The sequence below is a fragment of the Enterococcus durans NBRC 100479 = LMG 10746 genome (genome assembly GCF_001544215.1).
Classification (GTDB): Bacteria; Bacillota; Bacilli; order Lactobacillales; family Enterococcaceae; genus Enterococcus_B; species Enterococcus_B durans.
In genome coordinates, this window is the sequence record NZ_BCQB01000003.1 from 57,672 (window position 1) to 111,260 (window position 53,589).

The 53,589-nt window shown below is 37.2% G+C and carries 50 protein-coding genes, 2 pseudogenes and 1 other annotated feature (1 of these 53 cut by a window edge); of the genes and pseudogenes, 17 read left to right on the forward strand and 35 right to left on the reverse strand.

Translation table 11 applies throughout. From position 1 onward, the window contains the following. On the forward strand, positions 1-874 hold the 3' portion of the coding sequence (locus tag ED2_RS01500) for an ABC transporter ATP-binding protein (RefSeq protein WP_016177711.1). Its footprint begins 236 nt before the window's first position; 874 of the gene's 1,110 nt are visible here — the last part of the coding sequence; its start codon lies beyond the left edge, outside the window; the stop codon is at positions 872-874. A 133-nt stretch (positions 875-1,007) separates the two neighbouring features. Here the strand turns inward: ED2_RS01500 and ED2_RS01505 are convergent, their stop codons facing one another. The 5 genes from ED2_RS01505 to ED2_RS01530 all read right to left on the reverse strand — a co-directional run bounded on the left by ED2_RS01505 (position 1,008) and on the right by ED2_RS01530 (position 5,921). Beyond that, on the reverse strand, positions 1,008-1,634 hold the full coding sequence (locus ED2_RS01505; protein WP_005880261.1) for a hypothetical protein: 627 nt from the start codon (positions 1,632-1,634) through the stop codon (positions 1,008-1,010). Between the two features lie 258 nt (positions 1,635-1,892). Next, positions 1,893-2,771 (reverse strand): 16S rRNA (adenine(1518)-N(6)/adenine(1519)-N(6))-dimethyltransferase RsmA, encoded by an 879-nt coding sequence (gene rsmA / locus ED2_RS01510; RefSeq protein WP_016177710.1) that lies wholly within the window; start codon positions 2,769-2,771, stop codon positions 1,893-1,895. Then, complete coding sequence (gene rnmV, locus ED2_RS01515; RefSeq protein ID WP_005880257.1) at positions 2,764-3,330, reverse strand: ribonuclease M5; 567 nt, start codon at positions 3,328-3,330, stop codon at positions 2,764-2,766. Before rnmV ends, rsmA begins: the two co-directional genes overlap by 8 nt. Next, the gene (locus tag ED2_RS01520; protein ID WP_016177709.1) at positions 3,323-4,099 is read right to left on the reverse strand and encodes a TatD family hydrolase; all 777 of its coding nucleotides are present in this window, start codon (positions 4,097-4,099) and stop codon (positions 3,323-3,325) included. The genes rnmV and ED2_RS01520 overlap by 8 nt, the downstream gene beginning before the upstream one ends. Positions 4,100-4,607: 508 nt before the next feature. Beyond that, positions 4,608-5,921: an APC family permease gene (locus ED2_RS01530; protein ID WP_005880251.1), complete on the reverse strand. Its 1,314-nt coding sequence runs from the start codon at positions 5,919-5,921 to the stop codon at positions 4,608-4,610. Between the two features lie 171 nt (positions 5,922-6,092). Between ED2_RS01530 and ED2_RS01535 the strand changes: the two genes are divergently transcribed. The 6 genes from ED2_RS01535 (at position 6,093) to ED2_RS15580 (ending at position 11,733) form a co-directional block, all read left to right on the forward strand. Continuing rightward, a complete protein-coding gene (locus tag ED2_RS01535) occupies positions 6,093-6,677 on the forward strand; it encodes a hypothetical protein (RefSeq protein ID WP_016177708.1) in 585 nt (194 codons plus the stop codon). Between the two features lie 400 nt (positions 6,678-7,077). After that, on the forward strand, positions 7,078-7,563 hold the full coding sequence (locus ED2_RS15915; RefSeq protein ID WP_016177707.1) for a cysteine peptidase family C39 domain-containing protein: 486 nt from the start codon (positions 7,078-7,080) through the stop codon (positions 7,561-7,563). Positions 7,564-7,580: 17 nt separating this feature from the next. Further along, positions 7,581-9,239, forward strand: coding sequence for a peptide cleavage/export ABC transporter (locus ED2_RS01545; protein WP_231369438.1), 1,659 nt, complete (start codon positions 7,581-7,583; stop codon positions 9,237-9,239). A 71-nt stretch (positions 9,240-9,310) separates the two neighbouring features. Beyond that, entirely contained in the window at positions 9,311-10,666 is a 1,356-nt protein-coding gene (locus ED2_RS01550; RefSeq protein ID WP_005880245.1) for a sensor histidine kinase, read from the forward strand. Beyond that, the gene (locus tag ED2_RS01555; protein WP_016177705.1) at positions 10,641-11,378 is read left to right on the forward strand and encodes a LytR/AlgR family response regulator transcription factor; all 738 of its coding nucleotides are present in this window, start codon (positions 10,641-10,643) and stop codon (positions 11,376-11,378) included. Before ED2_RS01550 ends, ED2_RS01555 begins: the two co-directional genes overlap by 26 nt. A gap of 199 nt (positions 11,379-11,577) precedes the next feature. Continuing rightward, positions 11,578-11,733, forward strand: coding sequence for a hypothetical protein (locus tag ED2_RS15580; protein ID WP_016177704.1), 156 nt, complete (start codon positions 11,578-11,580; stop codon positions 11,731-11,733). A gap of 211 nt (positions 11,734-11,944) precedes the next feature. Here ED2_RS15580 and metG read toward each other — a convergent pair whose 3' ends face one another. Then, the gene (metG, locus tag ED2_RS01560) at positions 11,945-13,954 is read right to left on the reverse strand and encodes a methionine--tRNA ligase (protein ID WP_016177703.1); all 2,010 of its coding nucleotides are present in this window, start codon (positions 13,952-13,954) and stop codon (positions 11,945-11,947) included. A gap of 463 nt (positions 13,955-14,417) precedes the next feature. Between metG and ED2_RS01565 the strand changes: the two genes are divergently transcribed. Together ED2_RS01565 and ED2_RS01570 are read left to right on the forward strand one after the other, a co-directional pair. After that, positions 14,418-14,696, forward strand: a complete 279-nt coding sequence (locus ED2_RS01565) for a hypothetical protein (RefSeq protein ID WP_005880237.1) — start codon at positions 14,418-14,420, stop codon at positions 14,694-14,696. Positions 14,697-14,797: 101 nt separating this feature from the next. Further along, positions 14,798-15,619 carry an NUDIX domain-containing protein gene (locus ED2_RS01570; protein ID WP_005880234.1) on the forward strand — a complete coding sequence of 274 codons (822 nt, stop codon included), beginning with the start codon at positions 14,798-14,800 and terminating at the stop codon, positions 15,617-15,619. A 155-nt stretch (positions 15,620-15,774) separates the two neighbouring features. On the opposite strand, the gene ED2_RS01575 is transcribed toward ED2_RS01570, so the two are convergent. Genes ED2_RS01575 through opp3b form a run of 5 tightly spaced genes read right to left on the reverse strand, consistent with a single transcriptional unit; the run spans position 15,775 to position 20,794 of the window. Continuing rightward, on the reverse strand, positions 15,775-16,782 hold the full coding sequence (locus ED2_RS01575; protein ID WP_060789679.1) for an RNA-guided endonuclease TnpB family protein: 1,008 nt from the start codon (positions 16,780-16,782) through the stop codon (positions 15,775-15,777). Between the two features lie 13 nt (positions 16,783-16,795). After that, positions 16,796-17,749 carry an ABC transporter ATP-binding protein gene (locus tag ED2_RS01580; RefSeq protein WP_005880230.1) on the reverse strand — a complete coding sequence of 318 codons (954 nt, stop codon included), beginning with the start codon at positions 17,747-17,749 and terminating at the stop codon, positions 16,796-16,798. Beyond that, positions 17,724-18,803 carry an ABC transporter ATP-binding protein gene (locus ED2_RS01585; protein WP_016177701.1) on the reverse strand — a complete coding sequence of 360 codons (1,080 nt, stop codon included), beginning with the start codon at positions 18,801-18,803 and terminating at the stop codon, positions 17,724-17,726. The genes ED2_RS01580 and ED2_RS01585 overlap by 26 nt, the downstream gene beginning before the upstream one ends. Positions 18,804-18,808: 5 nt before the next feature. Continuing rightward, complete coding sequence (gene opp3C / locus ED2_RS01590; protein ID WP_005880227.1) at positions 18,809-19,852, reverse strand: oligopeptide ABC transporter permease; 1,044 nt, start codon at positions 19,850-19,852, stop codon at positions 18,809-18,811. After that, a complete protein-coding gene (gene opp3b / locus ED2_RS01595) occupies positions 19,853-20,794 on the reverse strand; it encodes an oligopeptide ABC transporter permease (RefSeq protein ID WP_005880225.1) in 942 nt (313 codons plus the stop codon). Positions 20,795-20,876: 82 nt separating this feature from the next. Between opp3b and ED2_RS01600 the strand changes: the two genes are divergently transcribed. Beyond that, positions 20,877-21,224: a DUF3899 domain-containing protein gene (locus ED2_RS01600; RefSeq protein ID WP_016177700.1), complete on the forward strand. Its 348-nt coding sequence runs from the start codon at positions 20,877-20,879 to the stop codon at positions 21,222-21,224. 86 nt (positions 21,225-21,310) lie between these two features. On the opposite strand, the gene ED2_RS01605 is transcribed toward ED2_RS01600, so the two are convergent. The 10 genes and pseudogenes from ED2_RS01605 to ED2_RS01645 all read right to left on the reverse strand — a co-directional run bounded on the left by ED2_RS01605 (position 21,311) and on the right by ED2_RS01645 (position 33,740). Further along, positions 21,311-22,978, reverse strand: a complete 1,668-nt coding sequence (locus ED2_RS01605) for a peptide ABC transporter substrate-binding protein (protein ID WP_016177699.1) — start codon at positions 22,976-22,978, stop codon at positions 21,311-21,313. Positions 22,979-23,313: 335 nt separating this feature from the next. Further along, positions 23,314-23,865: an aminoglycoside 6'-N-acetyltransferase gene (locus tag ED2_RS01610; RefSeq protein WP_016177698.1), complete on the reverse strand. Its 552-nt coding sequence runs from the start codon at positions 23,863-23,865 to the stop codon at positions 23,314-23,316. 625 nt (positions 23,866-24,490) lie between these two features. Next, a complete protein-coding gene (rlmN, locus tag ED2_RS01615) occupies positions 24,491-25,564 on the reverse strand; it encodes a dual-specificity RNA methyltransferase RlmN (RefSeq protein WP_060789680.1) in 1,074 nt (357 codons plus the stop codon). A gap of 172 nt (positions 25,565-25,736) precedes the next feature. Next, complete coding sequence (locus ED2_RS01620) at positions 25,737-26,759, reverse strand: LLM class flavin-dependent oxidoreductase (RefSeq protein WP_005880214.1); 1,023 nt, start codon at positions 26,757-26,759, stop codon at positions 25,737-25,739. 389 nt (positions 26,760-27,148) lie between these two features. Next, positions 27,149-28,660 (reverse strand): annotated as a pseudogene (locus tag ED2_RS16500) (DNA translocase FtsK); the annotation flags it as partial. Positions 28,661-28,857: 197 nt separating this feature from the next. Then, positions 28,858-29,590 (reverse strand): annotated as a pseudogene (locus tag ED2_RS16505) (cell division protein FtsK); the annotation flags it as partial. Between the two features lie 170 nt (positions 29,591-29,760). Continuing rightward, complete coding sequence (locus ED2_RS01630; RefSeq protein ID WP_005880210.1) at positions 29,761-31,197, reverse strand: glycoside hydrolase family 1 protein; 1,437 nt, start codon at positions 31,195-31,197, stop codon at positions 29,761-29,763. A gap of 418 nt (positions 31,198-31,615) precedes the next feature. After that, positions 31,616-32,434 (reverse strand): amino acid ABC transporter substrate-binding protein, encoded by an 819-nt coding sequence (locus tag ED2_RS01635; RefSeq protein ID WP_005880208.1) that lies wholly within the window; start codon positions 32,432-32,434, stop codon positions 31,616-31,618. Positions 32,435-32,451: 17 nt separating this feature from the next. After that, the gene (locus ED2_RS01640; protein ID WP_005880205.1) at positions 32,452-33,087 is read right to left on the reverse strand and encodes an amino acid ABC transporter ATP-binding protein; all 636 of its coding nucleotides are present in this window, start codon (positions 33,085-33,087) and stop codon (positions 32,452-32,454) included. Positions 33,088-33,098: 11 nt separating this feature from the next. Further along, entirely contained in the window at positions 33,099-33,740 is a 642-nt protein-coding gene (locus ED2_RS01645) for an amino acid ABC transporter permease (RefSeq protein ID WP_005880203.1), read from the reverse strand. Positions 33,741-33,939: 199 nt separating this feature from the next. Then, positions 33,940-34,170: a binding site (T-box leader), on the reverse strand. Positions 34,171-34,259: 89 nt separating this feature from the next. Between ED2_RS01645 and ED2_RS01650 the strand changes: the two genes are divergently transcribed. Then, positions 34,260-34,745 (forward strand): prolyl-tRNA synthetase associated domain-containing protein, encoded by a 486-nt coding sequence (locus ED2_RS01650; RefSeq protein WP_005880202.1) that lies wholly within the window; start codon positions 34,260-34,262, stop codon positions 34,743-34,745. A 122-nt stretch (positions 34,746-34,867) separates the two neighbouring features. Here the strand turns inward: ED2_RS01650 and ED2_RS01655 are convergent, their stop codons facing one another. From ED2_RS01655 to ED2_RS01665, 3 genes are all read right to left on the reverse strand, one after another. Beyond that, complete coding sequence (locus ED2_RS01655; RefSeq protein WP_034865743.1) at positions 34,868-36,940, reverse strand: DNA topoisomerase III; 2,073 nt, start codon at positions 36,938-36,940, stop codon at positions 34,868-34,870. Then, the gene (locus ED2_RS01660; protein WP_016177695.1) at positions 36,873-37,250 is read right to left on the reverse strand and encodes a DUF1033 family protein; all 378 of its coding nucleotides are present in this window, start codon (positions 37,248-37,250) and stop codon (positions 36,873-36,875) included. The genes ED2_RS01655 and ED2_RS01660 overlap by 68 nt, the downstream gene beginning before the upstream one ends. A gap of 124 nt (positions 37,251-37,374) precedes the next feature. Beyond that, positions 37,375-37,941, reverse strand: a complete 567-nt coding sequence (locus ED2_RS01665) for a TetR/AcrR family transcriptional regulator (protein WP_005880196.1) — start codon at positions 37,939-37,941, stop codon at positions 37,375-37,377. Positions 37,942-38,090: 149 nt separating this feature from the next. On the opposite strand from ED2_RS01665, the gene ED2_RS01670 reads away from it, so the two are divergent. Then, on the forward strand, positions 38,091-39,362 hold the full coding sequence (locus tag ED2_RS01670; RefSeq protein WP_005880194.1) for a multidrug efflux MFS transporter: 1,272 nt from the start codon (positions 38,091-38,093) through the stop codon (positions 39,360-39,362). Between the two features lie 466 nt (positions 39,363-39,828). Here ED2_RS01670 and ED2_RS01675 read toward each other — a convergent pair whose 3' ends face one another. The 8 genes from ED2_RS01675 to ED2_RS01710 form a co-directional block, all read right to left on the reverse strand. After that, positions 39,829-41,127 carry an MFS transporter gene (locus ED2_RS01675; RefSeq protein WP_025481396.1) on the reverse strand — a complete coding sequence of 433 codons (1,299 nt, stop codon included), beginning with the start codon at positions 41,125-41,127 and terminating at the stop codon, positions 39,829-39,831. A gap of 23 nt (positions 41,128-41,150) precedes the next feature. Next, positions 41,151-41,282: a flavodoxin family protein gene (locus ED2_RS01680; protein ID WP_005880192.1), complete on the reverse strand. Its 132-nt coding sequence runs from the start codon at positions 41,280-41,282 to the stop codon at positions 41,151-41,153. A gap of 226 nt (positions 41,283-41,508) precedes the next feature. Continuing rightward, complete coding sequence (locus tag ED2_RS01685; RefSeq protein ID WP_016177692.1) at positions 41,509-42,132, reverse strand: NAD(P)H-binding protein; 624 nt, start codon at positions 42,130-42,132, stop codon at positions 41,509-41,511. Beyond that, positions 42,129-42,995, reverse strand: a complete 867-nt coding sequence (locus tag ED2_RS01690) for an aldo/keto reductase (protein WP_016177691.1) — start codon at positions 42,993-42,995, stop codon at positions 42,129-42,131. Before ED2_RS01690 ends, ED2_RS01685 begins: the two co-directional genes overlap by 4 nt. A gap of 76 nt (positions 42,996-43,071) precedes the next feature. Further along, positions 43,072-43,491 carry a MerR family transcriptional regulator gene (locus ED2_RS01695; RefSeq protein WP_005880187.1) on the reverse strand — a complete coding sequence of 140 codons (420 nt, stop codon included), beginning with the start codon at positions 43,489-43,491 and terminating at the stop codon, positions 43,072-43,074. Positions 43,492-43,992: 501 nt separating this feature from the next. Beyond that, the gene (mnmA, locus tag ED2_RS01700; protein WP_005880185.1) at positions 43,993-45,114 is read right to left on the reverse strand and encodes a tRNA 2-thiouridine(34) synthase MnmA; all 1,122 of its coding nucleotides are present in this window, start codon (positions 45,112-45,114) and stop codon (positions 43,993-43,995) included. Positions 45,115-45,398: 284 nt separating this feature from the next. Continuing rightward, positions 45,399-45,881, reverse strand: coding sequence for a hypothetical protein (locus tag ED2_RS01705; RefSeq protein WP_227644989.1), 483 nt, complete (start codon positions 45,879-45,881; stop codon positions 45,399-45,401). A gap of 203 nt (positions 45,882-46,084) precedes the next feature. After that, the gene (locus ED2_RS01710; RefSeq protein WP_016177689.1) at positions 46,085-46,696 is read right to left on the reverse strand and encodes a hypothetical protein; all 612 of its coding nucleotides are present in this window, start codon (positions 46,694-46,696) and stop codon (positions 46,085-46,087) included. Positions 46,697-47,931: 1,235 nt separating this feature from the next. On the opposite strand from ED2_RS01710, the gene tnpA reads away from it, so the two are divergent. The 4 genes from tnpA (at position 47,932) to ED2_RS15925 (ending at position 50,369) form a co-directional block, all read left to right on the forward strand. After that, positions 47,932-48,333, forward strand: coding sequence for an IS200/IS605 family transposase (gene tnpA / locus ED2_RS14665; protein ID WP_081635848.1), 402 nt, complete (start codon positions 47,932-47,934; stop codon positions 48,331-48,333). 23 nt (positions 48,334-48,356) lie between these two features. Next, positions 48,357-49,475 (forward strand): IS200/IS605 family element RNA-guided endonuclease TnpB, encoded by a 1,119-nt coding sequence (tnpB, locus tag ED2_RS01725; RefSeq protein ID WP_005880175.1) that lies wholly within the window; start codon positions 48,357-48,359, stop codon positions 49,473-49,475. Positions 49,476-49,558: 83 nt separating this feature from the next. Next, the gene (locus ED2_RS15920; protein ID WP_016177687.1) at positions 49,559-50,020 is read left to right on the forward strand and encodes a hypothetical protein; all 462 of its coding nucleotides are present in this window, start codon (positions 49,559-49,561) and stop codon (positions 50,018-50,020) included. Beyond that, positions 49,989-50,369, forward strand: a complete 381-nt coding sequence (locus ED2_RS15925) for a hypothetical protein (protein WP_016177686.1) — start codon at positions 49,989-49,991, stop codon at positions 50,367-50,369. Before ED2_RS15920 ends, ED2_RS15925 begins: the two co-directional genes overlap by 32 nt. 114 nt (positions 50,370-50,483) lie before the next feature. Here ED2_RS15925 and ED2_RS01740 read toward each other — a convergent pair whose 3' ends face one another. Further along, complete coding sequence (locus ED2_RS01740; protein ID WP_005880170.1) at positions 50,484-51,089, reverse strand: metallophosphoesterase; 606 nt, start codon at positions 51,087-51,089, stop codon at positions 50,484-50,486. Between the two features lie 317 nt (positions 51,090-51,406). Here ED2_RS01740 and ED2_RS01745 point away from each other — a divergent pair, with 317 nt between their 5' ends. After that, positions 51,407-52,186, forward strand: a complete 780-nt coding sequence (locus tag ED2_RS01745; protein WP_005880169.1) for a hypothetical protein — start codon at positions 51,407-51,409, stop codon at positions 52,184-52,186. 93 nt (positions 52,187-52,279) lie between these two features. On the opposite strand, the gene ED2_RS01750 is transcribed toward ED2_RS01745, so the two are convergent. Next, positions 52,280-52,621, reverse strand: coding sequence for a DUF1831 domain-containing protein (locus ED2_RS01750; protein WP_005880167.1), 342 nt, complete (start codon positions 52,619-52,621; stop codon positions 52,280-52,282). A 146-nt stretch (positions 52,622-52,767) separates the two neighbouring features. Continuing rightward, a complete protein-coding gene (locus tag ED2_RS01755; protein ID WP_226103571.1) occupies positions 52,768-53,439 on the reverse strand; it encodes a chloride channel protein in 672 nt (223 codons plus the stop codon). Positions 53,440-53,589 lie beyond the last annotated feature (150 nt).

A 53,589-nucleotide genomic window follows, 5' to 3' on the forward strand; every position in this document is an offset into this window, starting at 1 on the left:
CGCGATGGTTTTCCAGAACTATGCCCTCTACCCTCACATGACTGTTTTTGATAACATGGCATTCGGTCTAAAATTGCGAAAATATGACAAAACAGACATCAAAAAACGGGTAGAAAATGCAGCAGAGATCCTAGGATTGACTGAATATTTGAAACGTAAACCAGCTGCATTATCTGGTGGACAACGCCAACGTGTCGCATTGGGTCGAGCAATCGTCCGTGATGCAAAAGTATTCTTGATGGATGAACCATTGTCAAACTTGGATGCAAAATTACGGGTTGCCATGCGTGCAGAAATCGCGAAATTACACCAACGCTTAGAAACAACAACGATCTACGTGACCCATGACCAAACGGAAGCAATGACGATGGCTGACCGTATCGTTATCATGAAGGATGGTTTCATCCAACAAATCGGTACACCAAAAGAAGTATATGACACTCCTGTCAATATGTTCGTAGCTGGCTTTATCGGCTCACCTGCAATGAACTTCTTCCATGTGACTTTGAACAATGGCGTGATCTCAGATGGCCATGGTTTGAAATTGAAAATACCTGAAGGAAAAAATAAAGTTTTAGTTGAAAAAGGTTATGAAGGAAAAGCAGTCATCTTCGGTATCCGTCCAGAAGACATCCACAGCGAGCAAGTCGCTTTAGAAGCTTCTCCAGAAGCCGTGGTCAACTCTGAAGTTGTCGTTTCAGAATTACTTGGTGCGGAAACAATGCTTTATACTAAGACAGGTTCTACTGAGTTTATTTCTAAAGTCGATGCGCGTGATTTCCATAAACCAGGTGAAATGGTGGATCTAGCCTTCAATATCAGTAAAGGTCATTTCTTTGATAAAGATACAGAAGAAGTCATTACTTTACCTTAAAATTGCCCCCTTTAAGAACGGCACAGGATAACTCTTGTACCGTTCTTTTTTTTCTCCTCACAAATCAAAAGAAGAAAGCTTGCTGAGGACGAGTCCTCATAAACTTTCTTCTTTTGATGATCAGCTGATCATTTTAAGCGACTTTTTTAACTGTCTTGCCAATGATTTCTTTTTTTTCTAATTGTTTTGCTTTAGTAAATATTGGGATATCGAAATATTTGCTCAATGTTCCTGCAACAAAGTAAGCAATATTATAATCTACTAAACTATGGATCAGACCTCCCACACCCATCAAAATAAATACAGTGTAGAAATAACCACCTGAATAATACGTTTCAGGCATATTCCCCATAAAGAAGAAGGCACTGACGACTAACATTTCAGTAATCGCATGGATGATGCCGATCACCAGATTAAAACTTTGAAAACGCCAATTTGCTAATGTCACTTGACCGTCTTTCAAAACGATTCGTGGATTTTTTTGTAAGTACCATGCCCCAATAACGGCAAATACTAGATGCGATAATGCACGTAATGCAATAATGAATGGTGTAGATAAAAAGAAACCGAATGTTGTACCTAATGCGACAGCAATTGCTACACCAGGTGAAAAAAATAAGGCAATAAATAATGGCACATGGGAAGCTAATGTAAAAGATGCTGGTGGAATCATGATTTTAGGCATCACCATCGGGATAATCACACCCATACCAATCAATAATGCAGAAATCGTAAGTGTTCGTACTGAATTTTTTTTCATTTTTCCCTCTCCTAACATGTCTTGACACATAAATATCGCTTTATTTTACCTTTAACTACAAAATGTGTCAAGACACATACACCGGAAAAATGAATAATCTCTAAAATAAATCAATAAAAAGGAAAATAAACCAGATCAACTAGCGGACAAAAGTGTTCTTCACTTTTATCCCACGCTTTTCTGATCTAGTTTATTTATGAAAGCGGAAATCTTTCATTAAATAGGGTTCGTTACTAAAAACTTTCCGCTTTATACATTTTACTTCTCTTCCAGCGCATTACTTAATGCTGCAAACTCTTCTAAAGATAATGTTTCTCCTCGGCGTTTTGGATCGATATTCGCCTTTTCCAAACTTCTAGTTAGCCAAGCCTTCGTATCTTCTTCTTTCCCATAGGTTGCCTGTAAATTATTCCACAATGTTTTTCTTCTTTGTTGAAAAGCAGCCTTCGTCAATCGGAAAAAGGCTTTTTCGTTGGTCACTTTGACCGCTGGTTCTGCTCTTCTCGTCAACTTCAAAATAGCTGAATCAACATTTGGTTGAGGAACAAATACTGTTTTTGGAACGATAAATGCTACGCTAGCTTCCATGTAGTATTGTACAGCGATGGACAAAGAGCCATATGCTTTGGTCCCTGGTTGAGCAGAGATCCGATCTGCAACTTCTTTTTGCATCATCACGACCATCTCATCAACGACCAACTCTGACTCCAAAAAATGCATCATAATTGGCGTGGTAATGTAGTATGGAAGATTAGCAACCACTTTCAACGGCAATTCTGCGTCAAAATAGTCCATAGCAGCCTGTTGTAAATCAGTTTTCAAAATATCTTGATGGACCACAGTCACATTCGGATAAGGAGACAGCGTGTCTTCTAATACAGGGATCAAACGATCATCGATTTCAAAAGCAACGACTTGTTTGGCATTTCTGGCTAATTGCTCGGTTAAAGCACCAATTCCTGGGCCTACTTCGATAACATTCGTTTCTTCATTGATTTGACCCGTTTCTACGATTTTTCTTAAAATATTCGGTTCAGTCAAAAAATTTTGTCCTAAACTTTTTTTAAACGAAAAACCGTGTTTCAATAAAATCTCTTTTGTCCTAGAGGGTATCGCAATATCACGGTATTCACTCATGTTGTTCCTCCACTTTTTTCATTGCTTGTACAAATTCTTCTGGGGTGATCCGAAACATCTTCAAACGTTTTTCCAATTGCTTACCATTGGTATAACCAATCCGCAATTCATCCCCTAATTTTTCGCGTTTTTCTTTTGCTTTCGCTCCAGCTATTAAACCATGAGCAACAAGAATCTGTCTAGTGATCTCAGTAGTTTCTTTTTTCTCAGCAGGAGTCACGACCTTTTTCAAGGCTTCTAATATTGCTTCATCACTTGCATGTTCTACACCAAGACTTCCCTGTTTACGTGGGCGTGCTTGTTTGCGCGGTAAAAATGCATGTTTGGCTTGTGGCACGACTTCCATGATCGTTTTCCGAATTTTTTCTCCCGAAAAATCTGGATCGGTGAAGATGATGACCCCTCGTGTTTCTTGGGCATGTTCGATTTGCATCAAAATATCTTCGTTGATCGCTGAACCGATAGTTTCGATCGTGTCAGCATCCACTACCTCTTGAAGTCTTCTAGTATCGTCTTTTCCTTCAACGACGATGATTTCTTGGATTTTTAACTTAGTCATTTTCATTTAACCTAAATAGACGATGTGCATTTTTCCATGTATGTCCAGCAACTTCTTCCAGCGTTAGTCCTCGTAATTCTGCAATTTTTTCAACAGTATAACGAGTATATCCCGGTTCATTTCGCTTTCCACGATAAGGGACTGGTGCCAAATAAGGAGCATCTGTTTCTACTAACAAGCGATCAAGCGGTACATTCATGGCTGCTTCTTGCACATCTGTCGCTTTTTTGAACGTCACGACTCCACTAAATGAGATGTGCATGCCTAAATCGAGGAATCGCTTTGCCCACTCAAAATCTCCGCTGAAACTATGCATGATCCCACCAATATCACGAATATCTTCCTCTTTTAAAATCGCATACGTATCTTCAAGCGCTTCCCTTGTATGGATACTGATTGGCAAATTCATTTCTTTCGCAATCGCTATTTGTCGACGAAAAACTCTATCTTGGACCTCTTTAGGGTCTTCCATCCAATGATAGTCCAGACCGATTTCTCCTAGTGCAACAACTTTTGGAGTTGTTAACTGTTCTTGTAATTTTTCTTCGACTTCCTTTGTATAACTGCCTGCTTCTGTTGGATGCCAGCCGATAATACTATATATGTTTGAATAATCATGACTAAGCTGCAGTGATTTGTCGATGGTTGGCGTATCAAAGCCCACAACAGCCATTTTAGTCACGCCCAATTCGTTTGCGCGTTCAATCGTTTCTGGAATATCGTCATTGAATTGTTCCGCATTTAGATGGGTATGAGAATCAAATATCATCTTCTATCTCTCCTTTTCTTCATTACTTTAGCATATAAGCAGCTATGGCAGAAGTATTAAAACTAAAAATCAAGATTTATTTTTAGAAAAATAATTTTTTATGGAAAAAGCATGAGGGACAAATCTAAAAATCAGTGTTCTACAAACTCTCGAATAAACGGCGTCCAAAAATCAGGTTTTTCGGAAATTTCAAAAAAAAAAAACGAGCGTGGGACAAAACTAAAAATCAGTTTTGCCACAGACTCTAACTCCGAATAAACGGTGGGAGCAAAAAGCAACTCCTTCGGAAATAAGCCGAAATTCACAAAAATTTGAAAAACAATTTTCGTTAATTTCTTCTTATTTCTCGGAGTTAAACACTTCTGTCCCAACCTCGTTTTTCTCTCCAATTTCTCAAACCTAAACGTCTTTTGTCTCGACCTCACTAACGACAAACGTCAGAAACAAAAAGCAACTTCTTCTTTTTTTGGAGCTAAAAACTCCTGTTCCAGTCTTTCATTCAGCTATTCTATATGTGTTTGTTTTTATAAAAATAAACCGGTATTCCTAATAAAGTCACGACAATCCCAATCATCGCAAGCCCTGTCTGAGTGAATAACGTCATGCCCAAAATAAAGACAGCGCCCACGATCGCAATCAGAGGAATAACAGGATATAAAGGAACTTTATAAGGTCGAGGCAAATCAGGTTGTTTCTTCCTTAAAACAAATACTCCGACAAAAATAAGTAGGCTAAACAACCACATCACAAATATCAACATATCTGTTAATAAATCAAATGAACCCACTGTCATCATGATACAAGCAATCACTAACTGAAAGATAGCTGGTGTATAAGGTACTGTAAATTTCTTTGAAAGCTTTGTCAGCTGGTTGCTGAAAGGTAGCTCATTTTCTAATGCCATCGCATAAGGAACGCGTATCCCTGTAAGCGTATAGCCATTCAATGCACCATAAACAGAAATCAAGATACCAATCGTCACGATTTTCCCGCCAATTTGACCAAAAATAACACCAGAAGCATCTGAAGCAGCATTGAGATTCCCTGCAATTTGATCGATAGGCAGTGTTTTTAGGAACACATAGTTGATCAATAGATAAACGACTGTGACAAAACTCAAGCCCAAAATAATTGCTTTCGGTAGGTCCTTTTCTGGATGCTTCATCTCACCAGCCATTGCGCCGACACCTAGCCACCCATCATAAGCAAACAATGTTGCCAGTAACGCACTACTCAATCCTTGCGCAAATGAAACATCTTTTCCTGCTTCGATCGGTAATAATTGCACAGTGCCATTGCCAGGAGTAAGCAACCCCCAAATCACAATAACTGCAAGTGGGATCAACTTGATCACTAAGGTAGCAGATTGCACAGTCGTTCCTACTTTGGTACCAAGCAAATTCAGACCTGTGATCGAAATTGCTGTGATAATAGCAATAAATAGTAAATAATCCGTGGATAATTGTAATAAATTGATCAATTGTGTAGCAAAGATGATGGACAGTGCAGCAATATTGGCTGGAAAATAAATCAAGCTTTGTGACCATCCAAGTAAGAAACTAGGCAATTTTCCATAGGCCGCTTCGATATATTTTACAGCACCACCAGTTTCAGGAATCGCGGTAGCAAGTTCTGCCACGGTCAACCCCGCACAGATCGTCAAAAATCCACCTAGTAACCATACCAATAATGTCAAACTAGTAGACTGTGTACTTGCGGTCACTGCTGCAGTTTTAAAGAAAACCCCTGCGCCAATAACCGTCCCCATTACAGTCGCTAATGCACCGAATAAATTAATCTCACGTTTCAACTTACCTTTCATTCGCATCCCCTTTTTCGATTAGATTTTAGTATAACCTCCAGTATAACGGAGAATATTTCACTTTACCATTACTTTTCAGAAATTTTTACTGTAAATATCCCTCTTTGGGCGGAGGTATCCTAGCAAAATGTTCGTTATACTAATGAGTACGATACTAAAGGAGGAGGATTCATGGATTTTAGACGTTCCTATCCAAAAATAGCCGATTTTTTAGAAAAAAAAGAGCCAATTACTAGAAAAAATCAACTTCATTCTCGCTGGCATTGGCTTACCTTGATCCTATTCGGGCTATTGACTGTTGCTACTTTTACCCAACAAATCTTTTTACTACTTGTTTCTATAGTGATCGTTGCTTTACTAAAAGGGCCAGGAATGATCTTTTTGGGCACGATCTATGCTTTCTTGGTAGGCTTATTTCCACCCATCGGCATCGTTTTGTCCGCTATTTTTTTCTTACTGAATCTGGGGACATTAGCCAAAAACTGGCGACTCTCATTAACAGGAATCTTTTTTTATGGCTATCCGATTGCTGCGATGTTTCTAAGAGTTTGGAGAAATTGGGACAATATTTGGTTTCTCACTGGGAGCTTAGCCATTGGCTTGCTTGTGCTCCACCTTCTCCTGACAAAAATTTACCAACGGTATGGAATCGGTAGAACGATTTTTTGGTATCTTTTCTCGCTACCCTTTGTTTTTCTGACGGCCCTTTTGCCAAAACGTTTAAAAAGAAGAATCAAGCTTCTACCCAAATCATGATCGATCACTATTCTTAAGTCAGAGATACGCAAAATAGGAAAAATTATTTTGCGTATCCCTGACTTATTTTTTTGTGCTTTTTTCAGCCACGAAATAACTAAAATAGACTGCTTCATTCATTTAGGACAGGAATAACTGGTTTTAGGACAATCCATCCATTCAGGACAACAACTTTGTTAATCTATAAAAAGAATGGATACTTAAAGATCGTATTGTCAAGTTACTGCTCTATCATACATAGCAGAATAGCTCACCTCACTGATAGAAAAGAAAAAGCTTGATCTTCGCTTATTTTGCGACACTGTATTTTTTCGATGTCCTAGAGCGATCTTCATGAAACCTTTTGAGCGTTTCTCTCACTGGACTAGTTACCATAAACTGTTTTCAAAGGAATGAGTGTATGAAAAAATTCAAACTAATTAAACAACATGATGCAAAAGATTGTGGCGTTGCTTGTTTAGCAATGATTTTAAATCAGTATCAAACAACGATCCCCATAAGTAAATTAAGAGTAATGTCCAAAACTGACAACCAAGGAACGACCGCTTATGGAATGGTTGCAGCAATGGAACAATTAGGATTTGAATGTGAAGTATTCAAATCAGACGCTTCACTATGGCAAGAAAATCTTTCTTTCCCTTTGATTGCCCACGTCGTCGTTGATGGTTCATTTCTACATTATGTAGTGATCTATGGAATAAAAAATGGAAAAATTTTGATTGCAGATCCTGCAAAAGGGAAAACAAGCAAATTGGCAGAAGAATTCAATAAAGAATGGACAGGAATCGTGCTGACTGCCACGCCTACCGAGCAATACAAACCAGTAAAGGATGAGTTGAAAGGATTGCTTTCATTTATTCCATTATTACTGCCACAAAAAAAATAATCTTTGAGATCACTTTGTTGTCCTTTTTACTAACGGGATTTGGCATCATCGGTTCCTATTATTTTCAACTGATCATTGATAGAATCGTTCCTGCAAGATCCGCCAATTTATTGGAAATCATTTCTATCGGACTGTTGACAATGTACATGATCCAAGCTTTCCTTCAATATTTGAAACGTTATTTGTTGATCCTATTAGGCCAGCGGCTAAGTACTTCGATCATGTTACGGTACTTTGACCATGTACTCCATCTGCCGATGTCCTTTTTTTCAACGAGAAAATCTGGTGAGATCATTTCTCGCTTTCTCGATGCAACTAAAATTATTGATGCACTAGCAAATGCTACATTGTCATTATTTCTAGACGCATCGATGGTCATTTCAGTTGGACTTGTTTTATATTTGCAAAATGCGCAATTATTTTTCATTAGTTTAGCAACTATTCCAATCTACGCACTGATCGTTTTTTCATTTATAAAGCGATTTGATCAAACAAACGAGGAACAAATGGAAGCTGGTGCTACTGTCAATTCACAAATCATCGAGAGCTTAAAAGGAATAGAAACAATCAAATCTTTTAACGCCACTGACCATATCAGTAATAAGGTAACAGAACAATTCAATGAGATGATGGAAAAAACATTCAAAAATTTAAATTTAGACAATATCCAAGCGAATCTTAAAAATGCCCTGCAAGTCATGAGCTCAACAGTGCTTCTCTGGTTTGGGACGACACTCGTTCTTAAAGGACAAATGACCATTGGCCAGCTGATTACTTATAATGCATTGATGATTTTTTTCACTACGCCACTACAAAATATCATTAATCTACAAGTCAAGATTCAAACAGCCAAAGTAGCAAATGATCGACTAAACGAGGTGCTTTTTTTAGAACAAGAACGACTGGCCGAAAGTGACTTGCTCGACACCCCTATTCGATCAACCGATTCTCCATTGATCGAATTCAAAAACGTTTCATTTTCTTATGGCTTTTCCGAAAATGTGCTAACTAGTTTATCTTGCGTCATCCCGGAAAATTCAAAAACTGCAATTGTCGGAATGAGCGGATCGGGAAAATCGACACTCGTAAAGTTACTAATGAATTTTTATACTCCAGAAGAAGGCGAGATTTTTTATCAAGGACAGGATCTTCGCTCCATCTCTCGATTGGAACTTCGACATTCTTTCAGCTATGTTCCTCAAGATCCCTTTTTCTTTAGTGGAACTATAATGGAAAATCTGTTATTTGGAATCGAAACAAAACCTTCTTTAAAAGAAATTGAACAGGCATGTGAACTAGCACAGATAAAGTCATACATCGATCAGCTGCCGTTAACTTATCAGACATCAATCGAAGAAGGAGCAACAAACCTTTCTGGAGGGCAAAAACAGCGTCTTGCTATTGCGCGAGCTCTTTTAAAACAATCAAACGTGATGATATTGGATGAAGCAACAAGTGGCTTGGACACACGATTAGAACATCTTATTATTGATAATTTGATGGCTATCCAGAATAAGACGATTATTTTTATTGCCCATCATTTACCCATCGCCAAGAAATGCGACGTTATTCTTGTCCTTGAGGATGGTCAATTAGTTGAATCGGGCTCGCATCAACATCTACTTGATCTAAACGGAACATACAAAACTCTCTGGGAGATGATGACTGTTGCGTAAAGTGGAAAAATATAAACTAATTATGCAATATCTTTATTAAAAAATCCTTGCTATAATTGGAGTAATATTTTATGAAGGAAGTGTTTTTTGTGATATTACTCAGTACTTTCGCTTATTTCTTCAATGAATTCTCCAATATATTATTATTCATTTTTTTGATTATCTTATGTACAAAAATCAAACAGAAATCATTTTTCCTTATTTTGCTTTTGGTCAGTTATCCACTTGCACTAGTCTCGATGGAAAACACATTGTTGGCAGAAATTGCTATGACACTCCTTTTTATTGCAGTGAGGGCACGCGCATGGAAAGCATCAAAGGAACTTGAGTTGAATGGATTACTGGGGTATTTTATTTCTCTGTCCATTTACTTTATTGTTCCTTTTATGGCATCAAGTTTTGTAAGATTCGTATTAGACCTCCCCTTTAACCGTAATATCAATCATCCTTTAGTATTTATAGTATTGTCCTTTTTATTAAAATTTGCTGTCTCTTTATTCTCTGTTTGGCTCATTGAAAAAAAAGTCTTAAATAAAATTGTTCTTTTAGAGGAGAAAAAAATCTATACGATCCAACTGGGCGTCTCATTAGCTATTATCATTGCAGTTGCTGAGATTCTAAAGGAAATGGATATATTAGGTATCGTCAGTATAATCATGTTGGGGTTTCTCATTGCCCAATATGCAATCACACTGTTCTTAACTTATATCATTTTAAAAAAGAATACTGAACGTCAAGAATTAAAAAATTTGAAGGAACAGCTATTGATGATGAATGTATACACCGTTGAAGTAGAGAAAAACTATCAGGAAATGAGAAAATTTCGACATGACTATAACAATCTATTGCTAGGGTTAAGCACTAGCCCTACTGAAAAAATCGACAAAGGGTATTTGAAAGAAATGATTGATTATTCACATAAGATGATCGATAACAGTGTAATGAGTTTTTCTGGAATAAGTAATTTAAAAATCGTTCCCATCAAATCATTGATTGTCGCAAAGTTGACTCAAGCTCTACAAGCAAATTTAACTGTGCAATTTGAATGCTTAAAGTGTATAAATACTATAAATATAGATGTAGTCAAAGCGATAAGGATCATCGGAATCCTGTTAGATAATAGTATCGAAGCTGCTTGTGAATCAGAAGAAAAAAAACTGAATATCTTATTCATCACTACAGAGGATAGTTTAGAAATAACTATCGAAAACTCTTTTACCGGAAAACTGCCTTCCTTATCCTTAATGAATCAAGAAGGATTCAGCAAGAAAGGAAAGAATCGTGGCTTAGGCTTATCCAACATCAAAGAACTACTAAAAAATGACACAAATGCTGAAGTGAATCATTACTCAACAGACGGATTATTCGTCTCAACATTAACAATCAAAAGGAGTGAATTAGATGACTCTACCAATTATTCTTTGTGATGATGATATTATGCTGATTACTCATTACAAACAGATAATCAAGAATCTCATTATGATCAACGACTATGATATGGAATTAGTGCTAGTAACAACAGATCCTCATGATGTCCTGCTGTATCACCATAAAGCAAATTTGACCAATTGTCTCTTCTTTCTAGACATTGATTTAGGGAAAAATTTAACTGGAATAGATGTTGCACAACTACTACGAAAAGAAAACGAGTTTGCAAAAATCGTTTTTATCACTTCGCATCAAGAGTTGGCTTTAGAAACACTAAGACGGCAAATTGCCCCATTGGATTACATCGTAAAAGACGGCAAAACAGAAAAACAGCAAATTGAAAACATCCTAAAAATCTGCAATGAACAAACGGTGATCAATCATAAATCAAATCTGCGTCATGTCTCTTTTGCAATTGGTTCCAGAAATTTTAAAATCGATTTAGCTTCCATCTACTTTTTAGAAACATCTGTCACTCCACATAAAGTGATTCTCTATGGAGAAAATATGATGTACGAATTTTATGGGAAGATGAATGAATTAGAAAAAGAATATCCAGAATTATTGCGCGTCCACCGTTCTTTTTTAATCAATACGAATCAAATCAGATCGGTGGATTTCAAAACACGGAGGATCGTCTTTCCGGAAGAATATACTTGTGACTTTTCCATTTCAAAAACAAAGGTATTAAAAATGAATCTTAAGTCGTAAAACCGGTCTACTTTTCCAGCCTCCATCATTTTTATTCCTGTATTTTTTGCCGCAACTCTATGCCTTTTCTACTATCCAATAACAGAGAATCTGTATTTAACTATCATTCAGGATCGATTCTTTTCATTTTAAGACAAATGAATCACTTTCGTCTTCAAATTAGCTATACTTTACCTATCATAAGTAGAGGAGTGATTCGATGAGTAAGAAACAAGCATTAAGTAAAGAAGAACTAAAAAAAATCAATGGCGGTACACCAGGAACAGGGGATATCGCAACAGGGCCTAAAGGTTCAGGAAAAAAAATGTGGGAAGCTACTTTAGATTTCCTTGCTGGATTGTTTGACGGTAAATAGCAACTAAGAAGCGGACACCTTCAAATCAAAGAAACAGACAATACCGACTACCAAAAGTTATTCTAACTTTTGGTAGTCGGTATTTCAGTTTTATTTGGAGTAATCTTGTTGGCATACTGTACTTACGACAAAAGGAGGTTGGGACAAAAGTGAGAAACACTTCTGTCCCAGCCTCCCATCATCTAGTCAGCTATGCTGAACTTTTTCTTAACTAAGCGATCTCTGAACCATTTGGCATTGATTTAGGTGCTTCGACTACTTGTAAAGAGCCGTCTGGTGCTTCCGCTGAAAGAATCATTCCTTGGCTGATTTGACCACGCATTTTACGTGGTTTCAAATTCGCTACAATCACTAATTTTTTCCCTATCAATTCATTTGGATCAGGATAAAATTCTGCGATACCAGATAAAATTTGTCGATCTTGACTATCGCCTGCGTCTAAACGGAATTGCAATAGCTTATCTGCACCTTCAACTTTTTGACAGTTGATCACTTCTGCTACTTTCAATTCTACTTTTTCGAAAACATCAAATTTAATTTGTTTTTCTTTCGTAGAAACTAGTTCAGTTTCTTCAGGGTCCCACTTCACTGTATCTTCATTTATCTGAGTACCTTCAGACATTTTTCCTTTGATATAGCTGACTTCTTCTTCCATGTCTAAACGTGGGAAGATCGGTGTTCCTTTTGAGACCACTTTTGTACCAGAAGGAAATTCACCGAAGTGTAGTCCTTCAAGATTCATCATTTCAGGATCCAACCCTAATTGAGTAAAGATTTTTGTTGGTGTTTCTGTCATGATCGGTTGTAACAGAATCGCTGTGATACGTAGAGATTCTGCCAAATGGATCATCACACTGTCCAATTCTTTTTTCTTTTCTTCATCTTTGGCTAATACCCATGGTTCTGTTTCATCGATATATTTATTTGCACGAGAAATCAACACCCAAATCTCAGCCAACGCGGTATTGAATTCCATTTTTTCCATTGCATCATGGTAACGTCCAACGACATTCGCAGCAGTTGTAGATAATTCACTATCAAATGGCGTCACCAAAGAAGCATAATCAGGTACGACCCCATCACAATATTTATTGATCATCGCAACCGTACGATTCAAGAGATTCCCCAAGTCATTGGCTAAGTCATAATTGACGCGCGATACAAAATCTTCTGGTGTGAATACGCCATCAGAACCGAATGGTACTTCACGTAACAAGTAATAACGTAATGCATCCAAGCCATAACGCTCAACCAACATTTCTGGGTAAACGACATTGCCTTTTGATTTAGACATCTTACCGTCTTTCATCAATAACCAACCATGTCCAAAGACTTTTTTAGGTAATGGCAAGTCTAAGGCCATCAACATGATTGGCCAATAGATCGTATGGAAACGTACGATTTCTTTTCCGACCATATGAACATCTGCTGGCCAGTATTTTTGGAACAAGCTATCATCGTCTGAACCGTAGCCTAGCGCCGTGATATAATTGATTAGAGCATCGATCCATACATAGACCACATGTTTGGGGTTGTTTCTCACTGGAACACCCCAAGTGAAAGTTGTTCTTGAAACTGCAAGGTCTTCTAGACCTGGTTTGATGAAGTTGTTGATCATTTCGTTTTTACGAGATTCCGGTTGAATAAATTCCGGATGTTCTTCATAATACTGAAGCAAACGATCTGCGTATTTACTCATACGGAAGAAATAAGATTCTTCTTTGACTAGTTCTACTTCATGACCACTTGGTGCTTTACCACCGATCACGTTGCCTTCTTCATCTCGATAGACTTCCGCTAATTGCGTTTCTGTAAAGAATTCTTCATCGGAGACAGAATACCATCCTTGATACTCACCAAGATAGATATCCCCTTTTTCTAGTAGACGATCAAATACTTTTTGGACTGCTGCTACGTGATAATCATCTGTTGTACGAATAAATTTATCGTAGCTGATATCAAGTGTCTTCCATAATTTCTTGACATCTGCAGCCATCTTATCCACATATTCTTGTGGTTCCACACCTAATTCTGCTGCTTTTTTTTCTATTTTTTGACCGTGTTCATCCACCCCAGTTAGATAAAACACATCAAAGCCCATCAATCGCTTATAGCGGGCAACTGCATCACAGGCAATTGTAGTATAAGAATTCCCAATATGAAGTTTCCCACTTGGATAATAGATTGGCGTAGTAATATAAAAAGTTTCCTTTTCTGCCATGGGGCTCTTCCTCCTTTATCGCATGATGCGAATTCGTTTCCTTGCTAGTATACCATAAAACAAATAGACTGTTACCATTTTTTCGTTAGCTCGCAACAAATGAAACCCATCTACCGATTTTTTTCATTTGAAAACATGCTATAATAAAAAAGGTTTGCAAAGACCCCCTTTTCTATTCAATAAATCATACCTTTACTGAATTTTTGGAAAACATTTGATCATGCGTATCGATTTGAAGTACGGGGTTCTGATATTAAGCTCTTGGCATGAACACTTAGGAATAACAGCGATCATTGCATGCCCTGACTAGTTGGTTCGCATCCATACTTTTTTAAGATCGAACATCAAAGGCGTTTTTTACTTATGTCATATTTTCTCGTAAAAATCCCTACACCTTTTACACTATTTATTACCATTCATATCATTTAGATAAACTATTTGACCAAGAGAGGTTGGAATCATAATGAAAAAAAAGCATCTTTATTTCACTATCAGTATCGCACTTCTTTCACTTGTGCATTTACTGTTCAGCTATTTTTATGTACGCATGTATGGCTATTTTAATCTCCACGGAAATTTGAATAGTTTTGTGTTGGTTTCTCAAATACTCCGTTTTGTCTTGGATGCCTATATCATCGTTTGTGGTTTTTTTGCCATCCGAGAAGAAAAACAAAAAATATTGCCTTTTTACTTACTGTTCTTTCTATTTAATTTGATTCTGCCATTTTTATTTCATGTGTAACTAAACAGCTATTTTTCCATAGGAAATCTTTGGTTTTCTGATAGAGTCTGCTACAATGAAGTAAAAAGGACCCTGCAATCGAGCTAGAAGGAGGACATATAATGAAACAGTTTGCTTCTAAAGAAGAAGAAAAACAATATTATGAACATGAAGCAAGTGAAGCTGATTTTCTTGCTTGGTATCAAAAGCAAGAACGGCCAGAGTATGATAAGCCTTCTTTGACTGTCGATATCGTCTTAATGTGCTATAACAAAGAAGAAGATCAACTAAAAATCTTGCTCATTCAAAGAAAAGGACATCCTTATCGCAATTCATGGGCACTACCTGGTGGATTCGTACAAAAAAATGAGTCTACAGGAGAAAGTGTACTACGAGAAACCAAAGAAGAAACTGGCGTAGTGATCTCCCAAGAAAACATCGAACAACTCCATACGTTCAGTACACCTAATCGCGATCCGCGTGGTTGGGTCGTAACTGTTAGCTATTTAGCATTTATTGGGGAAGAGCCTTTGATTGCTGGAGATGATGCAGAGGAAGTCCAATGGTTCACATTGGAACGTCAAGGAAACAAGATCCATCTAGCCAGTGATGATGTCGCTATTTCTTTGGATTTACTGACCGGTGAGTCCTCTGGTAAAGACACATTGGCATTTGACCATAGCGAGATCATCCTCAAAGCCTTTAATCGTGTGGTAAATAAAATGGAGCACGAACCCCAAGTACTCCAAGTTTTAGGAAAAGATTTTACGATTACTGAAGCGAGAAAAGTTTTTGCAAAATTCTTAGGCATCGATTTCAAAATGATCGACCATTCTAATTTTAAAAAAGCAATGCTTCAATATTTCGATGAGATCGGTGAACGCCCCGTTGGTATTGGCCGCCCATCCAAAATCTACCAGTTAAAGCCAGGGAATGACGAGTAAATCAAAAAGCAGAAAGAACAAAAGACTCACTTTTGTTCTTTCTGCTTTTTGATTTATCATAATTAGTGAGCTTTTCTTTAAAGAAAATTCCTAGAAACAAAAACAAGTTATGTTTTTTATTAGCAAGGCGATCCCTGGCACCCCTACCAGTTCGATTATTCAAAAATCACTTGTTTCCCGATTTTTTCTAACTCCATACTTTTTTTGTCAGGTGGTTCATTCAATTGCTCGTTCACATTGATAAAAAGCAATGTTTTATTGTACCACTGCGCTTTATATCGCAATTTTGTAATCAATTTATACCAATCTTGTAACTGAAAATCAGCTGAAGAAAGTTCAGATGGAACAGCTTCAACAAATAAGTAATCATAATTGCGGATCAAATTACCAGATACTCTTTCCAAGTAATCTTCTTTTTGTAATTTTTGTTTCTGATAAAGATCCATTACTTTTCTCTTTTGTTTCTGATAATTTCTAGCATTTTCTAAGCGAGCTTTTCTTTTTTGAGCTGCTTTACTTTTAATCACCAGTTTTCTCTTGGCAACCTTCATCTTATCTCTCGTTTGCCTGAATAATGGCATTTGTACTTCAACTGGTGATGAAGTTTCCACCAATTTCTGTGGATCATACGCTACCCCTAGCCATCGATTAGTAGTTGGCACTCCAGCGATTTGTACTTCACAAAGTAAAGAAACATAGAAACTTTCATTATACCGTGCTGAAATCGTCGCTGACCGTATAACACCTTCGACTGGACGATGTAATCTCACTTGGATCAGCTCTTTTTGTTTCGGCAGTTTCAAGTACTTATCTTCCAAATAAATCGTTCCTTTTTGATTATTTGTTGTATAAGACTGCCACATACTTTTTTTGTTCTTCAGTTTAGGGAAACTAGCACGCCCCTTGAAATAATTGCGAAAAGCGCGATCTAAATTTAATTGGGCATTTGCTAATGCTAAGCTATCTGCTGATTTTAAAAATGCGTATTTTTTTTTTAATGTTGCAGGTGTCATCGAATAATCGATGGCACCTTTTCTCGCATAACTTTCCTGTCGTGATTTTAGCAAATGGTTATACGTAAAACGCACACAACCAAAATTTTGGATGAACCATTCTTTTTGTGAAGCAGTCGGGTAAATTCGGAATTTAAAGGCTTTTAGCATAAGCACTTACCTCCTAATTTGTGACAAGTAAGGCTTCCTTTTGCCGTTTTAATTTTTTTGAATAATAAGGTACTTCTTGTTCCGTAGCATAGACAAAATGTTCAGGAGCGATCTCTCTTAATGCTCGCACTTGTCCATCATCTGGCTCCGGTTGATATTTGATTCGTTTGCGTTGTCTTTCATGATCAGGATCTGGTAATGGAATGGCAGATAGCAGACTTTCTGTATAAGGATGCACGCCATGGTTATAGATTTCATCACTAGTTCCCATTTCCAATAAACGTCCATTGTGCATCACGCCGATCCGATCGCTGATATGTTTTACCATAGACAAATCATGGGCGATGAACAAATATGTTAATTGGTGCTGTTTTTGCAGATCTTGTAAAAGGTTGACTACTTGCGCCTGGATCGAAACATCTAATGCTGAGATAGGTTCATCACAAATAATAAAGCGTGGTTCGATCGCCAAAGCTCGTGCAATCCCGATCCGCTGACGTTGACCACCTGAAAATTCATGTGGGTAACGGGTACCATGTGTAGGGTTCAGTCCGACGGTTTTTAGCAATTCATCGACTTTTTTTGAACGTTCTTCTGGTGTTTTAGCTAAACCATTGACATCGATTCCTTCTGCAATGATATCTCGAACTTTCATTCGCGGATTCAAAGAAGCATACGGATCTTGGAAAATCATTTGGACTTCATGACGAAACAGGCTCATTTCTTTTTTGCCCTTGATTTTCGTGACATCTTTCCCGTCAAATAAAACTTCGCCACCTGTTGGTTCATTCAAGCGAATGATCGTGCGACCCGTTGTAGATTTACCGCTCCCAGATTCCCCTACTAATCCAAAGGTTTCTCCTTCATAGATATGAAAACTGATATCGTTTACTGCATGCACTTCATTTTTCTTGCCAATGTTGAAGTACTGTTTTAATCCTTTAACTTCGAGCAGTTTCTTTTGCATCAATCATTCCTCCTTGGCTTGCTTGTTTTTTTTCTTTAAAAATAGCCCAGCGTCGTTTGATTTCTTCAGGTGGATTCACTTTAGGCGCTTGAGGAGCTAACAGCCAAGTCGCTGCTTTGTGCGTTTTTGATAATTCAAAAAATGGTGGCTCTTGTTCTGCATCGATTTTTAATGCATATTCATTCCGAGGATAGAAAGCATCCCCTTTTGGTGGATTCAATAAATCCGGTGGTGAACCTGGAATAGCATATAAGCGATCATTTGCACTATCCAAAGTTGGCATAGAACCCAATAACCCCCATGTATAAGGGTGTTGAGGATTATAAAAAATTTCTTCTGAGGTACCTACTTCGATGATCTTCCCACCATACATCACGGCTACACGGTCAGCGACATTTGCTACGACACCTAGATCGTGGGTGATGAAAATGATCGATGTATCGATTTTTGTTTGGATCTCTTTTAGAAGTTCGATGATCTGTGCTTGGATTGTTACATCTAGTGCAGTAGTTGGTTCGTCAGCAATCAGGATCTGTGGATAACAAATCAAAGCGATCGCAATAACAATCCGTTGACGTTGACCACCAGAGAATTGATGCGGATAGCTATTGATCCGTTTTTCTGCTTCAGGAATACCAACTAATTTTAGTAAGTCTAATGCAGCTTTTTTCCCCTCTTTTTTCGAGACCTTGTTATGCTTACGTAAAGATTCAGCAACTTGTTTGCCAATCGTCATTGTAGGATCAAGAGAAGTCATTGGATCTTGGAAAATCATCGCAATTTCTTTCCCACGAATCTTTTGCATTTCTTTTTCTGTTTTGCCAACGATATTTTCGCCTTTGAATAAGATTTCTCCAGAGTCGATATTTGCGTTGCTTGATAATAATCGCATGATACTTCTAGTCGTGACTGACTTTCCGCTTCCGGATTCGCCTACGATCGCCAATGTTTCGCCTTTATTCAAATGAAAATTGACGCCACGGATTGCTTGGACTTTTCCAGCATACGTATCAAATGAGATTTCTAAATTTTTTACTTCTAGAATTTTCGTCATATTACTCACTCTTTCATTTTAGGATCAAAGGCATCACGTAAGCCATCAGCTAGTAAGTTAAAGGCAATCATGATAACCGATAGGGTTGCCGCAGGAATCCATAGCAGATATGGTAGATACAAGAATGTCTTGTAGCCATCGCTAAGCATTGTTCCTAAAGAGGCAGATGGTGGTGTTAACCCTAATCCGATGAAACTCAAGAAAGCTTCAAAGAAAATAGCGGATGGAATACTGAACATCATTTGGATGATGATCACACTTGAGATATTAGGTAAGATATGTTTAAAAGCAATTTTCAACTTAGACTCGCCTAATGTCATGCCAGCTAGTACATATTCTTGGTCTTTTAATTTCATCGTTTGCGCACGAACGATCCGTGCCATCGGAATCCAGTTAGTGATTGCCATTGCTGCTACGATGGAGAAAATACCTGGTTCAAACACCACGAGCATCAAAATCATCACAACTAAATTAGGAATACCTGAAAGGATTTCTAAGAAACGTTGCATTGCATTGTCCACGCGGCCACCTAATAGTCCTGAGATTAAACCATAAGCCACTCCAATAGTCACATCTAAAATTGCTGCAATAAATGCAATCAATAAAGAAATACGTGTGCCCATGAATAAACGGCTCAATACATCACGACCTAAACCGTCTGTTCCTAAGAAGAAATTCGTATTTGCCGGAACATTTGCTTGTGCATATTTATCAACTAATTCGCCACCTACCATGGCTTTTCCGTTCAACCCATTGATATCGATCCCTGGGATACGTGGAGGCAAGTTGATATATTCCACATTTTGTGCAGTTGGATCATGGGGAGAAACAAAAATCGTTACGATCGATATCAAGATGATGATTGCTAATACAATCATTGAAACGACTGCCGCTTTATTTTTTTTCAAACGACGCCAAGAATCTTGAATGAAGTTCAATGAAGGTGTGGTGATTTGCTCACGTTCTTCTTCAGTATTTTTTTGTAACGGTAGAAACTCATCTGCAGGAATGTCAGCAATTGTTTCATACTTTTTGGGTATCATTTCCATTTAGCTTCGACTCCCTTCAGAAACTCGGATTCTTGGATCAACTAAACCATAAAGTAAGTCAACTACCAGAATGACGAAAATCAACATAAATGAATAAAGAATAGTTACTGCCATGATCGTTGGATAATCATTCGTTGTGATCGATTTTACAAATTGTTCCCCAATTCCTGGAATCGCAAAGATGTTTTCTACTACTAGCGATCCAGTCATCAATCCAACAGCTAATGGCCCTAAGAGTGTCATCAAAGGAATCAGACTGTTACGAAGTCCATGTTTGAAAGCAATCTCCCAACGACTCAATCCTTTTGCTCGTGCTAATTCCACATAATCACTATGCAACACTTCAACCATCTCAGTTCGGATGAATCGAGCAGAATCCGCTAACGGCGACATAGCTAATGCGATGGTTGGTAAAATCGTATAAGCAAAACCATCCCATTTCGCAATCGGCAATACATGTAATTTAATTGCAAAAATATATTGAAGTAATACTGCAAAAACAAAGTTAGGAATTGAACGGCCTAAAATTGCGACTAATGTTGCAGAAGTATCTGCCCACGTATTTTGCTTCATTGCGGAAATCGTACCTAGAGTCGTACCAATCACTGTTCCAAAGATAATCGCCTGTAACCCTAATTGTAGAGAAGGTCCAACACGTCCAGCTAACAAATGTGAAACTGGTTGGTTTTTAAATTGGAATGAGATCCCAAAATTGCCATGTAATAAATTGGAAAGGTAAATTCCATATTGGACAATCACTGGTTTATCCAGCCCTACTTGTTTATTCAACATTGCGACGGTTTCAGGACTTAAACGTTCTTGGTTTGTGTATGGTGTACCTGGTAATAATTGCATTAGAAAGAAAGTAATCGTTGCAATCAACCAAAGCGTGATGACCATAAAAAAGACACGTTTCAATACATATTTTATATAACTATTCACTACTATTTCCCCCTAGCTTTTGACTTCTGACAAATGTTTCGCTACATTATTAATAATGAACCAAAGATAAAGGAGCAAATGAATGAAGAAAAAATATTTTCCCTATACACTTGCCGGTGTATTGATTATTCTGATCATTATAAAGAATAGCCTGAACCATCAATTAACACTTATTCAATTATCGAATGATTTATTTTTATGTGCGTTGCCGTTTTTGATTATCGGCGGATTTTTATGGGTTTTTTCCTCGGGTTTCTTTGATCATTTTCAACGATCCATCTATTTAGCCCGAACAAGAAACCGCAAGAAAAAACCAGAATTTTCTTCACTCTCGTCTGCCAGCTATGGTATGTATACCTTTTGGCTGATCATTGCCGGAATCTTGCTTGCTCTTTCTATCGTATTACTAATTCTTTCATTGGTGCTTTAAGTATCTAATAATCATTAGTTAAGGAGACGGAGATTGGGACACATGTCTCAATCTCCGATTCTCCTATTTTTTTCAAAATCAATCGATTATTTTTCTATAGACGTCCATTTATAATCCCATGAAGCGCCGGCAGCGTGGTGAACAATTCCTTTGACTTTTTTGTTAACCAAGTGACCTTCTGCTTTTTGGTATACAGGCACAACACCCATATCATCAGCAGTAATGATCTTGTTCGCTTTTTGCAAATCATCCCAACGTGCTTTTTCATCACTAGCATCGCGTGTAGATGAAGCTTTCACTACGTCGTCGTATTCTTTGTTGCTCCATTGTCCACGGTTATAAGAGTTACCTGTTACAAATAGATCCGTAAAGCTACTTGGGTCAGCGTAGTCAGCAGCCCAACCACCTAATACAGCATCAAAATCACCTGTTCCAGAACGGTCGATACGTACTGAGAATGGTACTGGAGTTGGTTTTACTTTTACACCTTCAAGATTTTCTTGGATTGAATTTTGAACATATTCAATTACTTTTTTCGATGCATCATCATCTGAAGCCAACAAGTCAAATTCTAGAGAATCAATACCAAGTTCCTTCTTCGCTTTTTCCCAGTATTCTTTTGCTTTGTCTTTGTCATAATAAGCTTGTTTGCCTGCTTCTTTGGCAAAGTCTTCGTTTGTATCTGGGCTTTTTGACATATCGGCTGGAATCAAGCTAGTTGAAATAGTTGAACCATCACCTAATACTTGTTTCACTAGTGCATTTCTGTCAATTGAATAAGAAATAGCTTTTCTCAAGTTTGCATTTTTGAATGGAGATTTTGCATCGCGTTGATTGAATTCGATATAACTTGTACGAGCTTCTTTTACAGAAGTGTATGAAGGATCATTTGCATTTTGTTGTGCTAATTCACCTGAAAGAATAACATCATCAGCTTGTCCATCTTTAAATAGATTCAAGGCTGTTGAAGATTCTTTTACAACACTTACTTTGATTTCAGATAATTTCACAGAATCTTTATCCCAATAATTATCATTTTTCTTGTAAGTCCATTCAGTATCTGTTCCTGGTCCATCAAAGTCTGTTAAAGTGAACGGACCATTATAAACAGCTTTGTCACTTGTTGTTGCATAAGAGTCACCATTTTTTTCCACTACTGATTGTTTTTGTGGGAAGAATGATGGGAATGCAAGTAAGTATTGGAAGTAAGGTGTTTGTTTCGTTAATGTGATTTCTAATTCATAATCACCAACAGCTTTGATTCCCAATTCTGATTTATCTTTTTTACCAGCTGTGATATCTTCAGCATTTGCTACTGGCGCAAATAGATACGCATATTCAGAAGCAGTTGCTGGATCTACTGTACGTTGCCAACCATAAACATAATCGGCTGCAGTTACTGGATCACCATTTGACCATTTTGCATCATCGCGTAATTTGATTTTATAAGTTAGACCATCTTCACTGACATCTGCTAGTTTAGTTGCGCCTGCTGGTTGAGGTTTACTGTCTTTGTCTAAACGATAAATTCCTTCGTATACATTGTTCAAGGCTGTAAAACTAATTGTGTCTGTCGCTAAAGATAAATCAGCAGTCGGCATTTCTTGAGGTACGACTAAATTGAAAACGCCGCCTCCACTAGCTGATCCTCCACTAGCTGAATCACTACTTTTTGTATCTGTGCCCCCGCCATAACATCCGGCTAATACTAGCCCACATAAGGCAACAACGCTAAATGTCCATTTCTTTTTCATTTTTCGTACCCCTTTATCGAAATTTTCAGAATAATTAGTATTTTCTGAGTTGTTTAAGATTTTAATGAATAATTATTAAAAAAGCAATACTTTTTTCTCTTTTTTCCAAAAAATAATGAATTTTTCGTGAATTATTTACATTTTCTTTCTGAAAATCTCTATTTTTAAAGGGTTTAAGCAACTATCCAAAAAAAATTAAATAATTTTGCTAACAGATCGTTTTATGCTATTTCAAGCACTGTATTCTCAAAATTTGCAAAAAAAAACTTGGAAAGCAAATAAATTACTCTCCAAGTTACTATTTCTTATTTCAATATATTCTCTATTGCTAAAGATCATTCACTTCCATGTTTTCTAGCAATTCGTTTGGCCATCCAAATATCTGGCTTATTCCAGCCATTCGCATCCGGAATTACCCCAACGATCTGATAGCCAAGTTTCTCATAGAATTCATAAGGATGATCTTTCCTGTTTTGAATCGTTTCAAGCTTGTCAAAGGTATCTTCAAACAGGTCTTCTTCAATCGCCAAGCTTGTTTGCCTTTCCACATCATCCGTTCCTAAATAGACAACGATTCCGCCTTGTGAGGCAATCTCTTTTTCTAGATAACTCACTAGGCGTGTACCAACTTGTTGCTTACGGTACATACTTTCGACGACTAAGGGATGCAGTTCCCAACCAGTTTGACCATATTGTGGAATCGCACCGACAAAACCAATCAGCTCATCTCCTTCGATTGCAGAGACGGCGATCCTTTCATCTTCCAGCAGTCGCTCTACTTCTTTCATCGGCTGTTCACCGTATTCATCTGGCCAAGTCAATCTCAAAAGATCGGCTAATTGGTCACGTAAAACCAAATTATCACGATCAAACTCACTGATAATCATACCCATCCCCCCATTTCTGCCTATTTTAGCAGTAGATGGAAGAAAAATGAACAATTTTATACTAAAGGTTGTGAAAAGACCGTTCAGCTCCGCTGACAATAAGAATGGATTTTTCGAAACAGCTTTCCATGTTTTGAAAAATTCAGACTTATTTCAAGGAGTTGGTCTTTGAACACCGTGGATAAGGTTGTGAAAAGGCTGCCCTGCATCAAGCAATAAGAATGAACAGAGAAAAACAGCTTTTCATGTTTTTCATCTGGTTGAGCTTATTGTCGAAGATGCAAGCCTTTGAACACCGTGGATAAGGTTGTGAAAGAAGCGTCCAGCTCCGAGCAAATAAGAACTAGATTTTTAAAATAGCTTCTCATATTTTGGAAATCTAGGGTTTATTGCTGAAGGTCAGCTCTTTGAACAATGCAGATAAGGTTGTGAAAGAAGCGATTTAGCCTGATCACTAGCACAGAAAAAGAGTGTGAAACAAAAGTATTTCTTTTGCCTCACACTCCACGAATAAATGGTGGGAGCAGAAGTAGTTCCTTCGAAAATGAACTGGAATCCGCAAAAATTTGAAAAGCAAATTTCATGAATCCCTTTTCGTTTCGCGGAGTCAAACTCTTCTGATGCCTTATTTGCTCGTTGCTTTTTCTTTTTTCATTTGCTTACTGCGTAATTGGCCACAGGCTGCATCAATATTCGTTCCATGTTCTTTACGGATGACACAGTTTACGCCATTTTTCTTCAGTACATCATAAAACTTCAATACATCAGCTTTAGGACTTCGTGAATATTGATCATGCTCACTGACAGGATTATAAGGTATCAAGTTCACATAGACTAGTTTCTTTTTATCTTTCAATAAATCAGCCAATTGCTGTGCATGTTCAGGACGATCGTTCACTTGGTTCAGCATGATATATTCGAATGTGATCCGTCGATTTGTTTTTTCTAAATAATCATCTACAGCTTCCATCAGTTTTTCGATTGGGAAACTACGGTTGATTCGCATGATCGATGTGCGTACTTCATTGTTTGGCGCGTGCAATGAGATAGCTAGGTTTACTTGTAATCCATTGTTTGCAAATTCTTTGATCTTGTTCGCTAAACCACTAGTTGACACAGTGATGTGACGTGCACCGATGGCCAAGCCTTTCGCATCATTGATAATGTATAGAAAGTTCATGACATTATCGTAGTTATCAAATGGTTCACCAATCCCCATGACTACCACATGAGATACTCGCTCGCCTTCTTGTCGTTCATCAAAATAATGTTGCACCATCATGATTTGTGCAACGATTTCTCCTGCTGTTAGATCACGATTTTTTTTCAACAAACCACTCGCACAAAATGTGCAACCGATATTGCAGCCGACCTGTGTCGTTACACAGACAGACAAACCATATTCTTGTCGCATCAACACTGTTTCGATCATGTTTTTATCAGGCAATTCAAACAAGTATTTGACTGTGCCATCTGACGCCTCTTGTACGACCATCTGTTTTAATGGATTGATAATAAACTGGTCACTCAACTTAGCAATCAAGCCTTTTGAAAGATTTGTCATTTCAGAAAAATCTCTTACACGCTTTTGATATAACCATTCCCATACTTGCGCAGCTCGAAATTTTTTCTCGCCATTTTCTAAAAACCATGCGGTCAATTCTTCAATTGTTAAACCATAAATGGATTGTTTTTCCAAGATTATTTCCCTCTTTTTCTCAAAGTATCGCTACATACTATAACTGATTCTCCAAACTAATGCAACTCTTCACAAAATAAACACTATGTAAATAGATGATATGCGTCTTTTTGTTAAATAAAAAACACTCCAAAAATCTCCTTTACTAAGATTTTTGGAGTGTTCCTATTTTTTAACGCCAGCCCAAATCAGGCGCTACGTCTTTTACGATCGATTCTAGTAGATGCAGATTGTATTCGACACCTAATGTATTTGGAATTGTGACTAGTACAGTATCTGCTTCTTTGATTGCTTCATCTTCTGCCAATTGTTTAACGATTTTATCTGGTTCACCGGCAAAAGTTTTACCGAAAATCGTTGGGTTGCGATGATAAGCCAAAAATCCTACTTGATCTGCTGCCTCATCACCTAATTCACCGAATAACTGACGATCTAAATCTGTTGTGATCGGTTGGATAGACCGAGTCACCAAAGTCCTTGGTTCAAAATCATGTCCTGCTTCTTTCCAGGCTTCCTTAAAGGCACGCAATTGTTTGGCTTGCTGGATATGAAATGGTTCTTTGCTTTCAAAATTGACAAGAGTAGAGAATTGTAAGTTCATTCCTTGTTTGGCTGCCCAAACTGCCGTCTCAGTGGAACCTGATCCCCACCAGATCCGTTCTCTTAATCCATCCGAGTAAGGTTCAATGCGTAATTTCCCGGGACCTTGAGGAAACATCGGCATCGGATTTGGTTCGGCGAAAGGCTTGCCCTCTAATAATTTTAAAAATTCCAATGTCCGCTGACGAGTGATTTCCTTAATTTCTTCTTCACTGTAATCATAGCCAAAATATTTCCAACCATCTAAAACTTGTTCTGGTGAACCACGGCCCACACCCAATTGCACTCTACTTTGGGTGATAATATCCGTCAAGCCAGCATTTTCCGCCATCATATAAGGATTTTCATAACGCATGTCGATCAAACCAGTACCCACTTCGATTTTGCTAGTTTTAGCACCGATAGCAGCCATCAGTGGAAATGGTGATCCAATCTGATCGGCAAAATGATGTACACGAAACCAAGCACCATCGATACCAATTTTTTCTGCTTCAACCGCCAATTCGATTGATTGCAGATATGCATCACTTGCCGTCTTGACTAGTGATCCTTCATCCATCCAGTGACCAAAACTTAAAAAACCAATTTTTTTCATTCCAGATTCCCTCCTTTTAACTAGCACTTACTATTTGTTAGCTTGAAGTGATTCTACTACTTTTTATTTTAAAAAACGAATAAAACATCTCGAAAAACACATTTTTGTGAAAATACACACATATATATAGAAAATCATACCTTTTCCACCATTTTCAAAGGGTAAACTGCTCACTTTTTTCTACACGACAGAAAATCTATCCCATCATTTATCAGTTCTATCCAGTACATTCTCTAAATGGTTCAGATGATTCACAACAGTCGAAAATGATCGCCATAAAAAAAACACTCCTTTTCCAAAAATCATTAGAAAAGGAGTGTTTTATTTCAGATAAAATCAATTTGTTATACTCATTGACTATATTTCAGGTAGTCACCCGTTGTTTTTTCTCATTCTTGATCAGATGGCAGAGAATCCATCGGTTCTTCTGCTTGTTCGATAAATACTTTACGTGGTTTACTTCCTTCTGATGGTCCTACAACTCCGTGAGCTTCTAACTCGTCGACTAAGCGAGCAGCACGGTTGTAGCCAATCCTAAACCGACGTTGTAACAATGAAATACTTGCTGTTTGCATTTCGATCACTAACGCCTTTGCTTCTTCAAATAGTTCATCTTGCGGTTGTTCTGCCGAACCACTTGTTTCTGCTTCATCCGTTGGCATCATCTTCTCTTCATAATGTGCTTCTTGCTGATCCGTTACAAAACTTACGACTCGCTCAACTTCATGATCGGAAATAAAGGCTCCCTGAACACGGATCGGTTTGTTTTCACCCATTGGTAAGAAGAGCATGTCCCCTCTTCCTAGGAGTTTCTCTGCACCATTTGAGTCAATGATCGTTCGAGAGTCGGTTCCACTTGAAACTGCAAATGCCATTCGTGAAGGAACATTGGCTTTAATGATCCCTGTGATAACATCTACACTTGGTCTTTGGGTTGCCAAGATCATATGGATTCCAGCGGCACGGGCCATCTGTGCTAAACGAATGATCGCATCTTCAACTTCGTTACTTGCTACCATCATCAAGTCAGCTAATTCATCTACAATAACTACGATAAATGGTAATGTTGGATGCTTCGTTCCCATTTCAAGATTTTTTTGTTGTACAAATTCATTGTACCCAGTGATATTTCGAACCCCCGTTGCAGCAAATTTTTCGTAGCGCTCTTCCATTTCCTGCACTACTTTTTGTAATGCCTGAGCTGCTTTTCTTGGATTAGTTACCACTGGTGTTAAAAGATGCGGTATGCCATTGTACATGTTCAATTCAACCATTTTAGGGTCGATCATCATCAATTTGACCTCATGTGGTTTTGCCCGCATCAAAATACTAGTGATGATCCCATTGATTGCAACTGATTTCCCACTACCTGTTGAACCTGCCACAAGTAAGTGAGGCATTTTAGAAAGATCCGCTGTTTGTACCCGTCCAGAAACATCGCGCCCTAAAGGAACTTCTAATAATTTATCTGGATGATTTGGCTGTGCTTCTATGATTTCTCTAAACGAGACCATACTGATTTTGCTATTTGGTACTTCGATCCCTATCAATGATTTCCCAGGAATCGGTGCTTCCATCCGAACATCTTTCGCTGCTAAAGCCAAAGCGATATCATCAGTCAAACTAACGATTTTGCTTACTTTGACTCCTACGGCTGGCTGTACTTCGAATTTCGTCACGGATGGTCCTAAACTCGCTTTCACTACTTTAGCATCCACCCCGAAACTTTGGAATGTCTGTTCTAATACGCCAATATTTTTTTCGATTTTCTTATACTCATCACTTTGGTCTGTCGTTTTTACGGAGTCTAACAAATCAATAGATGGCAATTCATAATCATGATTTTCCTGTTCCGCTTCGATTTCAAACTCTAACGCTGTTCCGTCATCTTCTATGCCTTCTTCCTCTAGACCTGACATCGATGAGGAAGGTGATAGTTGCTGTTCTGTTTTCACAGGATCTGTTGCTGTTGGTTGAACCGTTCCCTGAAAACTGTCGATCGGTACAAAACTCAATTGTTCTGGTTCATCTTCAGAAACTTCTTCTTGATATGAACGTGCGGGTACTTCTTGGTGTTTCTTTGATCGCCGATTTTCCATTTCTGCGATTTCCGCTTCTGCTGCTTCTTTTGCTGCTTGTTTTTTTGCTTCTCTCGCTTCTGCACGTGCTTTTTGTCGTTCTTCTTTTGCCGCTTGCTTTTGTGCCTGTTTAGCTGGATCACCTTCCAATAATTCCTGAAGTCTTTCACCCATTGCTTGCAGACCGTCTAGCAATTGATACCCTTGAAGATTACTAAACAGGATCGCACCACCAACTAATAGTAGAAATGCCACAAAATAGCTTCCTGGTTGAGCAATCAAAAAGTAGGTAAAATGATACAAAATTGCACCGATCATCCCACCACCAACATTATTGCCTACTTGACTTTGCTTAATGTCACTTACAAGCAAATCCCAGGTCGTACCTATGATATTAGGCTCACCGCTGTGTAATTTACCAAACAAGTGCGCATGAAGAAAAAGTAATATCCCTAAGTAAAAAAGGAGACCACCAAACCAGCGTCGACTCTTTCCTATTTTAAAATCAGTGTTTTTGATAACAACCCAAAAACCAATAATGGCTAGTAACAAACACAGAATTTGATACGTATTTCCGGCAATGACTCGAAAGCCGTTTGCAACTAAAATACCTAAGAATCCCAATTTTAAAAAGCCGAAGACGGCAAATAATATCAAAGCAAAGCCTACACAGATCGCAAGAAGTTGTTCCTGCTGCTGTTTTTGCTTTTTCGTCTTTTTCTTTTTCTTAGCAGGACGTTTTTTCTTTGCCATTTTTATCCCTCATTTCATCAAGTTCCATTATACAAAAAAAAGCGAGGGAACAAAAGTTTTGTTTCAAAGTTTGGTTGTTTCTTTTATTTCGATGAAAGAATACTCATTTTGACGATGAAAAAACAGCTTGAAGCTGCTGTCCCTAAGGTCAACATTTCAAGCTGTACTTATCAGATATTTTTCCCATTTTCTTGGATCACTTGTTGATACCAATAATAGCTGTCTTTTTTATAGCGTGTCAAAGAACCCTTCTGTGTTTCATCTTGATCCACATAGACAAATCCATAACGCTTTTGATAGCCATTTAGCCAACTTAGTAAATCTGTATAAGACCAAGTGCAATAGCCCAACACTTCGGCACCATCAGAAATTGCTTCTTTGATTGCTTTGACATGACTTGAAAGATAAGCAATACGATAATCATCATGAATCTTATTGTCTTCAGTCAATTTATCATATTCTCCTAATCCATTCTCCGTAATCAAAATCGGTGTACGGTATCGGCTAGTGATTCGTCTCAAGGCAATCCTCAACCCTTCTGGATCAATTTCCCAATCCCAATTTGTACGTTCAACAAATGGATTTTCTACTTTCTTGTACATGCCCGGAACACCAGTCTCTTCTGACGAACCTTTCTTCCCAGTCGTATTCATCTTCCCTGCGCCCACACCATCTAATGGATTAAAGGCATTCGTTGCTGTTTGATAATAATTGATCCCTAAGAAATCTGGTTTTGCTGATTCAAGTAACTCAGCGTCGCCTTCTTCGATTTTAGGTGCCCATCCTTGTTCTTCTAAAAATTTCATTGCAGCAATTGGATATTTGCCCCACATATAGACATCCATCCAATAGTTTGCCATTAAGTCTTCTGCATTTTCAGCAGCTAAAATATTCTTAGGATCACTATTGATTGAATAATTTGGTGTATACGCGAAACTTGGACCAATCTTACCAGGCATCTCCAATTCGTGGAATTTATTGATAACAGACGCATTTGCTAGATTCGCAATATGATTGACTTGATACATCCGTTTTGGATCAGTGACTCCAGGAGGATGTACCGCTAATAAATAACCTAATGAAGTAAAAATATTTTGTTCATTCAAGCTGATCCAATAATGGACTTTTCCACGAAAAGCTTGAAATAACGTTTCTGCGTAGTTTGTGAAATCAGCGATGATCTTACGTGATTCCCACCCAGCATATTCATCTTGAAGTGCTTGTGGAAGATCCCAATGATACAGTGTCAACATTGGCTCAATATCATTTTTGATCAATTCATCGATCAGATTTTCATAAAAAGCTAAGCCTTCCTGATTGACTTCGCCACGTCCATTAGGAAAGATCCTTGTCCAAGCGACAGAAAAACGATACGCCTTCAATCCTTGTTCTTTCATCAAGGCAATATCTTCTTTAAAACGGTGATAATGATCTACGGCTAGATCGCCATTGGTCTCTTTAAATGTTTTCCCAGGGATACGGACAAAACGATCCCAAACAGATTCTCCTTTGCCACCTTCTTGCCATGCACCTTCAACTTGGTAAGCTGCTGAGGCTGATCCCCATAAAAAATCATTGGAAAATTCAGTTAACTTTTGGTGTTCCATAAACTTCTTCCTTTCTTGCTTCAATCCTTACCATGTAAGAATAACACGAAACCCCTTTCAATTCAAAATAGAACTTATCTCAGTAGAACAACTAAACAATAAATAATGATTTTCAATAGTATGTTTCGCTTGTATACTATTTTTCTCTTAAGGTATACATCTGCAATACTACTTTTTCATTCATTCCATAAGGATCAAATCATCCGCTCGTGTTTCATCTGAAAAAGTGACCATTATGGATCATCCCTGATTTGCCTCATATTTTATGAAGGCAAATCCTAGATCTTACATATCTGACTACTCAATATATCTAGCTGATCCTGTTTTCTTTTAAACATCCATAGGTTCTTCATTTGAATAGAATATAAAAGAGTTGGTATAATGTACAATCTCTTTCTGTACACTATACCAACTCTTTTTATGATGCACCTGGTGTAACATCTTCTCCAAACCATTTATCTGATATCTTTTGGAACTCGCCATTTTTTTCCAGTTGTGCGATTCCATCATTGATTTTCTTCACTAATTCATCATCACTTTTACGGGCACCTACTACAAAGTTTTCACTTTCATAGTCACCAGTCGTCATATTGAATTCATCTATTTCATTTTTTTGTTTTAAATAGTAACCCGCGTAAACTTTATCCATCAACAAGCCATCAATTCGACCGCTTTTCAAATCGATCAAAGCTTCGTTAAAACTATCATATAAGACCGCATCCTTATTTTTTACGATATCCTTCAAAGTTTCAGGTTGTCTTGTGAAGATATCATAACCGGAAGAACCGTTTTGAGCGCCAATGATTTTATCTTTCATCTGTGCAAAACTCGTGATTCCAGATTTCTTAGGAGTGATCAATACTTGGGAGTTCTCCATATATGGTTTCGTAAATTGGACTTTTTTGGCTCTCTCATCCGTTTTCGAATAACCATTCCAGATGAGATCGATCGTGCCATTGTTCAATTCAAATTCCTTCATTGACCAATCGATTGGTTGAAATTCAACATTGATGCCATATTCTTTAAAGACAGCAGTCGCAAGATCAATATCAAAACCTGTCAGTTTACCGTCTTTATCTCGAAATCCCATAGGTACAAATGTATCATCTAATCCAACGATTACTTTTTTCTCTTCTTTGATTGTGGACCAATTATCTTCTGTTGCTTTTTTGTTTGTACAACCTGAAAGAAGGATGATTCCTGCAATGATTGCAAGTACAAAACTAAATTTTTTCATGACACATATCCTCCCTCTTACTTGTTTGGAACAACTTTCACTAATTGATCACCGACATTTTCAGCAAAGACAAGATCATGCGTAACAATGATCTGTGTCACGCCTTCTTCTTTCAATGATAGAATCAGTTTTTCAACTTGTTGACGCAACTCTGGGTCTAATGCACTAGTTGGTTCATCATAAGCTAGAACTCGTGGGTTCATCGCAAGTGCTCGTGCAATTGCTACCCGTTGTTTTTGTCCTCCAGATAATTGATACGGATAATTGTCTAACAGATCGCTGATTCCCAAAGATGTGGCCAGTTCTTTTGCTTTTTTCGTATACTCTTCTTTTGACTGTTTCAACACCATTTTTGGTGCTAATGTAATATTAGCAAAAATACTTAAGTGTGGGAAAAGTTGGAAATCTTGAAAAACTACACCAACAACTTGTTCTTTTGTTTTTAATTCAAATGGATCAAATGGTGTTCCATCTAAATAAAAGTTCCCGCTATCTGCTTTTTCTATTCCTGCCAAGATTCTTAAAAGGGTTGTTTTACCACCGCCAGAAGGACCAACGATTGCCATTGTTTGACCATCTGGAATCGTTAAATCTAGTCCGTTGATTACTTTCTTTTCTCCAAATGCTTTGCTTACTTTTTTTAATTCAATCATGTGCTTTCCTCCTAGCGATAATAGTTCAATTTTCCTTCAACTTGTTTCATGATGATTGTTAAGACTCCAGTTAATACTAAGTAGATGATAGCGACCCCTAGTAGCGGCAACAATGTAGCATCTCGTTCCATCGCAATCTTGCCGGCACGCATCACATCTCCTAATCCCAAAATGTAGATCAGTGAAGAATCTTTGACTAGATTGATTACTTCATTCCCAACTGATGGTAAAACGATCTTCGTTACCTGTGGAATAATGATTTTTGTGACAGTTTGAAATGGGCTTAGTTGCAACACTTGCGCTGCTTCATATTGTCCTTGAGGAATCGATTGGATACCGCCACGGAATATTTCTGCAAAATAAGCGGCATAATTTAAAATAAATGCGATCAATGCAGCTTCAAAACGATCAAAGACGATTCCTATTGTTGGTAACCCATAGAATACAAAAATCAATTGAAGTAGCAAAGGTGTGCCTCGCATGATCCAAACATAAGTCTGTAAAATATAGCGAATCGGTTTAAAATGCAGAGATAATCCTAACGCTAAGATGATCCCTAATGGTAATGAACCAATCAAGGTAAAAATAAATAATTTCAAGGTTGTGAGAGCTCCCACTAACAATTGCGGCATTACTTCAATCAAATAATTCATTTCTTTCTTCCTCCTTTAAATAAAAAAAAATCCTCTTGACTCTCGTCAAGAGGACGTATAACACGTGTTCCCACCTCTGTTTGTTTCTTCTTCACAAAAGAAACCTCTAACAGTCGTTCCCAGAATTCAGATCGATCCAAATAAGATAATGCTTTACTTGAATAGCCACGAAAATAAAAAAAGTCCTTTGATCAAACGATCAAAGGACGTAAATTACGTGGTTCCACCTTTTTTTGTCAGCACCTCACGGATACTAACCTTATCTGGTCATCTAACAACGACCGCAGCTATAACGGGCTTCCCGGATTTTCCTACTCTATTTCAGAAAATCGACTCCAAGATGTGTTTCACTATTAACTGCTATCTCTTCTCACCTACCAGAGACTCTCTTAAAACATTTAATCGCTACTTTTCTTTTCGATGTCGTTTGTTTTAACTTACGTGTAATTTACATGATTATTTTTAATTTGTCAATTCTTTTTTATGATAAACTAATAAAAAAAGGAGGCGTCTTATAATATGGCACTTGCAACTGAACAAGAAGCCTACGAATTGCTTGATCACTTAGGCATTTCTTATCAGAAAGTGGAGCATCCAGCAATAACTTCTGTTAAAAATATCCCATTTACTCTTCCAGGTCCACAAGTAAAGAACTTATTATTAAAAGCCAAAAAAGGAAAACAAATCTATCTAGTTATCTTACCCGATGAAAAACAAGCAGATCTAAAACAACTTGCAGATCAACTAGAAGAAAAACGTCTATCTTTTGTCTCAGAAGAACAGCTCAAAGACTTGTTAGGTGTTGCACCAGGCACAGTTACACCTCTCGCATTGATGCATGATAAAGATCATCTGATCAAAGTAATCATCGACTCTGATATCGATCAAAAAAGCACTGTCGGCTTCCATCCAAATATAAATACAGCCACATTGATCCTAAAATTCACCGATTTCCTAACGATATTAACCCATTTAGACCACGAGCCGATTTATGAAAGGTTATAAAGGTTGTGAAAGAAGCGTTCAGCTCCGAGCAAATAAGCCGAAATTCAAAAAATCGAAAAACAATTTCATGAATTTCTTCTTACTTCTTGGAGTTGAACACTTTTGTTCTGATTTCTTATTCTCTATTTTTCCATGGCTGCTTTTAGTGCAGCTGCCAGTGGACTTTCCTCTGGTTCATCTGCTTGAGAATATTTTTTCATCAATCGACGTTCTTCATGTTTGGTCATTTTTTTCTTCTGTTCTTTTTTCCCTAGCATTTTCTCCGTTGTACCATCATATTTGCAACGGAAATAAGCTCCATTCTTACCTTCAATAATTTCCATTTTACGATGACATTGTGGACAACGGTGATTGGACACTTTGGGATCTTTTCGACGACGATAATCACAGTCCTGATTAGTACAAACATAGATTTTTCCATCACGCGTATTTTTTTCGCGGAGATTGGACCCACACTCTGGACACTTCTTTTGTGTGATTGAGAAATCTTGATACGTTTGCTTACTTGTTTTAATTTCCTGAACTAAACGTTTTGTTTCTTTTTCGATTTCTTTTAAGAAGTGTTCTGCCTGTTTTTTACCAGCAGCAATCGCCTCTAGATCTTTCTCCCAACTTTCAGTCAATTCTGGAGAAACGAGTGAAGGATTCACCAACTCTAATAATTGTTTCCCTTTAGGAGAAACTTGTAAGCCTTGTGGAGTACGTTCCATCAATTCAGATTTGATCAGCTTTTCGATAATCTCTGCCCTTGTTGCTGGTGTACCCAAACTATATTTTTCCATTTGACCTAACAGACTCGCTTCAGTCATCGGTTTTGGCGGTGCGGACAGTTCTTTTTTGATCGTAAAATTCGGTTGGATACGTAGTCCTTGTTGCCAATCAAACTTACTTGCTTCTTCTTGGCTTACTGTTTTCCACCCAGCTTGTAATACTTTGGTTTGACGGAAAATAAATTCTTCTTTGTCAAAAACGACAGTAATTTTTGTCTGGCTCACTTTATGTGGTTCTGCAAATAACCCTAAAAAGCGGGTCACGATCATTTGATAGATTTTTTGTTCTTCATTACTTAGTTTTTCGTAACGAGGACGATTTTCAGTAGGCAACAACGCATGATGGTCAGTTACTTTATTATCCTGAAAGACTTTGGTTTGGCGGACTACTGCCCCGTTTTTTAGATATTGTTTGACTTCTGGAGCAAAATCGCTGACTGCTTGCAACCGCTCACTCATTGTACTTTTCATATCATTCGTCAGATATTTACTATCTGTCCGAGGATACGTTACGATTTTATGTGTTTCATATAGACTTTGTACTAACCCCAACGTTTTCTTAGCAGAATAACCATAACGCTGATTTGCTTCTCTTTGGATCTCTGTTAGATCATAGGGTAAAGGCGCACTCTCAGTCTTCGTTTTCTCTTCAATAGATGAAACGGTTCCTTTTTGTTGGCTTAAACGTTGAACCAGTGCTTGCGCTTCTTCCTGTGACTTCAACGCAAATTGATTTTTCTGAGCCATTTTTGCTTGTTCTTTTTCTACATTCAACAAAATTGAAAAATATGTTTGTGGTTTAAACGTTTCGATTTTTCTTTCTTGGTCTCTTACCAACGCTAATGTAGGTGTTTGTACACGACCAGCTGATAAATTATCTTGATATTTCACAGTCAATGCACGAGTAACATTCAAACCAACCAACCAGTCTGCTTTTGCTCTAGCTAATGCTGAATCATATAGCGTATCATAAGCTTTAGCTGGTTTTAGTTGCTTGAATCCAGTCTTGATTGCTTTGTCTGTCTGTGAAGAAATCCAAAGTCTTTTCACTGGTTTGTTAAAATGTACATACTCCAAGATCCAACGAGCGACTAATTCTCCTTCTCGTCCTGCATCAGTCGCGATTACCACTTCTGAAACATCTTTTCGTTGAGCTAATTGTTTGATTGCTTTCAATTGATGACCTGTTTTTGGTAATGGTTTGATGCCTAATTTTTTAGGAATCATTGGTAATGTTTCCATCTGCCAACTTTGCCATTCTTTATTCAGGTCTTCTGGCATTTTCAAACCCAGTAAATGACCAAGGGCCCAAGTAACGATCACCTTAGGTCCTTCGTAATAGTTTTTGTATTTTTGATTAGCACCAAGCACCTTGCTTAGGTCTTTCGCAACGCTTGGTTTTTCTGCTAGAATTAGTTGTTTCATAAAATTCCTTTCTGCTTTCTAAGGTGATTGGTTGATGATTTTTCAATAAAGCCAATCCTTTATATTGTTGTAGATCATCATCACACTCTTCACACCATCGTTCCTCGCCATCATTCCAGAAGGCACTTAGAAAGTTGCTTTTTGCATTGATATACTCATATTGATTTTTGATTGTAAGCCATTTTTTTTCATACTCTGCTTGTGCTTCTTCAAAAGAATCAAATGACTCTTCGATTTCAATATCGTCTTCCCAGTTTTCAAAAAACCACCAAGGCTCATTGTCACCGAACATGATAACTACTTGATACATATTCGTACTCCTTTTCTTCGCTTTTTCTTAGACTCATCTTAGTCACTTTTCAAGAAAGTTGCAAGAATTTTCTCTTATAAAAGGGACATTTTATGAAGGGACTAAAGTTAAAATAACGATTGTTTCACTTGCTTGGTAAAGTTGCAATAAAATCATTGATCATCCAAGAATAACTGTCTTCAGGAGAGACTTTTGGTTCCTTAGTGAAATAGCCCAAAAATCGTAGAGAAAGATACCCATGAATCATACTTCTCAATTCTCTACTACGATGTGTTTTTTCTTCTTTTGTTAATGGGAATGAGTCAAAAATTTGAAGAATGATCTGGTTTGTTTCATGTATCCCGTCCAATAGTATTTCCTCATTTGTATGCGGAATACTGATCAGTAATTCGTAAACAGCTTGATTCGCAAACGCAAAAGATTGATAGATCTGTGCATAGATGCGTAAAGCCTCTGCTCCACTTTTCCCTACTAATGCACGACGTAATTCATCATTAAGTTCTTGCAGTAATCTCGCTGTCAAAGCCGTCTTTACTTCACGCATATTTTTAAAGTGGTTATACAATGAAGGTGATTTGACATCCAGACGTTTAGCTAAATGTTGAAACGTGATTTGTGGAACATCCATCTCTTCTGCTAACTCACGGAAGCAGGCGATGATTTTCTCTTGAGATAGATTTCTTTTTTTCATTTCTACGGTCCTCTCATAAGTTAAATCCTCAACAAAATAAGTTTACCATGAAAAACCAAGATAAAAAAGAGAGTTTCATTGATAAACTACATATTGTAGTTTATAATAACTAACTGTAAATGGAAATTTTCAGAAAGAAGGATATTGCATTGGCTACACAGATAAAGGAAAAATTGTTTAGAAAAAGAGAGCCATGGGAGCAAAACTTGTTTGTCTTATGGTTTGGTACATTTATGGCAGGTATTGGTTTTAGTCTAGTCATGCCTTTCATGTCACTTTACATAGATACTTTGGGATCTTATACTACATCGCAGTTAAATTTTTGGAGCGGTATAACATTTTCTTCTACTTTTTTAGTCACGACACTCATCTCACCTTGGTGGGGAAAATTAGCGGACCAAAAAGGCCGAAAATTGATGCTTTTACGTGCCTCATTAGGGATGGCAATCGTGATTTCTTTAATGGGCTGTGTCACAAGTGTCTATCAATTAGTCGCTCTACGTTTATTACAAGGAATCTTTTCAGGTTATATCAGTAATGCAACTGCACTCGTCGCAACAGGCACTCCCAAAGAAAAAAGCGGACAAGTATTAGGTACTTTGGCTACGGGTTCTGTTACTGGAACTTTACTTGGCCCTCTACTTGGTGGAATCTCTGCTTCTGCGTTTGGTTATCGTCCAACTTTCTTTATTACTGGGATCATTTTATTCTTCGTTTTCTTATTAAGTCTCTTCTTTGTTCATGAAAAGTTCGTACCAATCAAAAAAGAAGATATGTCTTCTGCCAAACAAATTTTCAAAGATTTAAAATATCCTCATGTGGTGATCGGCATGTTTGTGACTACAATGATCATACAAGCATCAAATAATTCGATCAGCCCAATTATCAGCCTGTATATCCGACAGTTATTGAATGGTCATGGAAACGTGACATTGATCAGTGGTATCATCGCTTCAATTCCTGGGATTGCGACATTGATTGCTGCCCCTCGTTTTGGACGTTTGGGTGATAAGATCGGTAGCGAACGGATTTTAGCTATCGGATTAGGATTCGCCATTCTCGTTTATATTCCAATGGCCTTTGTTACTAATGTTTGGCAACTTGCTGGACTTCGCTTCTTGATCGGTATTTCTGATGCGTGTCTTCTACCAGCTGTTCAGGCGTTGATCACAAAATATTCTCCTCACAATGCAGCAGGCAGAATCTTTAGCTACAATCAATCTTTCCAAGCAACTGGGAATGTCGTAGGTCCAATGATCGGTTCAAGCGTGTCTAGTGTGTTTGGTTATCGCGGTGTATTTATTTCAACCTCTGTACTTGTTTTACTAAACTTCTTACTAGTACGTCATAACACACAGGAAATCCACAATGACGCACAATTGCAAGAAGACACCACACAATCGACAGTCTCGCATCAATAAAGCACAAAGTAAACAAGAGGTCGTGAAAAGGCTGGTCTGCATCAAGCAATAAGAACAAGCAGAAAAAAACAGCTTTTCATGTTTTTCATCTGGTTGGGCTTATTGTTGAAGGTCAACTCTTTGAACACCGTAGATAAGGTCGTGAAAAGGCTGGTCTGCATCAAGCAATAAGAACAAACAGAGAAAAACAGCTTTTATGTTTTTCATCTGGTTGGGCTTATTGTTGAAGATGCAAGCCTTTGAACACCGTGGATAGAGGTCGTGAAAAGGCCGCTCAGCTCCGCCGACAATAAGAATTAAACTTTCAAATTAGATTTCCACATTTTGGAAATCTAGCGCTTATTGTTGAAAGTCATTTTTCCTTTTTAAGTAATAAAACATTATCTATAAAAAATAGAAGCTAAAAGTTTGATCAATCATCAAATCTTAGCTTCTATTTTTTATATGACTACTAAATTAAAAATTTCTATTTCTCAGTATTGAGGAAAATAGCTACTACCACTATAGAAATAAGGGTAAATACTGCCATTATCCAGATTTCAGTTTGAAAATTTGTGGTTGTTGCAACAATCAATGATAACCCAATAGGACCACCAATTTGATGCATCGTATTCGTTACACCACTTGCAATACCAGCTAATTTATCAGGTGCTTCATAAACACCCGCAGATGTCACCGGTGCTAATATTAATCCTTGACCTAATCCAAGTATGATCATAGGTACAAAAACAGTCTGCCAATAACCATTTACTGGATTTGAGATTGCAAGTAAAATCAACCCTATAGCTAGTATTATTTCTCCAATAAGTAATACCCTATTATTACCAAATTTCCCTGTTAGCTTTGGTAATTGCATCGCAATTATAAAATTAACAATTGTCAGTGGCAAAAAAGCAAACCCGGATTCTAGCGCTGAAAAACCATATTGGCTTTGCATCATTTGTGGTAAAAAGAACCAAAATGGCAACATAGCCATCATAAATAAAAGACGAGTCGCATAAGCACCAGAACGAATCTTATTTTGAAAAAGTGCTAAAGGTAGAATGGGCGAAGAAGTCTTTCTCTCCCATAATATAAACAAGAATATAAAGATAATACCTACAACTATGAAGCTAAATATCCCTTCAGTAAAACCATAGATAATACCCACCAAACCAATTATGGAAAGTAAACTGCCTAAATAGTCGATAGTTTCTTTTCGACGCGCTGATGATTTCACATACTTCAATGTTAATATAAATAATACGAGAGTAAATGGAACATTTATTAAAAAGCCAGCACGCCAAGAAATCAAGCTAGTCAGTCCACCACCAACTAATAAGCCAATACTTGAGCCAATTCCCGCAGTTGCTCCATAATAAGAAATCGCACGTTGTCTCATATTATTTTGATAGGCATCCATGATCAATGCCAAAGTTGTCGGTGCGATAATGGAACTACCAATTCCTTGTACTGCACGCATAATAATGACCATTTCAGCTGTTTTCGATAGCCCAATCATTAAAGAACTGAAACCAAAAATCAGTAAGCCTATCAAAAAAATACGTTTTCTTCCTAACAGATCAGAAAGGCGTCCGCTTAATAGCAAAAAACCTCCAAAAGTGAGTGTATACGCACTTGATACCCATGAAAGTGCTGAGGCAGATAACCCTAAACTTTCACCTATCTGCGCAGAACTTGTAAAAATGATTGAATTATCCATCAATATCAAAAAATAAGATAATAATGTAATTGGTAAAATGACACCGAATTTTTCTCTATTCAAATTTCCTAACTTCTTTCTATCCATTAATCTGTTGGTCTTTTTTCTGTTTCAATTTGTACACGATCTCCACCAACCATTTCTTGAATCAGTTTAGCAACTACCTTTGTATTTCCAGTTCGTGAATAATAGACAATCAATGTTTTGAGATTTTTCATCATTTCACTTCCTTTTATTTTACTTATTATTTTAGATAAACTAATAAACCTAATAATAATGAGACATATAATTGTTATTAAAAATATGAAATTCGTTTCTTAAACGCCTTTATCGCTATTTTTATCACTTATTTATCCATAAAAATACTGCAGCATCAATTATCTAATGATTGATACCACAGAATTCACTTTTACTGTACTATATTGCTAAAATTGTATTCTTTTATCAATAAAAATCAGGTTTTGATTTATTTTCTGAACCAGGTTCCCACAAGCCGATACTTCCTCGAATGTCATTTCTTTTTCCTGTGATATTGTCCATTATAAATTGAGCAATGGCACGTCTCGTAATTTGAGCACCTAAAAACGGTTCTCCCTTAGGACTTGCAATATAGTTCTTTCGATTCCCATTGTAGAGCCAAGTCATACGCATATAAGTATAATCCAAATCACTTGCTTCCAATGCTTCTACACCACGCTCATGGGCGACTGACCCTCCCATCATGCGACTATTCCATATAGCAAACGGTTCTGCAACTTCACCATACACGCTAAGTACACCTGCTTGAATGATTCGTTTCACACCCGTTTTATGCATCGCATCGATCACAATTTCTGTTACTTTTTTATTATCAAAATTCATATAAATGATATCTTGATTTTTCATAACATTGATCAAGTCAGTTAAATTTCCAGCATCTCCAGAAACCTTTGTTACATTTGTATAAGGTAAGTCAGCGGCATAACGCCCAAATAAAGTCAAATGTAAATCAGGTTGCTCTTGCAAAAGTGGGATTAATACCTGTGGAATCTGACCGCCAGCACCAATAATCAGTATATTTTTGCTCATTTTTCTGTATCCAACATCCGATTCATAAACCATTCTACTTGTTGGGGTGCATCATGGTCAAAGAACGCAGATTCTTTTCTATCTAAAGCCGCTATCTTTTCAACATCTTCTTTTGAAAGCTCAAAATCAAAAATATCAATATTTTCAGCCATTCGTTCAGGATGAACTGATTTTGCTAAAGCAACAATCCCTCTTTGCATTAACCAACGTAATACAACTTGTCCCACTGTCTTACCATACTGTTTACCGATTTCTGTTAATACAGGATTGGTAAATAATTCGTGACGTCCTTCTGCAAATGGTGCCCAAGCTTCCACTTGTACGCTATATTTTTCATGCCATTCTTGATCTTCAACTCGTTGATTCCATGGATTCACTTCGATTTGATTGACTTGAGGTTTTACCTCATTCAAACCCACAAACTCGATCATCTTAGCTGATTTGAAATTTGAAATCCCAATGGCACGTAATTTTCCTGCTTTTTGAGCCTCAACCATTGATCGCCATGCACCATAAATATCTCCGTATGGTTGATGAATAAGATAAAGATCCAGATAATCCAACCCCATTACTTTAAGAGAATGTTCAATCGTTTCCGCAGCTTTTTCTTCTGGTGCTTGAAGAATAAACAATTTAGAAGTAACAAAAAGTTCTTCTCGAGTAACTAGTCCTTCATTGATGGCACGTTTGATTCCTTCCCCTGTTTCTTTTTCATTTCCGTAAATCGAAGCTGTATCAATCAGACGGTACCCTGCTTTAATTGCTTGATATACTGCTGCAGCTGTTTCCTCCAATGGAATTTGATAAACACCAAATCCTAATTTAGGCATTTCTATACCATTGTTCAAAGTTATTTTCTGCATATTGTTTTCCTCCTCTAATTTTCTTTACATGTTCTATCCTAAACCTTAGAGTTAAGTCCATAGCAAGAGAAAAGATTTATTTTTTTCGTTCCCATAATTTTTCAACTTTATCAGGTTCCATTTCACCTGCTTTAAATTTTGCAATATGGTCATCATACGTTTCTATCTTATAAATAAGTAAGTCTCTAACTTCCTGCATTTCCGCTAATTTTTGGTCTAATTCTTTTAATTGATCAGACAAGATCTGCTTCTGCGCTTTTTCTACATTCTTCGTTTTACGCAATTGTGCCAGCTGAGCAAACTCAATGAGTGATTCAATCGATAAACCAGCATTTCGTAAGTTTTTTGCTAGATAAATCCAATTCAAATCATTCGTAGTATAATCTCGATAACCGCTTTCGTTACGGTGAACAGATGGTATGACACCAACACGTTCATAATAGCGTAGTGTATCTACACTCAAATCAAACATTTCCGCAGCTTTTTTTATATTCATCAAATAATCACCTCATCTTTTTATATAAGTTATCATAAACCTTGAAGTGCACTCCAAGGAAAGCTATTCACTAAATTTGCAAAATTATCAAAAACTATTGTCCAATTCCTTACAACTTTTGGTAGTACCTCTTTACAAATTGCATGACGAACAAATTAATTACTTGCTGATGCACTAAATTACTTCATCCGTATTGACCGACTGATGTTTAGGAACATACAGTTTATTTGGCCAAAAATTTTTATTATCTCTGAAATATATTAGCGACAATTTCCACCAAATATTCGTTGTACTTTAATTCAAGTTCATCTAAATACTTTTTATTGTTTTCATCATTTCCTCTCACAATATTATCCACTTAAAAATATCCTATCACCGTTTTAGTATGTTTTTGGACAACATATAAAAAACAAAAGACTGTAGACAAAGAATTTCTTTGCCTACAGTCTACTAAAAGGACACAGCCTTCTCTTGCTATTCAAGGTTTAATTACTGTTGTGATTAAACATATTGTAAAACTTTTGTTTCTTGATATGCATGGTCGATCAAACCGCCACCTAGACATTCCATCCCATCATAAAAAACGACAGCTTGTCCTGGAGTGATTGCTCGTACAGGTTCGTCAAATACTACTTCTGCACGGTTTCCTTCTAACAAACGTACAGTTACCGGTACGTCTTGTTGACGGTAACGGAATTTTGCCGTACATTTGAATTCTTTAGGCATATCTTCATTTGTAGTGAAGTGGATTTCACTTGCATCAAGACTTGTAGCATACAAAGCTGGATGATGGAACCCTTGTCCTACATATAGCGTATTCGTTGCTAGATCTTTTCCAACAACAAACCAAGGTTCTTGTGAAGCTCCACCGCCACCAATTCCTAGTCCTTGACGTTGACCAATCGTATAGTACATCAATCCTGCATGTTGACCTTTGACTTCACCGTCTAGTGTCACCATATTTCCTTTTTTGGCAGGTAAATAGTTACTTAAAAATTGTTTGAAATTCTTTTCACCAATAAAACAAATACCAGTAGAGTCTTTCTTCTTCGCAGTCGCTAATCCTGCACGTTCTGCAATAGCACGTACTTCAGTTTTTTCCATTCCACCTAGAGGAAAGAGTGTTTTTGATAATTGTTCTTGTGATAATTGACTAAGAAAATACGTTTGATCCTTATTATTATCTACACCGCGAAGCATATGCACAACACCATTTTCATCACGTGTTACTTGCGCATAATGACCTGTTGCTACATATTCAGCACCTAGATCCATGGCATAATCTAAGAAAGCTTTAAATTTGATTTCTTTGTTACACATTACATCAGGATTCGGTGTTCGGCCAGCTCGATATTCCGCTAAGAAATATTCAAAGACACGATCCCAATATTCTTTTTCAAAATTAACAGAATAATAAGGAATGCCGATTTGTGCTGCTACTTTCGCAACATCTTTATAGTCTTCGGTCGCAGTACATACGCCATTTTCGTCAGTATCATCCCAGTTTTTCATGAAGATCCCGACTACGTCATAGCCTTGTTCCTTTAACAAAAGTGCTGTTACAGATGAGTCAACTCCGCCACTCATCCCAACGACAACGCGTGTTTTGCTGTTGTCTGTCATGATATCACCATCATTTCAATTAGATTTTCTGAAACATCTACGAGTTGAAGGTCGCAACTTTTCAGTATTTTACATTATACGTCATATTTTTGAAAATTTCATCCTTTATTTCTCACGCCTTGAACAGACCCCGTCATCTTAAAAAATGAACAGCTCATGATTTGAACGGACAACTCTTTTTTATGTAAGTATCTACGATTCACCAGCAGCAACTCTTTTTTTCAATAGTATTTTTAATTAAGAACGTTTGTCTTTTTTAATCACTTACCATTGTAAACTTGTAGTTATCGCCAAAGAATCCAAATAACGATATGAAAATAGGTCGCAAATACATAATTGATTCCTAGCAGTATCCATTTAGTTTTTCTGTTATCAAGGCCTGTTGAAAGAATAAGTCCTACTAAGCCAGAGATACTCATGAAAATGAGATATTTGATAATTTCTCCGTCAAACGCCATTAAATAGTAATTGATTCTAAGGAAATAGGTAATTGAATATAACATTGGAGGCCCTAATAAAAGCATCTGCATCCGTTGTTGTGTTTGTTTTCTTGGCAACCTTCGTGACATTGTAGGTACCAATAAATAAGTAAGGATCGATACGATTAAAATTATCCCTCCAGACAACGGGACAAGGATGACAGCAACCAAATAAATACTACTAAAATGAACGAACATCCCCCATCCTTTCAAAGAGTCTAAATGCGTACCTGTAGCAAAAATAAAACTGATACCACTGAGTAAACAGGAAAGATAATAAACAACCACTATGTCTCCCTCCAAAATATTGCTAAACAAAATAATCATCAGCCATGCCAGTAAGAAAACGCTACCGATTAAGAAACACTTTGAAACCTTTGTGCACGTTTTACTGTTTATTGGAAACATTCACCTTATTCCTTTCAGATAAAAAATTTTTCATATTTTAGTCGCTTTCCTTTCAAGTGATCAACAACGTGTAGAGCGGCATCTTAATGAAAGAAGATGAGGATGAGGAGGTGGTAATAAGCTGCAAAAAAATAATTGATCCCTAGAAGTATCCATTTAGCTTTTCCATTATTGAGTGTTGTCGAAAGAGTCAAACCAATTAAACCTGAAATGTTAAGGATGACCGTGTATCCCAGAGCGTCCCACCCCAATCGTTCCCCATAAATGATTAATTCGTAATTGATCCTACTAAAAAAAACAGTTGAAAGAATCATCGGTATCCCTAAACAAATGATTACTACCCATTTCTGCTCGTAAACTTTCAGTATCCAGATGGACAGTAGCAAATAGGCAACTATTGCAAGTAACACAGCAGAGCTTTCCCACAATAATAAGCCGATGATATATAGAGACAATACATAAATACTACTAAAATGGACAACTGTAGTTAGCCTTTTTAAAAATTTTGAATGCGTACCTCTAGCAAAAATAAAACTGATACCACTGAGTAAACAGGAAAGATAATAGACAATCGCTACTTCTGCGTACAAACTACGACTAAACCAAATAATCATCAGCCATGCCAGTAAGAAAACACTACCGATTAAAAAATACTTTGAAAACTTTGTGCATGTTTTACTATTTATTGGAAACATCAACATCACTCCTTTAAAAAATTCATCCATTTAGCTATTTATTATTTTGTATACGCCTCTATCACACACTAGGGAGCCCCTAACATGGATAGTCATAAGCCAACTAACTATGCGTTCATTTTTGGTCATCCATTTCGTTTTGCCCAACTTCATTTCAATTCGATAAATATAAAAACCAATTGCTCCCTAACACACAGAACAAATTAAGGAAGATACTGCTTCTTTTTAACCACTGAGGCTCAATTTTTGTGGAAATTATTAAATTAGCACTGCCACTCATCCAGCACCCTACCATAGTGAGCGCAAGAAAAAGTGGGTTCTCCTTCATAAACGGGATAAAATAGAAGCTCGTAAAGAGAATCGTGATTGTTGATAAAGTCAAAGAAATCTTAGTATACGTTTTACTTTTTAGTGAAAACATAAAAACAACTCCTTTTTCAGTTTTCTTTTCTTATTTATTTTAAAAATAGTTCAAATGCTACTACGAAAAAATGAACAATATTCGACATTGTTGCAAAGAGGTAATTCATTACTAGTAGTAACCATCTCCACTTTACAGTCTTTATTTTTGTTGAAAAGTAAAGTCCAATTAATCCTGGAACGATTATGATAAACATAAAAACAAAACTCACAGGGCCAGGATAATCAAGATACACCTCTATCACACACCAAAGAGACACTGACATGGATAGCCATAAGCCAACTAAATACGCCTTCATTTTCATTTATCTCCTTTCAATTGATAAACATAGGATTGCGGTCATCTGTGAAAGAGTCGTACAAGCAGTTATCTGAATAAAAAACGACTCTTTTAGCGCCTTTTCGAGAAGCAAACAATTCGATCATTAAATCAAGGATCAGCAAATCTCCTAATCAAAAAATGTTATCTTAAATAAAACTATCCTTGTAATTTAATAACAAAAATTAACAATAAAACCATATGTACAAAACTTATTCAAGCCTTTCTTTTATTAATTACTCTGCTAAAAATCAACAATACGAGTCATTAAAATCAGTATTGTTATCATACATCCGAAATTAATGCGTTTACCTTCGAATTTAAACTTATTTTATCTCCACTATCATGTCACTCCTTTCGTCTTAATTAAAAAACATATAAAATTTTATTTAAATCCACTTATTTATTTTTTATATGTTATTATTCTATCATAAAACTTAGGAGGGATACCTTTGAAATTCAAATTCTTTTTTATAACTTAATGCATAATAAGGTCATGGATAACGATTACAGACATACAAATACAACTGTATCGTTAATCAATTACCACTTTGTTTTTTGTCCAAGGTATCGCCGGAAAATATTTGTTAATTCCGATGTGGACGCTAGATTCAAATCACTTGTCGCAGAAATTTGCCAAGAAAATGAGTGGAACATCCTTGCTATAGAAACAGACAAAGACCATTGTCATTTGTTTGTGAATGTTCAACCGACATATTCGCCTTCTGACATAATGAAAGTGATTAAAGGAAAGACATCACGAACGTTAAGACAAGAGTTTGAACACTTAAGCAAAATGCCGAGTGTTTGGACACGTTCTTACTTTGTTTCAACGGCAAGAAATGTATCTAGCGCCACGATTAAACGGTATGTTGAGAACCAAAGAACAAGATATTGATAACGTTAAGGAGGTGTGCAGAAATGAAGAAGGCTCATAAGATTCGTATCTATCCCAACCAAAGGCAACAAATTCAATTTCAAAAGACATTCGGTTGCGTCCGCTTCTATTGGAATTTTCTATTAGATCAACGCATAACGAATTACAAAATGAAAAAAGAAAATGCTGACTATCAAGAAGATAAGACAACGTATGCGGCATTAAAAAAGATGGATGAATATTCTTGGTTGAAAGAAGTTGAAGCTCACCCCCTTAGCCAAGTGACCATGGATTTAAATAAAGCATACAAGAATACTTTCAAATCTAACTTTGGTTTTCCAAAATTCAAGAGTAAAAAGTATTCAAAAAAATCCTATCGGACAGCTATGGGTATGAAAGTAAATAACAACTACTTTTACGTATCTAAAGTTGGTTGGGTAAAAATGGCTGCAAATTTGCGGTTCAACGGGAAACTAATGAGCGTAACAGTTAGCCAATCGAAATCGGGTAAATACTTTGCCACCTTTTTAGTGGATACCGAAAACTTCCAAAAAGAACCAGTTGAAGAATCAATCGGGTTGGACTTAGGTATCGCACATTTCTGCATAACGTCCGCAGGAGAAAAGATAGATAACGAGAAATTCTATCGATCCATGGAAAAACGTTTGGTAATTGAACAACGCAAGCTTTCAAGAAGATTAGAAGTAGCCAAAAAGCACAATCGTAAATTAGATGAGTGCAAAAACTACCAAAAACAAAAATTGAAAGTATCACATATCCATGAAAAGATTTTTAACCAACGAAGCAACTTTTTACACCAACTGTCTTCACGTATAACTGATGAAAACCAAATCATTTGTATTGAAGACTTGAATGTAAAAGGTATGGTTAAGAATCACAAACTAGCTAAATCAATTGCAGATGTCTCTTGGAGTGAGTTCGTCAGACAACTTGCTTACAAGTGTGAATGGAAAGGAAGAACCTTAGTTAAGGTTGATCAATTTTACCCAAGTTCACAAATTTGTTCTTTGTGTGGTCATAAAGATGGCAAGAAAGAGCTAAATATTCGTGAATGGACTTGCAGCAATTGTGGTACACACCACGACCGAGACATCAATGCGAGTATAAATATTAAAACCGAAGGACTTTCGGGGATAGCTTAGTAATTTTGTGTCCGTTAGGACGTATTACCTAAGAAACCCACGACTTTAGTCGTGTGGAGTGTCAGGTCAGTTCGGAGCTAACCTTGGGACGTAATTCCTTTGGGACACTCTTGGCACAACTAGATGTTTTTACAAAGTTCTTATTAACTGATGAAGCTCAAAAAAAATATGCAGATTCAACGATCCCAGTTATCCCAAAGATGATCGCGACCAAAGATATCCCTAACTATGTAATGAACTGGATCAATACCTACACCCACTGTTCTTTTGAAATCATCTATTCTAAAAACATCACAACGGATCTCAATCATTTACGCTACAATCCAAGTTATACGGAAATCGTAAAAAAAGCGCACCCTATCACTAATGTTCTAATCAATCAAGTCGTTCACACCCCACCTGCTTTTACCCAACAACGATTTGATTACACAGATAATCTCACCGTCTACGAGCATTATCAATTGAATAATCCAAATCCAACGCTTGCTGATATTTCTCATAACAAGCTGGCTGGTGGCTGGTGGCTGGTATTATTTTTACAATAACTTCTATGCATTGGTTTGCTTAGAAAATGGGACGTATCGTTATGCAAGGTATATCCGATTCCACGGTTCTTTTTCTACTGCAGCAGCGGCTCGTAACGGCTATGGTCTAAATCATGATTATACGATGACGGAGGAAGGAAAGGAGAGATATGGAAAGTATTACTACAACCTCATGATCAATCAGCCCGTTGATTATGGGATCGATTGGTTGAATCAGTACACAAAAGAACGAACGTTGATCGTTTTTTCAAAAGATATTGATAAAGATATCGACAGATTAAATAAAGGGACCGCCATGATCGATAAAGGGTTCAACGAAAGTGGCCAATATGTTTACTGCATTTTATAATACGTAAAATGCAGAACTGACGGCATCAATTTGAATACATAATCGTAGGGATCGACGAAAAAGCAGTCTCCAATCTTGCCAAAATGGCTTGATTTGAAAACTGCTTTTTGACGTTTATTGTAAATTGGCTAATTCTTTTTGCTTTTCTTCGTAGATTTCTTCAATTTCTTTTTCAGATAAAGGTGTCCCGAATGGTCTTTTGACTTTCAACAGCTCTCTTTCAGGCGCATCTACCCCCACATTGACATCATTGCCAATAGGAACACTATAATGATGGATATGCCCATGAAGGTTTCTGATGGTATCATTTGGACCCAGCAGCATGGGATAATGTGTCAAATAATATTGATGATGATTGAATTTGACAATCGCTCCCACGTCATAGAAATAAAATTTTTTCGTTCCATCTTTATTTCCAGGATCATGTTTTTCCAAATAGCGAAAAAAGTTTCGGCTATCGTGGTTTCCTTTGATAAAGTGAATCGTTCCATTGAGCTGCTGAACTAATTCAAGTATTTCTAGGCTACCTTTTTCATATTGCGGATGCATCGCTAAATCACCAAGATGGTAAACGTGATCTGTTTCTTTGACTACCGCATTCCAACTGGCGATCAATTGCTGGTTCATTTCCTCCACTGTAGCAAATAACCTAGGTGCAAAATCATTTTTTCCTAAGAGCGCCGCATGAAAAAAGTGGATATCACTGGTAAAAAAATTCATCTCGCATCCCCCTTCTTTCATTCTTTCCTATAGCGTAAATAAAAGTCTCAAATTATTCAAGTATATCACTCATCAACTGATTCTTTCGTTTCTAACTTTCTCTTCTTTTGTAGCACTTGATCATATGTCCTATCAGAAGGGATCGCATATAATGCAATGCCACAGAGTAACATACCGACTCTACAGGAACAATTTTTCTACTCCTAAACGATCGGCTAAAGATCCAGCAAACAATAAACTAATTGAACAAGGGATCTTAAAAAAAGGTAAAAGGTTCTGCGCATGGTAAAATGAATAAAAAATAGGAGGAAACGATAATGGAGATTACTTTTCAAACTGTACTGACCCCTTCAGCGATCACTATCACATTGGATCATGAAGTCGAGAAAATAAGTGTAACCGAAGAAAAGCTTCCTTTACCCGAAAATTCATTTTATCTCTTTTTTGCTCAAAAAGAGTGCCAAGCAATTGGCAAGACGATCGAACCTAAAAAGTGGGATAAAGTCATTCTCATCCAACTTTCATGGGAAATCGAAGCCCCACATATGATTGCTTCTCTACTTGAAAAAGCACAAGCAAGTGGACTGACGATTATGACAGATGAAACATTAGATAGAAAAATCCCCACAAATATCCAGAAAAAATTGGCTACTCCGAATGAAGAAATTTTGACTATCTTCTCACTTTTCGGCTATTCATTAGGCGAACAGCAAAAAACGGAAAAGAAAAAACCAGCAAAGGCTCGCCATCGCTGGTCAAAAAAGATCAGCGAAATACCCTTTACTGTAAACTTCAGAAACAGCCAAGCAACCCTATATTGGCTTAGCCGAAATGAAATGTTGATCAAATCAGGTGCAACACTACTTACCGAAGCACCACGAAATAAAGATGGCTCTGTCGGTTATTCAGCAAAATATGGTGAAAAATTACGAGACGACTTCAAAGAGTATATTTCTAATGGGAAAACGACCAAAGATATCATTGTAAAAAGTGTCAATGAAGCCAGCTTGCTCCTTTATTTCGGTGGCACAAATAGTTGGCTCGAAATAGTTGACGAAAACGGTAAATCCATCGATGAGTGGACAAAAGTGGAATAGCCACAAATCCAATACTATGAATAAGAAACAAAGCCAAAGAGCCGAAGAACTGTTCTCTTCGATTCTTTGGCTCTTTTTATTCAGACTATAAAATCATACTTTTTCAAATAGTCCTCGACTGATCATACCATCCATCAAAAAATAAAATTTATCTTGGCTCATTTTTTGTTTGTCATCTTTGAAGATATTGACAGCTTTCAATCCATTCGCAGTCGTGATCGACATTTTTAACGTTTTGATGTCTTTTGAAACAGTGATTTTTAGCTTAAAGCCTTCTTTACTTTGTGGAGTTGCATCTAGCGGACGAATCAATTGATAGTTTCCGCCGTTTGTTTCAGTAAAGCCATTGTCTCTAAGTGTGTATCTTTTTGCATCTGGGTGCAGACGATAACTCGTTTTTGCGCCCATTACAGTTGCTATTTGTTCAAATGCCATGCTTTTCACCTCGGTAAACTTATTCTACTTTCATTATAAAAGTTTCTGATTTGTTTTACTAGGATTTTTTAGCCGGCTCTATCATCTGTTCACAATCTACAGTGCTTTATGCTTCTCCACGTAGAATTGAGAATCTCCTTGTCATTTTACTTACTCGTTTCTGCATATTTTGCTTCTACAAAGTTTTTTACTTTACCTAGTCCGAGGCTGCTAAGCAAGATGACTGGGAAAAACTGTATCGGGAATAGAAAAAGCAAGAGTGACATGCTTAAATATGGTTGGCCTAAGATCATGGTCAGACTAGCAGCAACTAGTACCCCGACGAGCAATCCTGGCGTATAAGGGAATAGACTGACAAAAGCAAAACCTATTGCTGTACTTGAAAAAATTGCCGGAAAGATTTTCCCTCCTCGCCAGCCGAATGCAAAACAAAAGTTCGTCAATATGGCTTTCCCTATACCTAATAGAACTAAATTTAAAAAAGAAAATTGAAGGGCTTCTTTGGATAAGGGCAACAATTGATGTTCCCCAGAAAACAAAAAATAGGGAGACACTAAGCCAAATACACCGATACCGATACCTGCCAGTACTGCCTTGGTCATTATCCCATTGATTTTTTCTGCTATTTTGTTCGTCAATTTTTCAATTTTTAAAAATATCCAACCAAATATCCCTCCAACCAGCCAACCTAAAGGAGCAAATAAAAGTGCCTGCCACTCCCACTGGATCGTAGTGGAAAAATGGAGTGCAAAAACACTTTCCTCTGGCGAAAACTGTTCAATAAATAAAAAACCTACAATACCAAATAATGTACTGATTGCAACAAACCAATTTTTCTGGCTTTATTTTTCAATTTGAAAGGATGCTTGTCATCAAACACTTCACTGATTCCAGCGAACGGTGCCCGAAAAATCGTTGCTAGCATTGTTCCTATACTGAGCTTCAATAGTTCGTCTTTATGCTCAAAA

Bases quoted from the DNA above. Each gene is read 5' to 3' on its own strand.
- ED2_RS01505 (WP_005880261.1), bottom strand. From the start codon at position 1,634: ATGAAAAAAAATTCAGTACGAACACTTACGATTTCTGCATTATTGATT.
- rsmA (WP_016177710.1), bottom strand. From the start codon at position 2,771: ATGAGTGAATACCGTGATATTGCGATACCCTCTAGGACAAAAGAGATT.
- rnmV (WP_005880257.1), bottom strand. From the start codon at position 3,330: ATGACTAAGTTAAAAATCCAAGAAATCATCGTCGTTGAAGGAAAAGAC.
- ED2_RS01520 (WP_016177709.1), bottom strand. From the start codon at position 4,099: ATGATATTTGATTCTCATACCCATCTAAATGCGGAACAATTCAATGAC.
- ED2_RS01530 (WP_005880251.1), bottom strand. From the start codon at position 5,921: ATGAAAGGTAAGTTGAAACGTGAGATTAATTTATTCGGTGCATTAGCG.
- ED2_RS01535 (WP_016177708.1), top strand. From the start codon at position 6,093: ATGGATTTTAGACGTTCCTATCCAAAAATAGCCGATTTTTTAGAAAAA.
- ED2_RS15915 (WP_016177707.1), top strand. From the start codon at position 7,078: ATGAAAAAATTCAAACTAATTAAACAACATGATGCAAAAGATTGTGGC.
- ED2_RS01550 (WP_005880245.1), top strand. From the start codon at position 9,311: ATGAAGGAAGTGTTTTTTGTGATATTACTCAGTACTTTCGCTTATTTC.
- ED2_RS01555 (WP_016177705.1), top strand. From the start codon at position 10,641: ATGACTCTACCAATTATTCTTTGTGATGATGATATTATGCTGATTACT.
- ED2_RS15580 (WP_016177704.1), top strand. From the start codon at position 11,578: ATGAGTAAGAAACAAGCATTAAGTAAAGAAGAACTAAAAAAAATCAAT.
- metG (WP_016177703.1), bottom strand. From the start codon at position 13,954: ATGGCAGAAAAGGAAACTTTTTATATTACTACGCCAATCTATTATCCA.
- ED2_RS01565 (WP_005880237.1), top strand. From the start codon at position 14,418: ATGAAAAAAAAGCATCTTTATTTCACTATCAGTATCGCACTTCTTTCA.
- ED2_RS01570 (WP_005880234.1), top strand. From the start codon at position 14,798: ATGAAACAGTTTGCTTCTAAAGAAGAAGAAAAACAATATTATGAACAT.
- ED2_RS01575 (WP_060789679.1), bottom strand. From the start codon at position 16,782: ATGCTAAAAGCCTTTAAATTCCGAATTTACCCGACTGCTTCACAAAAA.
- ED2_RS01580 (WP_005880230.1), bottom strand. From the start codon at position 17,749: ATGCAAAAGAAACTGCTCGAAGTTAAAGGATTAAAACAGTACTTCAAC.
- ED2_RS01585 (WP_016177701.1), bottom strand. From the start codon at position 18,803: ATGACGAAAATTCTAGAAGTAAAAAATTTAGAAATCTCATTTGATACG.
- opp3C (WP_005880227.1), bottom strand. From the start codon at position 19,852: ATGGAAATGATACCCAAAAAGTATGAAACAATTGCTGACATTCCTGCA.
- ED2_RS01600 (WP_016177700.1), top strand. From the start codon at position 20,877: ATGAAGAAAAAATATTTTCCCTATACACTTGCCGGTGTATTGATTATT.
- ED2_RS01605 (WP_016177699.1), bottom strand. From the start codon at position 22,978: ATGAAAAAGAAATGGACATTTAGCGTTGTTGCCTTATGTGGGCTAGTA.
- ED2_RS01610 (WP_016177698.1), bottom strand. From the start codon at position 23,865: ATGATTATCAGTGAGTTTGATCGTGATAATTTGGTTTTACGTGACCAA.
- ED2_RS01620 (WP_005880214.1), bottom strand. From the start codon at position 26,759: ATGAAAAAAATTGGTTTTTTAAGTTTTGGTCACTGGATGGATGAAGGA.
- ED2_RS01630 (WP_005880210.1), bottom strand. From the start codon at position 31,197: ATGGAACACCAAAAGTTAACTGAATTTTCCAATGATTTTTTATGGGGA.
- ED2_RS01635 (WP_005880208.1), bottom strand. From the start codon at position 32,434: ATGAAAAAATTTAGTTTTGTACTTGCAATCATTGCAGGAATCATCCTT.
- ED2_RS01640 (WP_005880205.1), bottom strand. From the start codon at position 33,087: ATGATTGAATTAAAAAAAGTAAGCAAAGCATTTGGAGAAAAGAAAGTA.
- ED2_RS01645 (WP_005880203.1), bottom strand. From the start codon at position 33,740: ATGAATTATTTGATTGAAGTAATGCCGCAATTGTTAGTGGGAGCTCTC.
- ED2_RS01650 (WP_005880202.1), top strand. From the start codon at position 34,260: ATGGCACTTGCAACTGAACAAGAAGCCTACGAATTGCTTGATCACTTA.
- ED2_RS01655 (WP_034865743.1), bottom strand. From the start codon at position 36,940: ATGAAACAACTAATTCTAGCAGAAAAACCAAGCGTTGCGAAAGACCTA.
- ED2_RS01660 (WP_016177695.1), bottom strand. From the start codon at position 37,250: ATGTATCAAGTAGTTATCATGTTCGGTGACAATGAGCCTTGGTGGTTT.
- ED2_RS01665 (WP_005880196.1), bottom strand. From the start codon at position 37,941: ATGAAAAAAAGAAATCTATCTCAAGAGAAAATCATCGCCTGCTTCCGT.
- ED2_RS01680 (WP_005880192.1), bottom strand. From the start codon at position 41,282: ATGAAAAATCTCAAAACATTGATTGTCTATTATTCACGAACTGGAAAT.
- ED2_RS01685 (WP_016177692.1), bottom strand. From the start codon at position 42,132: ATGAGCAAAAATATACTGATTATTGGTGCTGGCGGTCAGATTCCACAG.
- ED2_RS01690 (WP_016177691.1), bottom strand. From the start codon at position 42,995: ATGCAGAAAATAACTTTGAACAATGGTATAGAAATGCCTAAATTAGGA.
- ED2_RS01695 (WP_005880187.1), bottom strand. From the start codon at position 43,491: ATGAATATAAAAAAAGCTGCGGAAATGTTTGATTTGAGTGTAGATACA.
- mnmA (WP_005880185.1), bottom strand. From the start codon at position 45,114: ATGACAGACAACAGCAAAACACGCGTTGTCGTTGGGATGAGTGGCGGA.
- ED2_RS01710 (WP_016177689.1), bottom strand. From the start codon at position 46,696: ATGTTTCCAATAAATAGTAAAACATGCACAAAGTTTTCAAAGTATTTT.
- tnpA (WP_081635848.1), top strand. From the start codon at position 47,932: ATGGATAACGATTACAGACATACAAATACAACTGTATCGTTAATCAAT.
- tnpB (WP_005880175.1), top strand. From the start codon at position 48,357: ATGAAGAAGGCTCATAAGATTCGTATCTATCCCAACCAAAGGCAACAA.
- ED2_RS01740 (WP_005880170.1), bottom strand. From the start codon at position 51,089: ATGAATTTTTTTACCAGTGATATCCACTTTTTTCATGCGGCGCTCTTA.
- ED2_RS01745 (WP_005880169.1), top strand. From the start codon at position 51,407: ATGGAGATTACTTTTCAAACTGTACTGACCCCTTCAGCGATCACTATC.
- ED2_RS01750 (WP_005880167.1), bottom strand. From the start codon at position 52,621: ATGGCATTTGAACAAATAGCAACTGTAATGGGCGCAAAAACGAGTTAT.